The following is a 56,922-nucleotide window of genomic DNA, read 5'->3' on the forward strand; positions in this document are numbered from 1 at the left end:
CTTTCAGAAACGCAATCAAACCCGCTTTGTTTCCTGAATAAGCCGCTGCAATATCTTTGGTAGAAGGGCCAACCAGTTTTGTATTCAATTGATGACAAACCAGACACCCGTTGTCAGAATATAGTTTCTGTCCGGTGCTGGAAACTGCCTTTGTGGGCGTAGACTTTTTCTCCACTATTTCTGAGCTTGCACTTTTTTCTGTTGCTGCTTTTATGCTATTTCCCTTGTTCGGTGAGCTGCAGGATAAACCCAATAGTAAAACCAACCCTACGGCAATAAAAGAATATTTTTTCATGTTGATATTTTTCATTTCAAGCTCCATTTTCGAAGTGTTTAATGCATCGAATTTGTAACAAGTTTTCTATTATGCTGACAATTCAAGCATTCTCTGCATCGGTTTCCTTGCCTTCTCCATAATTTCCATATCCAGATTAATTTCAAATTTTTCCTCATTCAGACTGTCGAATATTTTTTGCAAATCATGGAGTTTCATAAACCGGCAATCATTGCATCCACATGTAGAATCAATTGGTGGTGCAGGAATGAATGTTTTTTGTGGATTCCGTTTCCGCATTTGATGAAGGATGCCCGATTCGGTAGCTACAATGTATTCACTTCCTCCGTCAGTTTCAACAAACTTCAGAAGCGCCGATGTTGAGCCTACAAAATCAGCGGCTATCAGAACTGGTCCTTGACATTCTGGATGCGCAATTAATTTGGCTTTGGGGTGACTTTTTAATATAGCCAGCATCTTTTCCAGTGAAAATTCTTCATGTACATGACAGGCTCCATTCCAGAGTAACATATTTCTCCCGGTAATACTATTCAGGTAGTTCCCGAGGTTCCGATCAGGGGCAAAAATGATTTTCTGCTCTTTTGGAATACTTTCGATAATTTGGACAGCATTCGTGGAAGTACAGGTAATGTCGGTCATGGCCTTAATCCCCGCCGTTGTGTTAACATAGGAAACAACCATATGGTCGGGATATTCTTCCCTGAATTTCCTAAACTCTTCAGATGGACACGATTCAGCAAGTGAGCAGCCTGCCTCCAGATCAGGTATAAAAACCCTTTTTTGAGGCGATAATATTTTTGCAGTTTCCGCCATAAAATTGACCCCTGCAAACACAATAATATCCGCATTTGTCTCCGCAGATTTCCTTGACAGATCAAGGCTGTCGCCAACAAAATCAGCAATCTCCTGTATTTCCGGAATTTGGTAGTAGTGCGCCAGGATAACGGCGTTTTTTTCTTTTCTTAGTGAATTGATCTGACCGACCAAAATATCGTGACTGTTCATTTATTCAAGACGTTATACTATTGTGTCATCAGTAACTTCAATATTGAAATACATTTCGGTGAAGAATGTAATTAATCGGCCTGCACATTGCAGTTCAGACATGCCAGCGCGTAAGCGTCATATTCATCATAGGCAGGTCCCGGTATCCCGTTGACGGTGATAATACGATCAACCCGAACCTTGTCACCTGAGTCGAATGTTAAATATTTTTTAAATCCATCTGATTTCACCAAACCAGTAATTTTACCTTTGGCCTCTTCAACATCGTTTCCAGTTACGAAATAGAATACTTTGCTGAATTCCTTTTTTTGTTCTTCTAAAAACATGTCGTAATAATCCGGGGGTATAGGACTAAATTCTGTTTCCATCGTTTTCTCCTTTCTAGAATTAAAATTTTACTTTGGCGTGTTCATTTATGGTATTGCCTCCGGCTCCTTAATTTGTTTCATCAAGTCATCGTTCCAATCTCCTTCCACCTCAAGTTGAGCCACGGCTCCAAAGAGAATTGCCTCTATCAGGTTATGATTCAAATAAGTGTAAGTTCCGGGCTGCCGAAATTGATACAATGCAGCAACCGCCGAACCGCCGACAACGGACCACGATTCATAATTTGTAGCCGGTTCATCATTGAACGAGCCTCCCAACCAAACAAGATCGGCATGCCCGCCTATAAGGTGGATCCGGGTATCGCGGTTTGCCTGTGATGTAATGAAAAGCACCTTTTCACCTACTTTTGCTTCTAGTGCTTTGTCTCCGGTCAAGGCGTTCATTTTTCCATTGAACAAGAGGTGTGTGGGCAAAAGTGTCTTGATTGATGAGATTAAATCAGGAAACCCTTCGGCCGGAGAATCATATTCTTTGTAATTTCCATTTTCGTCTTTTGGAATATAAAAGTCTTGTTCTGCAATGTAGAACGCTTTGTCGTAGCGTACCGGATTGCCCAGTTCATCCTTCAAGCCGTCCCGCGGAAGCACCATGATCGCCCCATTCATTCCTGAAACAACATGTAAAGGAACCATAATACCACCAGGAGCACAATGGTAAACAAACACTCCGGCTTTTGTCGCTTTAAACCGGAACGTGACTTGTTCGCCGGGAGCAACATTGCTAATATCCCCACCTCCCATTGCTCCGGTAGCAGCATGAAAATCAATATTGTGGACCATGGTGTTTGTAGCAGCATTGATGAGCGTCAATTGCACGTAGTCGTCTTGATGGACAACGATCAACGGACCTGGTACGGTTCCGTTAAATGTGAGGGCCCAGGTTTTCACACCAGGGGCTATTTCCATCTCCTTCTCTTCAACAAAAAAAGTTACTTCAACAACCACAGGATCACCTTCTGCAACCTGTTCATGTTTTGGCAGTGCTGGTGGAGAGACCATCTCCTGCTTAATATGCTTTAAGTTATCAGCATCAAACAGAGGGGTTTCCGCAAAAACAGACTCTTTAGTATTATTCGGTGATGGGGTGCATGCTGTTAATATACTTATCAAAACCGCAAGAAGTATGGCGTAGTTTATTGTCTTGTTTTTCATTTCTTTTATCTCCATTAGTGCTAATTAAAAAATCCCAAAAATTATTTTCGTCACACAGAACCGAGATTCAGCAACGCTTAGCGTACATCCTATCTCTCATTTCTAATCGATAGAATTTTCTGTTATTTCCAGTCTTTTTAAGACAGCCTTGTTTTGACTAACCTTAGAAGCCAGGGACTGAATGGTAAGTCTGTTCACCAAGCTATAAAATGATTTCCTGACTGTTACGTATTCATCATGCATCGGGCACGGGTTTTGGGCATCGCACGATTTTAGGCCAAACCCACATTTATGAAAAAACTCCTGTCCTTCTGTCACGTTGATGACCTCCAGCAAGCTTAAGGATTTCTCTGAATTATCGAAGAAAAAGCCGCCTCCCCTTCCTTTCATGGATGACACCAATCCCGCGCGGGTGACAATCTGGAGCACTTTCCCGGTAAAACCCTCAGGCGAATCAATATTCCTCGCAATCTCTTTAAATCCGGGCCTTTCACCTTTCAAATTTTGAATATAGATGTACACCAGTGACCGAATTGCATATTCCGTTGTTTTTCCTAACATGACGACAAGCTATGTTTTCTATTTGTTACGGTGTAAAGGTACAAATTATTTTTATAAAAAGACACACATATCTTTTTATAGAAGATTTTAGTTAGCTTTGTCCCAATATTGTTAGATTATTAAAATGATCAGAGATGCAAAATTATTTTGAAAAACAATTTCAGCTACGATATTTTGAAATGAATAAGTTCGGAGAAGCTTCTCCAACGACCATCTTAACGCTACTCGAAGAAGCAGCTGCAGACCATTGTTACTCGATAAATCATAGTTTATATGATCTGGAAGAGCAAAATGTTGGGTGGGTACTACTCTCCGGAGTGATGGAGATGGACCGTTATCCTAAATACAAAGAAAAAATTACGATCAAAACATGGTTGTCAAGCTATTCCAAAATTAAAGGTATCAGAGAAAATATCATCTATGATGGCCAAGGATGCGTCATTGGAAGAGCCAAGGGACTATGGGTATTCTTTGACATTCAAAGGAAAAGGCCTATTCAGATATTCGACGACATAAAAGAAAAATGGGGTAGCGATCATGAAGAATCTATTGACCACGATATTTCAAGGAAAATTCAGGCAATTGACTCAGGAGAATATGCCAACGAATTTAGAATAAATCGATTTGATGTTGATACGAATCTGCATGTGAATAATATCAGGTACTTGCAATGGATGATTGAGTCTATGCCAAAAGAAATTACCGACAATTATGATTTACATTATATCGATGGACGCTTTATTGCTGAAGCTCATTATGGTGACACAATTCTATCCTATTCAAAGATTGATGTTCATGAAAATTCGTTTTCTCACACTATTAAGACGCAAAGTAACAATAAGGATTGTGCCATAGCAAAAACGAAATGGAAGGAAAGAAAATGGCAAAAGAAATAAACAAACCAAAAACGAATGAATTTCCAACGGAGAAGGAAGAGATTAAGACACTACTGTCTCGTTAAAAGAGACTGAGTGACAATTGTTTATAATTTAGTTCTTTGACATTTTTGTAATCATTGTTTGTAAGTAACTCTTTGATAGGAGTTTTGTCCAGTAGCGATATTCCGAAAATTTGTAGAATTTCGTAGGTTGAACGGTCTATTTTCAGTTCTTTGCTTATAATGGCACCAAACAATATGTGGTAATTGCACAATAGAGTTGTGTTTTTACAGCATTAAGGGTATGGCCCCAAAAGCTTTTCACTTTAAGATGCTGTTTGATCCATTTAAATGCCTTATGGAGAGCTCTCCATAATTGCTTCCGCTTTATAAAACAAGAGCTTAATGCCAGTCATTTTATCTCTGTCAGCAAGAACGGGATAACAGTCATGCTGTATATGACACTTAGCGCCGCCATGTTATTGCAGCTCTACAAAAAGCTCAACGGATTGGGTTATAAAACAGCAAAAAGAAGATTCGCCATTGAATTGTGGGAGAGATGGATAGCCGTTTTTGTAAAGGAATGTGGTGGAAATCCGGAACTGATCAATAGGGGTTACTCCCATCAATTTTCAGTTCCTTGATTTTTGGCCTAATAAAAGGCCGTCCTTTAAAATTTCTTTCGACCACAACTAATTCGTAATCCCACGCTGAAGTCACTTCTTTAAAAGTCACACGGTCACCAATCTCAGTTATTGCTTCTATCTCAAGCTTTAATTGGGTGCTGAGAAGTTCAAATTCATTGATATCTGCATCCTTAAGAATCCCAATATTGAGTGTAGACTGGGCTTGAATAGTTGCTGGTATGATCAGTAGTCCGATGATTATTATTATTAAAAATATTTTTGGGACACTCATGTGGTTTGCAAATTAATTAACTCTGCAACATCTTGCTCGAATATTTTTGCTGACCGTTATTACTCTTGGGAAATTATTCAACGTGCGTTTGATTGATTCAAACAGGGAAATCAATTGCAGCACCTTAAATGCTGAGTAAAGTTCTGCGAAAGAGTAGAAAATGTTTGTGGACGTCTTTATGTATTGCAACTGTCTCGTATTGAATTGATTTTCTGCTTCTTCCTTAACCTGATCAACTAGCTTTGAAGGAATAATCCCAGATCAAGCAGGAAATTCCAGCAGAGTCCGAGAACCTGATATTTGTAGCATCTAATGGGTATCGGAAAGCCTGAAAAGCTTGTTGTCCCAGTATAATCCAAATTGTCTTTATCACATCTATGGAGATGTATGATCAGGTACTGAGATTCTTTCAGGTGGAAATCTGAAATGCTAGGGGAGATCATTCGTTTTTTGTACCCGATGTGAATGGGGTTGTGATTCGGCATCCGGTGAGGGAAAGCAAGCGGAAAGGTTATATCGAAAGCCCGTGATAAACTGCTGGTTGATTATTCCGGAACCATTTATTCACTCCTCAATGCGTCAATCGGATCGAGCCTGGATGCTTTAAGTGCAGGATAAACCCCGAAGAATAAACCAACGGCCAATGAAAACAGGAACGAATATATTATGGACGGAATAGAGATGTTCAAAGTCCAGTCAGTGGCAAGAATAATGACAACCGAAGCCAAAACTCCGGTAACAATACCAATTATTCCACCCGCGATGCTAAGAATGGAAGATTCAATTACAAATTGAAGTAATATATCTTTTTTGCTTGCACCTACTGCCATACGCAAGCCAATTTCATTGATTCTTTCCCTTATTGCAATTAACATGATGGCGAGAATACCAATTCCACCTACAAGTAAAGAAACCCCTGCCGTACTTACGATAAGTGCCGTAAAAGTACCGGTTGTCTCTTTTTGGGTTTCCAACAGCTCTATTTGGTTCTGAATGGTAAAATCATCGGGTTTGTTTTGTTTGTTTAACCGGTGTTGTTCGCGCAACACTTCAGATATTTGGCCGGTGGCATTGTCCATTTCTTCGATTGAAGCGGCCTGAACATTAATTGTATTGATATAATTCAGATTAAAGACCCGGCGCAATGCTGTTTGAATCGGGATAAATATCTGGTCATCCTGATCAACTCCATTAAGGTCTGACCCTTTGGGCTCCATAACCCCGATAACTGAAAAAGGAATTCGTCCAATCCTTATTGTTTCACCAACCGGATTTCTTCCATCAAATAAATTATTTACCACTGTTTGGCCCAACACAGCAACTCTAAGATAGGCTTTATCTTCTTCTTCCGTAAAAAAATTGCCCTTTTCAACCTGGAAATTTCTGATAGCCTGATAATCGGAAGTGGTTCCTGTAATGGTTGTGTTGGTGCTTAAATTTTCCCATTTTACCTGCATCTTTTTTGTTTGAACGGGAGCAGCCATTCTTACATCAGGACATTCCGATGCCAGCATGTCAACATCCCTGAGGGTCAAACTGGTAACCGTTCCTCTTATTTGTTGCCTTCCTACATTTTTTTGCACCTGCCCGGTATTTACAATAATAAGATTTGTCCCCATTGATTCTATTTTGCTTAGCACTTCATTCTGAGCGCCATTGCCAATGGCAACCATAATAATTACAGCCGAAACACCAATAATAACCCCTATCAAAGAGAAAAAAGTTCTTAACTTATTAGATAGTAATTGACTACGTGATATTTTTATACTTTTTGATATTTTCATGGTTATATTAATTCATTTGCCTGAACTGCCCACATAAGCACCATTATTTTAAGGCTTCTATGGGGTTCAGCCGTGCCGCCTTTTTTGCTGGCTGAATACCTGCAAAAATCCCAACAGCACTTGAAGATACTACTCCCACCAAAATACTTTCCCATGAGACAGAAACAGGCATTTGCATCACAATTCCTAGGATTATTGCGCCCGCGCCGCCGAGAACAATGCCAATTATACCTCCTGATATAGTTACCGCAAGTGCCTCAACCAGAAATTGGGCAACAATTTTTTTACTGCTGGCGCCAACAGCCTTTCTCAATCCAATCTCTTTTTTTCTTTCATTCACAGAGATAGTCATGATGTTTGTAATCACAAATCCTCCCGTTATCAAAGACAAACCTGCAAGCAACGCCAGAAATATATTAAAGGTGCCTGAAACTTTCTCTGCCATTTTTGTTACTTCGGTAGGAGTGATAACGGTAAAATCATTGGGTACGCCTTCTGCAAGGCTGTGCCGTTCGCGTAAAATTTGACTAATTTTATCAACCGTTACATCTATATCCTTAGGATTGTGCAGCAAAACTTTAACGCCGGATAAATAGTCAATATTGGCAACACGACGCATAAAGGTGGTAAGTGGTATCATAATACGGTTATCCATATCACCCCCTCCCGGGCTTGTTCCCTTTGCTTCAAGAATGCCTTTTACTTCAAATTGGATGTTGCCGATTCTGATTTGTTCTCCGATGGGGTAAGTATCACCAAAAAGTTCTTTTTGTACCGTTGGCCCAATTAAACAAACACGGTTGAGTGTATTCATATCTTCGTCGGTAATAAAATCACCTTCTGTAACATCCCAGTTCCAAATCATAGCATACGCAGGGGTTATTCCAAATACAGCAGATGAATGAGATTTTTCAAAATATTTTAACTCCGAATTTCCTTTACGGCTAAAGGGAGCCACTCCATCAATTTCGGAGATTTCACGTTCCAAATATTCAGCATCTTCGGCCTTTAAGGTTGTACTGCCTTGATTTGCATTCATCTGTGATAGCTGAACTCCGCCCCCGGCAAATACCATAAGGCTTTCAGTGCCAAATTTATTAACCCTTTCCATTACCAGTCCTTTTGCGCCAAAACCAACTGAAACTATAATGGTTAACGCAATAATCCCGATAATTATCCCAATCATCATCAGAAACGAACGGAGTTTGTTTTTACCCAGGCTTTTTAACGCACTTAAAATTATCCTTTTAGTTTTCATCTGTCACCTCCTCTACTAATTTACTAAGTTCGTTTGTTGCATTTCTTGGCGATTCATTTAACTCATCACTGACAATAATACCATCGGAAATTTTAATTATCCTTTTGGCATGTTCGGCAATATCCTGCTCATGTGTGACCAGTACGATTGTTCTGCCTTCATCGTTTAGTCTCTGAAACAAAGACATAATCTCATAACTCGATTTTGTATCAAGATTCCCGGTTGGTTCATCAGCGAGGATGATTTCCGGGTCGTTCACCAGGGCACGGGCAATGGCAACACGTTGTTGCTGGCCTCCGGATAATTCGCCGGGATGATGGTGCATCCTGCCTTCAAGCCCCACTGCAATCAGTGCATCTTTGGCAAGTTTCCTGATATTTGACCTGTCGGAATAAATCAATGGCAATTCCACGTTTTCCAATGCACTGGTACGTGCCAGCAGGTTGTACGCCTGAAAAACAAAACCGATTTTTTTATTCCTGACCCTGGCAAGCGCTTCATCGTTCAGTTTACTTACCTCGGCTTCATCGAAATACAGCGAGCCATTTGTCGGTTTGTCCAGACACCCGATGATATTCATCAAGGTGGATTTACCCGAGCCGGAAGTCCCCATTATTGCAATAAGTTCGCCTTTATGAATTTCAAGCGAAACATCGCGTACGGCAACCACCTCGCCACTGGCTTCCTTGTTGTAAATTTTGCTTAGCCTTTCGGCTTTAATAACAACGTTATTCATCTGTTTTCCTCCTGTTATTTTTTTGATTTAATGAGACATTAAAATTTATTCCGGCAGCAGAATGGTTTCGCCTTCTTTAAGCCCTTCAGTAACTTCCGTGTAACTGCTATCATACCAGCCGGTTTTGATTTTTTTATTTATTCGTGCATCCCCATCAACTACTGTAACGAATCTTTCACCCTTCTCCCTTGTGATAGCCCGGGAAGGAACGGTAAGAACATCTTTTCTGGATTCTAAATATATTGTCACTGTCGTAGTCATTTCAGGCCTGAGTATTTTATCCTGAAAATCTTCTATCTCAACCACTACAATATAATTTACCACGTTATCCTGAATAACTGCCTTTGGGTAGATGGCTGTTACTTTTCCTTTAAAGTCGGTGTCGGTGTAAGTATCAACGGTAAAGGTTACTTCCTGGCCTGTGAAAATTTTCCCGATATCCGTTTCATCTACATAAACCTGTACTTCAAGCCGGTTCAAATCGATGATATTTACAAAAGTAGGGGCTGACAGGCCGGCCAAAACGGTTTCTCCTTCCTGTGTGGAAACAGAAGAAATAATTCCAGATGTTAACGCGTAAATTGTGGTGTACGACAACTGTACTTTGGCAACTTCCACATTTGCTTCAGCCTGTTTTAGCTGGGTCCCTGAAATTTTGAAGGTATTTTCTGCGATGTCGTACTGTTGTTGAGAAATATAGTTTTGTTCGAGCAACGATTTTTGCCTGTCCAAATTTAACTTTGCATATTCATAATCTGCCTCGGCTTTATTCATCGCTGCGATGTTCTGGTTTAGTTTTGCCTGGAGTTCGGCGTTGTCAAGTTCAGCAATAACCTGTCCTGCCTGAACATAATCACCGATATTGGCCCGTAATTTTTTGACAACCCCTGAAACCCGTGAGCCGACTTTTACCTCGGCCCCAACCTGCGGTTTTATTATTCCCGTTGCAAGGACTGTTGAGCCAATGTCTCTTCTTACAACTTCAGTAGTTTGTATTTTTTTTTCATTTTTATCGTTTGGTTTAAAAACGTAAAACCAAACAAAAAACAAAGCTGCAATTAATATCAGTAATACAATTAACCAATACGATTTTTTCATTTTATTCCCTTTTTATCAGTATTTATAAATTTCCGGTTGTTCTTCTCAATTCAGCAAGTGATATTTTATAATCAGCAACAGCTTGTATATAATTCTGCTCTGCTGCGACAAATGTCGTCTGGGCATCGGTTAGCTGAATGATTGAACCAGTGCCTTCTTTGTATTCTCCTTCAGAAAGAGACAGGTTTTCCCTGGCACTTTCCAGTCCTTTGGATGTTGTCATCACTCTTTCGGAAGATTCATTCACCGCCAGGAAGGCATCCCAGATTTCCTGACCGATTTGTTGTTTTAAAGCTTCAAAATCTTTCTCAAGCCCTTTTAGGGCTATTTCTTCCCCCGCTACCCGGGCTTTGGTTGAAAATCCTTTAAAAACAGGTATGGTAAGTGTCATTCCCAGCCACCAGTTTTGCTGCATGCCCGATATCTTTTCTCCGGCAAAATTGTAATTTGCATTGGCATCAAGCGAAGGGAAATATTCACCTTTGGCAAGCTGAATATAATTTTGCTGTGCGTTCAATAATGAATAAAACCTTTTGACCTCCACGCGCGATTCCATTGCTTCGGCAAAAAGCGAATCATACGATTGTACCGGGTTTTCATTCAGTTCCGAAAGGTCATCGACAATTTCTACTGCATTGTTTGAGGGCAATCCCATTAATTGATTCAGGTTTCCTTTGGCTGCAAGGAGCGAATTGGTTGCTTTTATCTTTTCCAGTTCGGCATTTGAAAGTTCGACCTCCGATTTAAGAATATCGGAACGGGTTGCCATACCGGCAATATTTCTGGCATTGGCAAAATCTAAATGCAACTGAGAATTTTTCACCGCTTCTTCAGTACTTTTCAGGATACGTTCTGCCTGTAATGTTTTATAATATGCATAGGTAATATTGAGGACCAAATCCTGTTTAATGGATTCGTGCTGAAAAATGTTTGCCTCATAATTATCCTTTGCTGCATTGTAGCCTGCTTTTGTCCTGTATCCGTTAAATAAATTATAGGACGCTGAAATGCCCGTGTTATAATTTTCATAACGCTGGCTGCCATTGTTGTTTGAATAGGTCGTGGCATTCGAGTTCAGGTTTACCTTTGGATAATAACCCGAGTGGGCTTCATCGATTTTTGTTTGGGTTTCTTCCACAAAAAATTGAGAAGATAGAATCGCCGGATTATTTTGAAGCCCCGTTTTAATACATTCTTCTAAACTCAACCTGTTGTATATTTCATTTTGAGCATACAAAAGCGGTGGAGAAATAAGCAATGCAATGAATAAGGTTTGGACAAACAATTTTCTCATAAAATATTTTTTTTACGATTGTTATTGTTCAAAATTAAACCGGTTGTTGTGGCTGTGAAAGCAAAAGTATGGCGAAACGGACAAAAAAGGAGGTGAAATAAAAAATGAATTGCGTTAAACTTTACAAAAGCCGGTTTTAGAACCTTTATGGAATTATAATTGATTTGGATGTTACTGCACAAGTATTGAAATAACCCAATGCACCATTATTAATATTAGAGATAGGGTTGGCAGGTGATGTTGACTGCTCCATAGGACCTCCCTCGCTTCCGCTTATCTGTCGGAGAGTTCTGAAATATTCATACGTGCTTTTATCAAGAGTTTGAAGTAATACGGTTACATAATCTCCTGTATTTAGCTTTGTGTTCTCAGAATAATTTGTTAAAAGAAGGTTTTTAATTTCACCATCTTGTAACTCATCATTGTCAATAAAAACACCATCCTGTTCAATGCCATTAATTATTAAGACAAAGCGGTAGTAATTGTTTTTCCCTGTGGGATCAGTAAATTGAACATTAATGGTTTCACCATTTCCGGCAGGACCAAAACTACCGGTATTTTCAACAGTCAATGTATCAATGTTTACAGGTGGAGGCATTGTTGAAACAGCTTTGTAAGTATTCTCACCAGTTGTAACTTCAAGGGTATAAGTCCTGCCAGGTGTTCCCTGGATAGCGTTTGCATTATAAAATCCAGTGATGGTTTCAGTAAGTGTTTCTGTATTTCCGGCATCATCATAAATTCTTACTGTGGCTTTTGATAAAGTGGGAAACGCATTTTCTTCCCTGAAGTTTACGGTTTCCGTGAGCCTAACGGTATAAGGTCCTGGCTGGTTTGATATTTCGCTTTCAATAACAATTTTAGGTTCGGAGATATTCAGGTCTATCTCAATTACTTTTTCGCAAGAGAAAAATAAAAAAATAAAAACAGCCTCAATCGTGAATTTTAATATATGCCTTTTCATTATTTAGAATTTAAAGTTGTACGTAATTGAAGGAATCCAACGGAACAAGGTTGTTTGAACTGCCTGCGTTTTTAAGGGATCACTGGGATCTTCCTGAAAAGTTATAGAATAGGCATTTTCACGGCCATAAGCATTGTATAATGAAAAATTCCAGCTTGATTCAAACTTTTCCGTTTTTTTTCGTTGCAAGGTCATCCCAAGGTCAAGGCGATGATAAGCAGGCATACGATAGCCATTACGCTCAGTGTAATAATTTACTACCTGACCGGCCACTTCATATTTCCCGCTTGGAAAGGTAACTGCATTGCCTGTGTAATATACCCACGAGGCCGACAGAGTTATCTTTTTGGAAAGATCATAAATACCCACAATAGAAATGTCATGTGTTCTGTCTTGCTTTGAAGGATAATATTCTCCATTATTTATCTCATCTATTTTTTTTTCGGTGCGGGCCAAGGTATAGCCAATCCAACCGTTTAATTTTCCGTATTTTTTCCTGAGGGAAAATTCCATGCCATACGCCCTACCCATTCCAAAGAGTAACTGTGATTCTACGCTTTCGTTAAACCGTAGCTCCGCTCCATCTTTGTAATCAATCTGGTTTTGCAGGTATTTGTAATAAATTTCCGTAGAAAATTCATAGGTATTGTTTTTGGAGTTCCGGAAATAACCTAGTGAAAATTGATCGGCAATTTCTGGTTTTACATTGTTACTGCTGGGTATCCATAAATCGGTGGGGTTACCTGAAGTAGAATTTGAAATTAAGTGCAGATTCTGGGTATTTCTTCCATACATTGCTTTAAAAGAACTTTTAGTGTTGATGATATATTTGATAGCGAGGCGCGGTTCAATGTTTAAATATGTTTTTACAAACTCTCCTGAACCATAAGTTGTGATGTATGTAGTTTCACCCGATGAATTGTAAGAGTAAAATTCTCCCGGACCCAATGTGCTAAAGCTCGACAGGCGGATGCCATACTCAATTCCGAGCAGGTTGTCAGGTTTGTATTCATGAGAAATGTAAACTGCATTTTCCCATGCATACTTGTGAGGGAGATCTAATTCACTAATGGAGTAATCGGTTTCGGCCGTAATAACGCCTGGTATTATGTTGTGATAAATAGAGTTAAACCCAAACTTGTATTTATTTTTCGAATTTTTGAAAAATTGGAAGTCTTGTTTAATGTTGTAGTTCTGTATCCTTGAAATAATATCCCCCTCTGTACTTCCAAAATCTGTGTGAATGTTGTAATCGTAATTGCTGAAAATAACAGAAGTATTTGCGAATATTTTATCATTGATTAGATGATTCCACCTTAGCGTTCCGGTAATATTTCCCCAGTCAACTCCAATCCGATCTTCGAAACCGAGTACATCCCGGCCAAAATAACCAGAGATAAGAATCCTGTTTTTTTTATTTATGTGATAGTTTGCCTTGGCATTTAAATCATAAAAATATAGCTTTGATTGATTTACAGAACTATATTTCGAAAGCTTAAGAAACAGATCTGCGTAAGTTCTTCTTCCTGAGATAGTAAAAGAACCTTTGTCTTTTTCTATTGGCCCATCAATCTTTAAACGTGAAGAAATCAAACCAATACCTCCTTCGACTCCGAATTTTTGATTGCTACCCTCCTGCATCTTAATGTCTAATACAGAAGAGAGGCGACCACCATATTCGGATGGTTGGCTTCCTTTATAAAGGGTCACGTCTTTTAATGCATCGGAATTGAACACAGAAAAGAAACCCAACAGGTGTGAGGCGTTGTAAACCGTCGCTTCATCCAATAAAATCAAATTTTGATCTGCAGCGCCGCCACGAACATAAAATCCACTATTCCCTTCCCCGGCTGCCTTTACTCCTGGCATCAACTGAATGGCTTTGAGGATATCTTTTTCACCAAATAATACAGGAATTTTTTCTATCGTTTTTACATTTATTTTTTCAACTCCCATTTGTATTTTGGTAATATTTTCATCTTGCCTTTCTGCACTTACAACCACTTCTTCAAGTTCGTTCACATTTTCATTAAGTGTGAAATTAGATTTGGAGTTTTTTCTTAACGCTATTGTAACCGATTGTGGTTCATATCCTATAAACTGGGCAGTAACTGTGTAGTCACCTTCAGTAGTTGTGATGGAATAAAAACCATAAGCATTAGTAACTGTGCCAACAGTTTGTAGTTCTCTAATAAATATTGTGGCACCAATTAATTCTTCTCCTGTTTTTTCGTCTTTTACATAACCACTTATGGTGTATTTTGTTTGAGCGTACATAGAAAAAGCAAATAAGCAGAATATGGCTAGAATAAACAATCCCCTTTTTTTCATCTTTTTTATTTTGAAGGGGCAAAACTATAAACAGGCACCTGCATTTTTAATAAAAAATAACCGAAGCGGACAAAAAGAGGAGTGAAAATAGAATTTCACTGGTTTTTAATTGCCTGATAACCAGTTTAGAAAATCTCTGGATTTTTCTTTGCTTATAATTATTTTTTCTTTGAAAGGTATAATAAGGCTTACCGATAACTTACGGGCAAAATACTGCGATGCATTGGTAATGGCTTTTCGGTTGATTAAAAATTGTCGGTTTGCCCGGTAAAAATCATTTCCTGTAATTTTTTCCAGTTCTTCAAGCGTCTTATTTACGGAGTATGGTTTTTGGTCAAAAGCTATGAGATGTGTAACTTCATATTTAATGTAAAATAGTGCGATATCATCAAGTTTTACCGGAATAATATTGTCTTTTTGGTAAACTAAAACTGAAACCTGTTTTTGATTTCTTTTACCTTCCAATAGTTCAAGTATTGTTTTGTATGACGGTGCGTTATTAGCAAAACTAGCACTTAAATCCATGTATTTTTTTAGTGATTCCTGTATTGCTTTTTTTGTAAACGGTTTTAATATGTAGTCTATTCCGTTTACTTTAAATGCCTTCAAGGCATATTCATCATAAGCCGTACAGAAAATTACAGGAGATTTTATTGGAGTTTTATTAAATATTTCAAAGCTTAGGCCATCGCCCAGCTGAATATCACAAAATATTAAATCCGGTCTTTCATTGTTTCGAAAGTAGGCAACACCTTCCTTTACCGACCTTATACTTGCCATGATTTGTACCTCATTATCAACTTCTAAAATGGTCGCGGCCAAATTGTCGGCTGTATGGTGTTCATCTTCAATGATTACTATTTTCATTCCTCAGAATTTTAATACTTACTGAAAATTGGTTGCCTGTTGTGCGAATAATAACTACATCACCCGACAAAATTTTGTATCGTTCGGCAAGATTCGTCAGGCCTAAACCAGTTGTTGTTTCTGTGACTAATTTAGGCTGTAGGTTGTTGATCACGGTAATACTGCCTTCATCATATTTTATCTGTATTTGTAAGGGTGATTCGTTAGTTAAAGCATTATGTTTGATCGCATTTTCCGACAATAATTGAAGCGAGAATACAGGGACAAACCCTGTTTGTTGAATTTCTTTGGGAATATCTATATTGAACTTCAAAGCTCCACCGTACCTGATTTTTTGCATTTTTAAGTAATCTAGGCATAATTTTATTTCATCTTTTATTTGTACAATATTGTTGTTTTCTGTAGAGACTGACACCCGTAAAAAATCTGACAACTTTATGAGATAATCTTCTGCAACATCAGGCGATTTATTTATTAGAGCTTTAAGCGTATTCAATGAGTTAAACAAAAAATGAGGATGTATTTGCTGTTTTAACTGTTGATACATGGCTTCGCTGTTTTTTTGTTTTAGTTGAGCATTTTCAATCTCAATTTTCGTTTTCTTTTCTCGGAGTAATAGTAAATCCATGAGAATTAGGATCACGGTATTCAGTGAAATTGCCATAACTATAATTGCGTAAGGAGAATGGGATTCGGTTATCTCGCTGGCTGTGTTAATCGTAGAAAAAATTATTTTACGCATTCTGATTGCAAACATGATGAAACTGACAGATAGCAAATAGCTTATCAAGTATCTTAGTCTGTTGAAATTTTTTTTTCTGTATTCAAGTATTCCCAGGAAATAATGAATGGCAATATTTATTATCCAGGCAAAAAAGATGATTAATGTAATTGATAAAACTGCCTTGGGATATATATTATAAGATACAGCCCTTATAATGAATATTGGAGTAATAGCCAGAATCCCTATTAAAGGCGAGGTATAAAGTGTAACAAGCAAAAGTTTTTTGATGTTTGAATCTATTTTCATTACAATGCAAATTTATATTTTATTCCTTGATAGAAATTGTGTTGCAATACCAAAGCAGGCAAAATTTACCTTGTAATGGACATATTGCAGAGCGAACATTTTAGTTTAGTAATAAGAACCGGATTGGTTTTCAAATCGACTTTTTAAAAGTAAAAGAATTTTTTTTGTAAGGCTTTGCAAGACCGTTTTAATTGGCTTTTCGGAGTAGGCTCATTTGTCGTAGTATATTACCTACGTCCTTCTTCTTCAGTATCTAACTTATAACCAGATAACTTCGATTTCATTACCAACACGAGGATAGTCTCAATGAAAATAAGTGATACATTTTTGGAATCTACGGTTGCGGTCAACTCTGTTGGGGCTTGTCCTTGCAAAATCACTTGTTGGATATAGATCTGCATGGTATTCAGTACATTGTAAATAAAAATGCGCAGCGAGTCGTTACTAAAAATAAATTCTTTGGAAAACAAGAGCAATTCATGTGTCGGGTTCTCTTTAGGTTGCGCAGAACGAACTCCATAATATTTTGTCTTTTGTAATCGATGAAATTGGATACGTATTCGGAGGCATCAATAATGGAATTTACGAAGATGATTTCTGGAAATATGATCCTACCGCGGATAGCTGGACTCGGTTGAGAGACATTTCGGATGCAACGGATGAAGATTACGACGATGACTATGCCATTGTTCGAATTAATGCGGTGACTTTTGTGATGAACGGAATGGGCTATGTTGCCACAGGTGGTCGAAGTACAACAGGTGGTGACGTATGGGAATATAATCCTGCCACCGACTTATGGGAAGAAAAAACCGAGTTGGCTGAGGACGGTAGCGGCGGAGCCGACCGCACTGAGGCCGTTGGGTTCACGATAAACAATATTGGATACATCATGACAGGCCGAAATAGCGGCTATTATTTTGATGATGTTTGGCGTTTTGAACCAAGTTCAGAAATGAATGAATATGACTAATTGGAAGTCAATGAAACTTAAAAGAGTAATAATCCTGCTAGTTGGCGGATTATTACTCTTTAGTTGCCAGCGAGATTCAAAGCCGAAGCTCGAAGTGTTTCAAACTGAAAAAGGATGGGGTTACGTGGTGAAAAAGAGTGATCACGTTGTTATCCACCAGGGTATCATTCCGGCTGTTCCCGGAAATCAGTCGTTTTCAACCAAAGAAGACGCTGAAAAAATCGGCCAGTTGGTATTAAAAAAAATAAATGACGATCAGCATCCTTCATTAACTGTAAATGAGCTTGACAGCCTTCATGTTTTTTATTTCTCTCCCCAATAAAGAACTATCTGGGCATTTTGATTTTCTTTCTATTCGATTTTCTCCACAAATTGATTATTCTCAGCACGTATCAAAAGCATCAATAAATACATTTGAATATCTCATAAAAGAAATTGACCATCTCTCGAGAAAATGGATAAAAGTTTTTGCATATCAATAACGGGGATCAGGTGATATTTCCGGTGGATTAAATTTTCAAGCATAAATTTTAGAGACTCTGAAAAGGAAATATTTAACATCGTTCACCCCTCTCAAAACTGCTCTGAAAGCTTTAAGTTTAGCGTTGAAGGATTCAGCTGAGGCATTGGTACTACGGTTATCAAAGAAGTTCAATATTTCCGTGTAATGGGTATAGATAGTTGCAGAGATTGTGTTAAAAGATTCAAAGCCTGAATCAGTTATCTGGTTGTACCATATTGCCAGCTTCGCCAAGCTGGCACCTTTGTCTTTTGTAAGTGAAAGGATCATTCGCAGAGAAAGGGTCAGGCTATAAGCTTGTTTGATGCCGGGATATTGGGCAAACAGGATCTTTGCTCTTTCCTTTTGTGTATTGGACCATTTGTCGGCTGACTTGAAAAGCAGGTATCTGCTCCGGGCGAGGAGTTGTCTTTTTGTATCCCCGTTGTCAAATCGAAAAGGCACATCCTGTAGGGCTACATAGGCCAGTTTCTGTACATGGAAACGCTCGATAACCTTTGTTGGCTTGGTAAAACAATGTTTTACAATCAGGTTCATTATCCGGCTATATCAAGGGTGATTTCATCAACCTTATCGCGTAACTTTTTGGGGATTTTCATCAAGATATCAATAACTGATTCCGACTTTGTCCCTTTAATCATGGCGCCCAATGCACCTTTTCGCCCTTTAGCTGCTTTGTTGGTCAATATCGTGTTAAGTTCCCCGTTCGACAGGGATCTCTCGTTAAGGCTCAACTGTGCCCCGCTATTGTCGGGAAACAGCAGCCAGTCTTCGGCATGGTCTTTCTGATCTCACCCGGGATAATCGCTAAAATGCTCCTTATATTGCTGCCCAAAATGATCGCCATCGATGAAATAAAATTTTTCAAAACTATTGCTACTGATCGGGTAGTTGTCCACCTATTCCTTTTAAAAAAGACGCGAAACTTTTTGTGTAACGCGTTCCTTCTGCTGTTGTATCCCAGTTGTTGCTGATGATTTGCCCCTGTCTCTTCAACCTTCCATTTCCGCCTCCTTATACGAAGAAACACCGCCCTTCCTCGTATTGGTTGTACGGTTACCGGAGCATGAAACCCTGTTGAGCTAAGCTTAACATGTTTGTACGCCGGAGGAGCAACGTTCATCTCATCCAGATAAACATCAATTGTCTTATCCTTGATTTGTACATCGGCAATCTAAAATAATCAAACAATTCTTCCGGTAGAATGGCTTTGATAAGCTGGTTGTATTGACTTTGCGCCGATCCCATGGCTGTTGTCTAAAAAAACCAGGCAAAGATCTACTAATTTTTTTACTCCACCTACTCTTTGAAGTGATCCGGGATCCGCTATCTGTGTGCAAAATGCGTGCAAATAAAAAGGAGCTACAAATTTAATCTTTATAACTCCTTCATTATCAGTAGCGAGAGGCGGGCATGATCCGCCGACCTCATGATTATGAATCATGCGCTCTAACCAGCTGAGCTACCTCGCCATTAAGTTGACTTTGCAATTTAGTTCAATTCTGTTTTTTGAGCGGGTGCAACCGTTGTCGCTATTCCAAAATTGCGGTGCAAATATAGTGTTTAATTTCCACCAATTCCAAGTAATTTTTTATTTTTTTATTTCACAGTTCTCAATCTAATTGATTAAATGAACGATAATACCTATATTGCAACAAACAAAACAACCATGACTACCAAAGCAAAAATTCAACTCGAGTATTCGATCAATTGTTCCCCCGCTGTGTTGTATAATCGTTTAAGCAGTGCTTCCGGCCTGTCTGAATGGTTTGCCGATGATGTGCATGTAAGAGGAAAGGTGTATACCTTTATTTGGGAAGGATCGGAGCAGGTGGCCGAGATGGTGCAAAGCCGCGACGGGAAACACGTGCGTTTTAATTGGATCAATCCCGAGGAAGATGATGATGAAACCTACTTTGAGTTCCGGATCAATAAAGATGAACTTACCGGTGACGTTTCCTTGGTTGTGACCGACTTTGCCGAGCAAGGAGAGGAAGATGAGGCCGTTGACCTCTGGAATTCTCAGATAGCCGATCTGAGACGCGTACTTGGTTGCTAAAGGATTTTCTTTTAAATTCTCTAAAATAACTTAGTTTTGTAATCGTTTCCCAAAAACAGACCATGAAACGTTTACATGTTTTTATCTTAAAAAGTTTTCTCGGGCCATTTCTGATGACCTTCTTCATTTGTGTTTTCATCCTGCTGATGCAGTTTCTGTGGAAATATATTGATGATATGGTTGGGAAAGGACTCGAATGGAACATTGTGGTTGAATTGCTGTTTTATGCTTCTTTGGCCTTGGTGCCCATGGCTTTTCCACTTGCCATGTTGCTGGCTTCCATCATGACTTTCGGGAATTTAGGCGAGAACTATGAACTGGTGGCCATGAAAGCTTCAGGAATTTCCTTGTTTCGGATTATGCGTCCTTTACTGTTTATCGCGGTTGGCCTTACGATGTTTGCCTTTTATTTTTCAAATAATATTTTGCCAAAAACCAACCTGAAATTCGGGGCCCTCATGTACAGCGTGAAACGGCAAAAACCGGAAATGATCATAAATGAAGGTGTATTTTCGAATGATATGGATGGTTACAGCATCAAGGTCGACCGCAAAAGCCGTAGCAGCAACCTGCTTTATGGAATCTTGATTTACGACCATACCAATAATCAGGGAAATGTTTCCGTGACGGTGGCCGATTCGGGGTATATGAAAATTTCGGAAGACAAGAAATTTATGGTGATGACCTTGTTTGACGGAGAAACAGCTGTTGAGGAAAACCCGAACGAGCGCGGGCGCGACAAACGTTACCCGTTTCGTCGTACCCGTTTTGGCAAGCAGGTGATTACTGTTCCGTTACGCGATTTCGAGTTTAAGCGTACAGATGAAAATATGTTGCGGAATGCCTACCGAATGATGAACTTGGGGCAGCTGGAGCATTCGGAAGACTCACTCTATACTGATTTTAATTACAGGGTCAGGCGCTTTGCCATCAGTATGCGCTATAACGATGCCCTGAACCGCTCGGTGGTTGAGTTGACACAACCAGTTGACTCGTTAAGGAATTATCAGGTTTTTAAGGCAGACTCCGTGGTTGATGTTGCAGAAGTTTACAGCCGGTTGGATCCCATGCAAAAAGACGAGATTGTATCTTCGGCCCTTAACTCGGCCCGAATGAATAAGCAGATTATCGATCAGAACGTTTTTGAATTGTACAATCTGAAAAAAAATGTCAACAAGTATTCAATGGAAAAACACCGGAAATTTACCTGGTCGGTGGCCTGCCTTATCTTCTTTTTTATTGGTGCGCCGCTGGGGGCAATCATTCGTAAAGGCGGACTGGGAATGCCGGTTGTTGTTTCTATATTAATGTTCATTACCTATTACATGGTGTCCATTTCCGGGGAGAAATTTGCGCGCGAAGACATGTGGGGAATGTCTCAGGGAATGTGGTTTTCCACCTTCATCTTTTTGCCTGTTGGATTTTTCCTAACCTACAAGGCAGCCAATGACTCGGGCCTCATGAATATTGAAACCTATCAGCACAACCTCAAACGTTTCTTCTCGTTTATTATTAATCTGAAAAATAAACATGTAAAGGCTGCACATGCGGATACTTCAGCTGACCAATAAGGTTCCGTGGCCGCCAAATGACGGCGGTGCTATTGCCGTTCTGACCCTGTCGAAAGGGTTTTTTCTGCACGGGCACCAAGTGACGGTTTTGGCGATGAACACGGATAAACACCATGTGCATTCCGACGAAATCCCCGAACATCTGAGGCAGCAGATTGATTTTCGGCTGGTGGACGTTTCTGCCCGGATCACGCCCTATGGGGTGCTGAGGAACTTGCTTTTTTCGGATCTTCCTTATCATGCCGAGCGTTTCCTGAGTGAGGACTACAACCGTGCCTTGATTCGCTTGCTGGATGAGGAATATTTTGATGTTATCCAGCTGGAAGGACTGTACCTGTGTCCTTACATTCCCCTCATCCGTGAGCATAGCAAGGCGTTGATTGCCTATCGTGCCCACAACATCGAATATGAAATTTGGCAACGAACCGAACGTTTGGCTAAAGGTTTTCGGAAAATTTACCTGAAATTGCTCTCAGGGCGGCTGAGAAAATTTGAGCGGTCATTCCTGAATAAATATGACGTGTTGGTGCCCATTACCGATCGCGATGGAGCTATTTTGGATCAGATGGGGAATACTAAAAACCGCCACACTTCTCAAGCCGGAATCGATCTGTCCACCCTGGTTCCCACGGCTAAAGGGTTGGAGTATCCTTCATTGTTTTATATCGGAGCGCTGGATTGGGGGCCCAACCAGGAAGGCCTTCTTTGGTTTTTGAAATATTGCTGGCCCCGGATACTGCAAAATCATCCCGGGTTGAAATTTTACGTGGCCGGGCGAAACGCACCCGCCTGGTTGGAGGCTCGCCTAAAAACAGCCGGACTCGTTTATCTGGGTGAGGTGGACGATGCCCACCGCTTTATGAGCTCAAAAGCAATTATGCTTGTTCCCTTGTTTTCGGGCAGTGGCATGCGCGTCAAAATTGTAGAAGGGATGGCGCTTGGAAAGGCGATTATCAGCACTTCGATCGGATGCGAGGGCATTCCGGCAAAAGATCGCGAAACAGTGCTGATTGCCGACGATGCCGACAGTTTTGTGCGGGCTGTGGCTGAACTGGCCGCAAACAAAAGTTTATTCGATAAGCTATGTAAACAGGCTGTTGATCTTATTCGGGTTAAATTTGACAACCTGGCTATCGTTGGCTCCCTGATTGACTTCTACAAGCAGCATTTACATGATTGAATCCCTGTTTTGGATATTTTTCTTCATCGTCATTTACACCTTTCCGGGATATGCTATCTTGTTGTGGGCGCTGGTGAAACTTAAGCACCTTTTTAGGAGGCGAAAGATGTCTGCTGAACTTCCTGATGTTCTTCCTCATGTTTGTCTTTTTGTGACAGCATGTGACGAAGTAGGGCATGTGGTGGCGAAGGTCGAAAATTCGTTTCAACTGAATTATCCAAAAGAAAAAATACAATACCTCTGGCTGACGGATGGTTCCGGAGACGGAACACCGGATCGGCTGCGGGTGTTCCCCGAAATCCAGGTGGAGCATTTGCCGGAGCGAAACGGAAAAATTCATGCCATGAACCGCGGAATGCAATTTGTTGATGCACCCATTGTTGTTTTCTCAGATGCCAATACGATGTTGGCGCGGGATGCTTTGCTGGAAATTGTCCGGCATTTTCAGGTGCCAAAGGTGGGCTGCGTCTCGGGTGAAAAACGGATCTTGGAGAAACCATGTGATAGTATGGCTGCGATCGGTGAAAGTTTCTACTGGCGGTTTGAGTCCCGTGTGAAAGCATTGGATGCCGAATTGAGTTCGGCGATTGGCGCCGCGGGGGAGCTGTTTGCCATTCGTCGAGAATTGTACGAACCGGTAGATGCGGATACCTTGCTCGACGATTTTGTGATTTCCATGCGTCTGGTTGAAAAAGGCCATCGGATTGCTTATGCGCCTGCTGCCTTTGCCGTGGAAACCGCCTCGTTAAACCTACGCGAAGAATATAAACGCAAAACCCGGATTGCAGCAGGCGGCATTCAGTCGCTTGCCCGGTTGTATGGCTTGCTGAATCCAGTTCGTTATGGCTGGTTAAGCTGGCAGTTTTTTTCACACAAAGTGTTGCGCTGGACCCTGGCTCCGATTGCCGTGTTTGGCTTGCTGCCTGTAAATTTGTGCATGGTTGCAGGCAAACAAAGCGGATTGACTGATTTCTTTGACTTGTTCTTTGGTTTTCAGTTCTTAATCTACCTGTTGGCCGGTTTGGGGTGGCTGTTCGAAAAGTCACTTACCCGCTACAAACTGTTTTTTCTTCCCGCGTATTTTTTCATGATGAATTATTCCACCTTGGCTGGTGGCATTCGATATTTTATGGGTCGGCAAAAAGTGGCCTGGGAAAAGTCGCGGCGGGCTTAACTTGCCCAAAGTCATTTGTAAATAGATATTTTTGGTTAGTTTTGCATCTGCATTTTTCGAAAACCAAATAAGCATAATGACCGAGTTCAAATTAAATACAGTTCCCGAGGCGATTGCAGCCATCAAAAACGGTGATTTGGTGATTGTTGTGGATGATGAAGATCGCGAAAACGAGGGTGATTTTATTGCTGCTGCCGAGCTGATTACTCCCGAAAAAGTAAACTTTATGGCAACTTACGGGCGCGGACTGATGTGTGTGCCCCTTACCGAAAGCCGTTGTGAAGAGCTTCAGCTCGATCTGATGGTGGGTGAGAACACCTCTTCGCACCAAACGCCGTTTACGGTATCTGTCGATCTGATCGGGCATGGCTGCACTACCGGTATTTCTGCCAGCGACCGTGCCAAAACCATTCAGGCGCTGGCAGCTGAAGGCACCCATCCCGAAGAATTGGGCCGCCCCGGACATATCTTCCCGCTGAAGGCAAAAGAGCGCGGGGTATTGCGTCGCGCCGGTCATACCGAGGCGGCGGTTGACCTGGCTCGTCTGGCAGGGCTGAAACCTGCCGGAGTCCTCATCGAAATCATGAACGAAGATGGTACCATGGCCCGTTTGCCCGAACTGATGAAAGTGGCCGACCGCTTTAAGTTGAAAATTATCTCCATTAAAGATCTGATCGCTTTCCGGCTTCAAACTGACCGTTTGATCGACCGCGGCGAGGAAGTGGAACTGCCTACGAAGTATGGTAATTTTCGCGTGATCCCGTTTCGGCAAAAGTCAAACGGGGCTGAGCATGTTGCCCTGATAAAAGGTTCTTGGGACGAAGATGAAGAAATCCTGGTACGGATGCATTCTTCCTGTATGACCGGTGATATTTTTGGATCGATGCGTTGCGAGTGCGGCGACCAGCTGCACAAGGCGATGGCGTTGATTGAAAAGACCGGCAAAGGTGTGGTTGTTTATATGATGCAGGAAGGCCGGGGAATTGGGCTGATGAATAAAATTGCCGCCTACAAATTGCAGGATGAAGGGATGGATACGGTAGAAGCCAACATCCACCTGGGGTTTCAGGCCGATGAACGCGACTATGGCGTAGGCGCTCAGATCTTGCGCGACTTGGGAGTGCACAACATGAAGCTCATGACCAATAACCCGGTGAAACGGGTTGGCATTGAAGGATACGGACTGAAGGTTACCGAAATTGTTCCGCTTGAAGTTGAGCCTAACGAATACAACCAGCGCTACCTGAAAACCAAGCGCGACCGTATGGGGCATTTCCTGCAACGTTTTAAATACGATTAAGGTGAACTATGGGGATGTTCGATCAGCTGTTTCCGGACAGCTACGATAGTTTTGCGGAGGGTGAAGATTACTATCTCAGCAAAGAAGGCTACCGGGTGATGACCGAAAGCTATTTGGTCCGTCGCGGGTATTGCTGCTCAAACGGGTGTAAACACTGCCCTTACGATCCGAAAGCCCAAAAAGGAAACCGAAAATTACGCCCCGATGTGGCAAAAAAATATAAATAGCCGGATGATGAGTCCGGCTTTTTGATATTCGTTCTTATAGACTTGCAATATTTAGATAGTAACCTCAACTATTTTTTGTCGAGAATAAACTTTACCCCGAAAGAAATGATGTTGGCCTTCAGTCCATCACTGCGGTTATAGTGGTTATACCGCACATCTAAATTTTTCATCCCAAGTTTAAAAATCTTCAAATTGGTGAAGATATCCGTATAGCTTAATCCGATCCCATACTGATTGCTGTGAAAATCCGATAGATCGTAATCGGAAGTATAGAATTCTTCGGTTGACAAATGGCTTTCAAACGGTGCAAAATAATCTGCTGCGGTTTGCGTGTAAAACCGGTAGGTTGGTATAATTGAAAGGCTTTGCGAAAGCTTCACCGGTATCTCCAAACTGGCAGTATGCGAGTTGATCCCCCAATCGTCAAAATAATACCGGTAATAAGTCCGAAGCTTAAAGGTTTCGTTGATGTAATAGTTAATCCGTGTTCCCACCGGAACCTTAACCCGTGTATCCGGCAGTCGCTCAATATCGTCTGAGAGTCGGTAAACGCCTGTATTCTTAGTAGTTGTGTAATTCGGAATATCGCTGGCCGTTCCGATATAATAGTTTGGTCGATCAGCAAAATAAATCCGGTGGTACGGAGTGGCCAGCAATCCTTCCTGATAAACCACATCCAAAAAAACAGAGGCCTGTAGTTTTTTGCTTAATATTTGGGAAAATGACAAGGACAAGGAATAGGAGTTCCGGTTTTTGCCGGATACCGGGTTAAACTTGATTGGTTTGTAGCCGGTTGATTCGGCTCCGGTTTCATCCCGAACAGGAACACCTTCAAAATAACCTGAACTCAGGAAGTTGTCGCCGTACCGGTCATATTCGTGCAGTTCGGTTGGGTAGATCGGTCGCCACGCATCCAGATAAACCTGTCCTTTCAGGCTAAGTTCGGTGTTTTTTTCGTTGAATAGCCTGGCCAGGTTTCCGCCAAAACCAATTGACGAATAATCATACTCATTCGAAAAGGAAAGATGGCTTCCCCAGATAAAATTCCGGTCGTCAGAACTGTGGGTATAGGTTGCACTAATACTGGCAAGCACATCGCTTCGCGAGGCGCCCGATGAAGCTACCCACGGACTTCCGGTAACCTCCCCTGGCACACTCACCCGGTCTTCGTCTTCATGCTCCTCTTCGTCATCATCATCATCTCCGCCCCGTGAGGCTCCTGAATTATTAAAAGGGTTGATATTGCTTGAGGAGGCTGACGTGTAAGCTGACAAGCCGGCATCAATAGTGAGTACATCATCATCGTTGAGGGGCAGGTTAATCACGATGGTTGGAGTGATATTATCCAGGCTTTCAGTACCAATGCCACCGCTAACCGGTGAATGTTCCCCTTCCTGAGTGTAGTAGCTCATCAACAGGTCAACTTCGGTATTTTCAAGCACACGTTTTTTATAGACTTTTGTGGAGTCTTGCCGGGCGATACTTACCTGCGTAATGCCGACAAGCAGAAATAGGAGGAGTAGATGCTTCATTTTTTTTACGATTAGTTACAGCCACAACCGCCACCTGTTTTACCGCCGTTAGCGCCTGCTGCAGCTTCGCGATAAACCTGGAAGTTTACCTCGAAACGTTCATTTGGCGTGGCTGATAATTTCATGTCAGGATCGTTAATGTAAATTTTCTCATACTCTTTTACCGCAACACACGAACTCAGGCCGAGCAAAGCCAATATGAAGACTGCGAGCTTTTTCATTTTTCGGTTGTTTTTCGTTCAATATTTTTTGAATAATAGATTTTACCCAGATCATCCACGATAACGCACTCGATTCCGGTTAGTTGATTGATGAAATCCAAGCCCGTTTCTTTGCCCATCACGAATACAGAGGTGGCCAAAGCGTCGGCCAGCTCTGCTTTGGGGGCGAAGATGGTGACACTGGCAAGTCCCTGCGTGGGGTAACCGGTGCGCGGATCGATAATGTGCGTATAGCGAGTTCCATCGAAAATCATGTATTTTTCATAATTGCCGGAGGTTACTACTGCACTGTTTTCAACAGGAAACCAAGAGAAAACATGGTTCTTGTTTAGCGGGTTGGTAATTCCCACCAACCAGGGAGAACCATCCGGCTTTTCTCCCCAGCAATTCAGGTCGCCCGATGCATTCACCATTCCGTCAACAACCCCTTTGTCCATCAACAGCGCTTTTGCCATGTCGGCTGCATATCCTTTCCCGATTGCCCCAAAGCCAATTTTCATTCCCGGGAGTTTTAGAGATACGGTCCCGTCCTGATGGTTCAGGATAATATTTTCGTAACCAACTTTCGATACGGATTGACTTATCTGCGAGCTGTCTGGAAACTGGATCATTGTTCCGTCAAACTTCCAGATTCTGTCCATCGCGGCGAAAGAAATATCAAAGGCACCGTCTGTGATTTTTGAAATTTGAATGGAACGCTCGATCAACCCAAATAATTCAGAACCTACCTTTACCGGCTTAACGCCGGCATTTTGATTGATCAGTGATGTTTGAGAACTGGGGTCCCACGATGAAATCAGTTGCTCAATCCTGGTAATCTCATCGATGGCCATCCGGATAAACTGATCACCCTCACTTTTGTTTGAAGCCACAACGGTTATTTCAAACCGGCTGCCCATCAGCTTAAGCGTCCGGGTAAAAACTTCGCCGGCAAACCCGGCAAGCTCGGAAAGAATAAGGGCACAGACAATAATTATCTTTTGCATAGTTTATTTTTCAAGCGACACCAGCAGATCGATGTATTCTTTTGGACTGATATTTTTATACCCGGTAGTGCCAATTATGGCGCCTTGATTGTTCAGAATTACAACATGGGGAAAATATCCATTCTCATTGTACTTTTCTGCCAGCTTGTTGTTCTGTTCCTGCTGATTTTCGGGTAATTGGTTTTTCTTTAATTTGGGAAAATCAGCCCTCAGGAGCACAAAATGATCATCGGAAAATGTTTTGAATTCTTCGGACTGCCAAATGAATTTTTCCAGTTTTATGCAGGGGGCGCACCAATCAGTCCCGGAGAATACAAGCAGAATGTTTTTGTGTTCGTTGGTCGCTTTGGCTTTCGCTTCATCAAAATTAGTGAGCCAGTTTTGGCCAAATGAGCTGGTTGTCATGCCAATGAGCAGGATGATTAAAAATTGATACTTCTTCATATATGGATTTGTTTGTGTTTGCGATTACCTCAAAACAATAAAGATCGTTTATAGTTCATTGGTTCTATCAATACTTCTAAAATGATCGTGCATTCCTGTTATCCGTTCCCGATTTCTGAAATAACGGCAGACTATCGATGAAAAGTACCCAAACTTCGATTGTTTTTTTATCTCCGGAGTTGTGGAAATACCTTTACAGTAAATAAGTAAAGCGTATGAAAACAAGTCAAACGAAAATTTTTCTGATCGGACTGCTGTTGCTGGTTGTGCTGGTTCCGGGTAGTGCGCAAACAACGGACTGGACACTGGAAGACTGCATCAATTACGCGTTGAGCAGGAATATCCAGGTGCAGCAAGCCGAATTGTCAACCGACCGTAACCAGTTATACACCGAGCAGGCCAAGGCGGCTATGCTGCCTTCACTCAGCGGTTCGGTCAGGCAAAACTTTAACTGGAACAAGGACATTGACTCTCAAACAGGTGAATTTGGCAGCCTGGATGGCTCCAACAGCACCAGTTATTCGCTTACTTCCAGCATGGTTTTGTTTAACGGTATGAAAGTAAACAATCAGTTGAAGCAATCGGAATTGGAACTTCAGAGCAGTCGTTACTACTCCGAAACGGTGAAAGAGTCGGTTGAACTGAACATCCTGAATGCCTTTCTACAGGTGCTCTATGCGCAGGAAAACGTGGTGAATGCCGAAAAACAAATCGAAGCCACGGCCGAACAGTTGTCGTTGGCCGAAGAACGGTTGAACCTGGGCATGGTGTCGCAGTCGGATTACCTGCAGATAAAAGCACAGCTGGCCAGCGAGAAACTCACCCTGGCGAATGCCAATAGTCAATTGTCGATTGCCCGTGTCAGTTTAATGCAGTTGATGGAGTTGCCGGTGGATGAGCGTTTTGGCGTTTCATCGCCGGGTCTGGGTCAGTTGCTGAACCAAAACCTGACTCCCGATGCGGGAGAGGTTTATGCGCAGGCGCTCGCCATCAAGCCGCAAATCAAGAAGGCTGAGTTGGACAAGCAAAGCGCTGAGCTGGATGAAAAAATTGCCAAAGCCAGCCTCCTGCCTTCTTTGTCGCTCGATGCCGGATTGGGAACGGCTTATTCCAGTGGCTTGGGCGGCTTCAACTATGCCGACCAGCTGAAAAACCAAATCAGTCCCTCGTTGGGCTTATCGCTTACGGTGCCCATTTTTCAGAAAAAGCAGGCAAAAACCAGCGTGAGTGTGGCCCAAATTGGCATTGCCACCGCTGAGCTGGAAGAAATCAATACAAAAAACCAGCTTCGCAAAGAAATTGAGCAAGCCACGGTGGACGTGGTGGCTGCCCAATCAGAATACGAGGCCAGCCTGGAGCAATATCAGGCCATTGACGAATCGAACCAGGTGGCCACCGAAAAATTTCACCTCGGATTAATGAACTCGGTGGACTATTTGTTCGAAAAGACCAACCTGATTAAGGCTGAGAGCAAACTGCTGCAATCAAAATACAACCTCATCTTTACTTATAAAATCCTCGATTTCTACAAAGGAATTCCATTAACACTTTAAAAAACGGGAACAATGAAAAAGAAAATCATCTATAGTATTCTGGCAGTGGCCATAATAGCCGCAGGAATTATTTCCTTTTGGTCGTTCAGTAAGGCTGGCCAAACGGTTGAGCTGGAAACTGCAGCGGTCATCCGGGGCGAAATCAGCGACGTGATCACGGCCACCGGTACGCTTGAAGCGGTAGAAACGGTTGAAGTGGGTACCCAGGTTTCGGGTGTCATCCGGAAAATTTATGTCGATTACAATTCGCAGGTGAAAAAAGGACAGTTGCTGGCCCGGCTTGACGAAACCCCCTTGGTGGCTCAGTTGGAGCAGAGTAAAGCGACTGTCGATCAGGCGGAAGCCGAAGTGCAGTACCAGAAGGCAACATATGACCGCTATCAGGTGTTGATCGAGAAAAAGCTGATTGCCCAATCGGACTACGACCTGGTGGTGTACAATTACAACAAGGCGGTGGCCAGCTTAAACAATGCCCGTTCGGTTTACGATAAGAATAAAATCAACCTGTCGTATGCCACGATTTGTTCGCCCATTGACGGGATTATTCTCGACCGTGCCGTGGACGAAGGGCAGACCGTGGCGGCCAGCTTCAACACGCCAACCTTGTTTACCATTGCCAACGACCTGACGCAAATGCAGGTGGAAGCCAATGTGGATGAGGCCGATATCGGTAATGTCCGCATCGGACAGCGCGTGGAATTCACCGTAGATGCGTATCCAACTTTAAAATTTGACGGCGAGGTGATTCAAATCCGTCTGCAACCTGTAGAATCCTCCAATGTCATTACTTACACGGTGGTCATCAATGCGCCCAATCCCGACAAAAAACTGATGCCCGGCATGACCGCCAATGCTTCGTTTTATGTAAAAGAATTAAAAGGCATCCCATTGATGCCGGCCAAAGCGTTAAATTTTAATCCGGATCAGAAACTACTGATGGCTTATCAGGAGGCGCACCCCGAGGTAAACTTGCAACTTCCGGAAACCGGGATGACGGATTCCGGTGAGCAGGGCAAAACCGTCTGGGTAAAGAAAGGGAATGTCATTCGTTCGCAACAGGTGACATTGGGGGAAACAGACGAAGCCTTTTATGAAGTAATTTCCGGCTTGGATGAGGGCGATGAGGTGCTTGTTTCGTTGATCCAAAGTACTGCCGCTGCCGGTGAAAAGTCGGCAGCCCGTAGCCCGTTTATGCCGCAACGCCCGGGTAATAACCGTAAATAATCAAGCTCATGAACAAGCCGAAAACAATTATTGAAGTCAGTGGGTTGAAGAAGGATTTTCATGTGGGCGAAATTACAGTACACGCACTGAAGGGAATCAACCTGGAGATTAAGCAAGGAGAGTTTGTTGCTATTATGGGCACCAGCGGTTCCGGCAAGTCCACCATGCTGAATATCCTGGGGTGCCTGGACAAGCCCACTGCCGGACAGTATGTGCTGGATGGGGTGAGCATGGGAGAGCTGGGGAAAAATCAATTGGCCGGACTGCGGAACAACAAGCTGGGTTTTGTTTTCCAGAGTTACAACTTGCTGCCCCGCACCACAGCGTTGGAAAATGTGGAGCTGCCGCTTTTTTATAATTCAAAAGTAAAGGCCAAAGAACGCAAGGAGAGGGCTATTGCCGCGTTGGAGGCCGTTGGTCTGTCCGACCGGATGTACCACATGCCTAATCAGTTGTCGGGTGGGCAGCAGCAACGCGTGGCCATTGCCCGCTCGTTGGTAAACGACCCGGTGGTCATATTGGCCGACGAGGCTACCGGAAACCTGGACACACGCACTTCCTACGAAATTATGTCGCTGTTGCAGCGACTGAACGAAGATGGAAAGACTATCGTTTTTGTGACCCACGAGCCTGACATTGCCCGCTTTACTACCCGTAATGTCGTGTTCCGCGATGGGCACATCATTCGCGAAGAAATGGTGAAGGACCGTCTGAATGCTGCCGAAATGCTGAAAAACCTGCCGGTGGAGGAGGATTAAACGTAAAAATGAGAAAAGATGAATTACAGGAATACATTAAAAATTTCGATGAATGCCCTGCGCCGGAATAAGTTTCGGGCATTCCTGACCATGTTGGGAATTATTATTGGGGTAGCTTCGGTGATTGCGATGCTGGCCATCGGGCAGGGCTCGAAGAAAAGCATTCAGGACCAAATGGCCGATATGGGTACTAACCTGATCTTTGCCATGCCCGGCTCCGAGCAGCGGGGTGGGGTGCAGATGGGCAATAGCGATGCACAAACCATAAAACTCAGCGATGTGGAAGCGGTGGAGCGTGAATGTACCGCCATCAGTGCCGTATCGCCGCAGGTGAGCTCGCGCGGACAGGTGGTGTATGGCAATAAAAACTGGCCTAGTACGGTGTATGGGGTGAACGAAAAATACCTCGACATCCGGAAATATACGCTGGCTGCCGGACGTATCTTTTCCGAAGCTGAAGTGCGGAGTTATGCCAAAGTGTGCATTGTTGGGCAAACGGTGGTCGATAACCTTTTCGGAACGGACATCGACCCCATCGGAAAATCAGTCCGATTTAATAACATTCCGTTTAAAATTATCGGTGTGCTGGCCGAGAAAGGAGAGAATGGCATGGGGCAGGACCAGGACGACTTGATGCTGTCGCCCTATACCACTGTGCAAAAACGGATTTTATCGATTACCCATATTCAGGGCATTTTTGCATCGGCGGTTTCCGAAGATATGAATGACGTGGCCATCGAGCAGTTGACTCAAACGCTGAGGAAGGCCCATAAAATAAAAGAAAACGATACGGATGATTTCCGGGTGATGTCGCAATCCGAGTTAGTTTCCACCTTTACCTCCATCAGCGATGTGCTCACTGCATTGCTGGGCGCCATTGCCGGTATTTCGTTGCTGGTGGGCGGCATTGGTATCATGAATATCATGTACGTATCGGTAACCGAGCGCACCAAGGAAATTGGCCTGCGCCTGTCGGTTGGCGGACGCGGGGTGGATATCATGATGCAGTTTTTGGTTGAAGCCATCTTGTTGAGCGTTTCGGGCGGGGTTGTTGGCATTATGCTGGGTATTCTTGCTACCTGGGCAGTATCGTCGGTGATGAACTGGCCGGTAGTGATCATGAGTTCCGCTGTGTTTTTCTCCTTCCTGGTTTGTTCGGCCATTGGTATCTTTTTTGGCTGGTACCCGGCCCGGAAGGCTGCCGCCCTGAACCCGATTGATGCATTGCGTTACGAATAGTGCATGTGTGCCGATGGCAGGAAGCTTACTGAAAGATTCCTGCAAAGCCAGTCTGTCAGGCTAATTCGCTATATTTGATCTGAACAAAATCGTTGAAATGAATTTTACCTTCCTTTCCAATAAAAAATTGACGGTTGTCCTGCATGCCATGGCCTGGCTGATCATTGTAATTATTCCGCGTTACCTGGTCAGTGCTTTTGGCAGCGGGCAAGGTGGCGGTTTTCTGTATCAGTTTTATGCCAACACGGCCATTTATGGCGCTATTTTCTATCTGAACTATCTCTGGATTGTTCCGAAATTTTTTTTCAGGGAAAGTAAACTGAGATACTTTTTGTATGCAGCCGGGGGTATTGTCGCTTTGTTCTTGGTGTCCTGGATTTTAAATGAGTACCTTTTTCATTTCCCCGAGCACGAAGAACAGATAGAGCGGATTATGAAGGAACTTGCCAACGGGAAAGAGGTGGATCGGCCACCATTCCGGCAGTTTCGGATTTTTAATTATTTCTACACGGCGGTGTTGATTTCGGGATTTTCGCTGGGGCTGGGTGTACTCGAAAAATTGGGGCAGAACGAAAAGCAACGCAAGGAACTGGAAAAGGAAAAGCTGAATTCCGAACTGGCATTTCTGAAAAACCAAGTCAGCCCGCATTTCTTTTTCAATACGCTGAACAATATTTATTCGCTCATTGGCATTGATACGGGCGAGGCACAGGATGCTGTGCTGAAGCTGTCGAAGCTAATGCGCTATCTGCTATACGAATCCGAGCAGAGCCTGTCGCGGTTGAGCGACGAAATTGCGTTTATGCACAATTACATCGACCTGATGAAACTCCGCCTGAGCAAAAAGGTGGAACTTTCTGTTTCGCTTCCCGAAAAGGTGGAGGACATTTTTGTACCGCCGCTCCTGTTTATACCGTTTGTCGAAAACGCCTTTAAGCACGGGGTAAGTTATCGCGAAAACTCCTTCATCGAAATCAGCATGAAGGTTGAGGGGAGCTCGGTTTCATTTTTTGCGCGGAACAGTATTGGCGCCAGCAGCCAGGCCGGCGACGGGCAACATTCAGGCATTGGGCTCGACAATGTGAAAAAGCGCCTGGACCTGCTGTTCCCAAACCAGCATGTGTTGCATATTGTAAAAACTGACAGCGATTTTCGGGTCGAACTGAAGCTGGAAACCAAAAATCTGAATGCATGAAGCTCCGGACCATTGCCCTCGATGACGAACCGCTGGCCCTGAAATTGGTAGCCGGTTATGTTCAGAAAACCCCGTTTTTAGAACTGGTGGGCGAGTTTGATAATCCGATGGATGCGATGGATTTTTTGGCTGACCAGGTGGTTGACCTCATTGTCCTCGACATTCAGATGCCCGACCTCACCGGCATTGAATTCACCAAAACGCTCACGAATCCGCCCAAAATTATTTTCACTACCGCCTACGAAAAGTACGCCATCGAAGGGTTTAAGGTGAATGCGGTGGACTATCTGCTAAAACCGTTCAGCTACCCGGAATTTCTGGTGGCGGCACAAAAAGCGAAAAAGCTGGTCGAACTAGAGCAGTCGGCCTTTCCAACCATTGAGGCCAACAATCAGTTTTTGTTTTTGAAATCGGAATACAAAATCCGCCGCATCAACTTCAACGATATTTTATACATCGAAGGATTAAAGGATTATGTGAAAGTTTTCTTGCAAAACGAAGAAAAGCCAATCCTCTCCTTGAATTCGGTGAAAGCGCTGGAACAGAAATTACCCGCCGACCGCTTTATGAGGGTACACCGGTCGTTTATCGTCAACCTCGAAAAGATCGCAACCATCGAGCGCAGTCGCATTGTGTTCGGGAAAACCTATATTCCCGTGAGCGACCAGTACAAAGATCGTTTTCAGGAATACCTGAACCGAAATTTTTTGTAAATCCTTTTTCCTGAAGATTGGCCATTCGGTCGCTGATGTTTATTGCTTGTTGTGCTGAAGTTCAGATAACTTGAAATTTGGAAGCTGTAATTTGCGGCTTTCCACAAGCTGGCGCCCATTCTATTCTTATTCCCTATGGCATTTTCTTTGGTGGAGGCTGCACGAATTGAAAAAGTCGTTGCACGAGCCGGAGTAGCCGTTGCACAGTTCAAAGCTGACATTGTTTCACTCCTAACTGACATTGTTTCAGGTGAAGCGCTTATTGCACGGTACAGACCGGTCGTTGTTTCAGTTGAAGTGGTCATTGCACGGTACAGACCGGTCGTTGTTTCAGTTGAAGTGGTCATTGCACGGGTTTTAGCAGTTGTTGTTTGAGTCGAAGTGTTCATTGCACGGGTCATGGCAGGTGTTGTTTGAGGCGAAGTGGTCATTGCATGCAATCGCGCGGGAGCAGGGGGCAACTTGAAATTTGGAAGCCGGAAGTTGCAGCTTTTCCGCCAATACCGGTATCTTTGCACAAAACCACCAGTTATGACAGGAAAAGATTTGCGCATCGTTTTCATGGGAACGCCCGATTTTGCAACGGCCAGTTTGCAGGCATTGGTTGAGAATGGCTACCAGGTTGTCGGGGTTATTACTGCTCCCGACAAACCCGCGGGGCGCGGACGGCAATTGCAAGAGTCGGCCGTAAAGAAATATGCCGCCGAAAAAGGCTTGCACATCATGCAGCCCGAAAAACTGAAAAATCCGGATTTTATAGCTGAATTGGAACGTTTGAAGGCCGATTTGCAGGTGGTCGTAGCGTTTCGCATGTTGCCCGAAGCAGTTTGGCACATGCCGCGGTTGGGGACCTTCAACCTGCATGGTTCGCTGCTGCCGCAATACCGTGGCGCCGCCCCGCTCAACTGGGCCATCATCAATGGAGAAAAAGAAACCGGCGTCACTACGTTCCTGTTGTCCCACGAAATTGATACCGGGGCCATTCTTTTCCGCGAAAAGATTACGATTGGCGAAAATGATACGGTGGGCGATATTCACGATCGTTTGATGGAAATTGGCGCAGGCCTGGTCGTAAAAACAGTTGACGCCCTGGCTGATGGCCATTGTTCGCCAATTGATCAGGACGCGATTAAAGTGGATGAACTGAAACCGGCGCCTAAAATTTTCAAAGAGGATTGCCGGATTGATTGGACAAAACCCGGTGTGCAAATCCGGAACCTGATCCGCGGACTTTCGCCTTACCCGGCTGCCTGGACCGAGTTGAAAGCTTCTGAAGGACAAACGTTGGCAATGAAAGTATTTTCGGCCGATTTGGAAATGGGTTCAGTAGCACAACCCGGCTCCATCCAAACCGATGGAAAAAACTACCTGAAAGTAGCCACAGCTGATGGCTGGCTGTCCATTACCGACTTGCAGCTGGCCGGTAAAAAGCGGATGAACACCGTTGAATTTCTCCGTGGTTTCCACGGGATTGAAAATGCACGGGTGCAATGAAGCGCTTGCTGCTGAAAACAGGCAAAAGCCTGCTGGCTTTGTTGCTTTTGTTGCTCGGCCTGTTTTTCTTTTATGTGGATTGGTTTATTTTCAGGTATGTGCTTTGGCCATCGTGGAAAGCTGGTAGTCTGCAACTGCACGAAAGCCTCTCCATTTATAAATTTACCTTTCGGGGAAACCTGGCCTATCTTCCTTTTCTGATCTATCTGTTGATCGGTCTGTTTTTACTTTACATTTTTGCCCGGACGATTTACCGCACCTGGGGCAGGCGCGGTTAGTTCCGCGGTTTTTTCTTTCTTAGGTAAATCGCATCTCCGTTGGAAGGTTTTTCATTTTCACCCATCCGGTTGAGCCGGTACAATTTTTTCAGTTTGATACCATAACGTTGCGAAATGTAGTGCATGTTGTCGTCTGCTTCAAAAATATGCACCTCGTTATTTTTGTGGGCTTTATTGCGTTTCGGTTCAATGTATAAAATTTCATTTTCGCGCAACCTTCTATTTTCGGACAGATCGTTATATCTAAAAACTTCCCAGGTTTTCAGACCAAACTCGTCGGCGATTTTTTGAGGAGAATCACCTACTTTAACCACAATCGATCGTAATCCGTTGCGATGGACTACCTTGCGGGTAATGTACGGATTAATCAAGGTTGAACCATTGTCGGTTCCGTTTTTAGGTGTGGCAATGCGGGCAATCTGTTGCGGATCAATGCCTTGATCGTATAGGTATAGTTTGTTTTCCTCGATGATTTTAATCAGTAAGGCAGGATAATTCGGATTGGTGGCATAACCGGCTTTTTTCAGTCCGTGTGCCCAGCCTTTGTAGTCGGTGATGTCGAGCGTGAACAGTTCGCCATAGCGCGGGTTTGCCATCAGAAAATTACTGTGGTCGATGAAAGACTCTTCTACCGAACCATATCTCCGGAAACATTCATTCCGGTGATCGTCATCATGATAAACGCGTTTGCCCTTCCAGTCATTTTTACACTTAATGCCAAAGTGATTGTTCGATTTCAGGCTGAGCTGGCTGTTGCCATTACCGGATTCGAGGCTGGCCTGCGCCAGTTTGATGCTGGCCGGTATGCCGGTTCGCTGCATCTCGGAAATGGCCAGTTTACGGTATGTTTTTATATATTCTTCGCGGGTGTAAACGCGTTGTGAGAATCCGGCAAGAAAAACCAGACTGAGAATAAACGACAATAAAATCTTTCTGATCATATCCATCAATTTTTCTGAAAATATAATTAGCCAACTTTTTCCCCGTTGGCATACATATTTTAAAAACGTACTTTTGGGGAAAGGCTATATCTTATGCAAGCAAAAGAAATCAAAATTCTTGTTTCTGAGTACGAAAGTCTGGAAGAGTTAATAACAACCGATCGTGAATTAGTGGTTGCGGCCCGCGAAATTGCTCAAAACGCCTATGCTCCGTATTCCGGTTTTAAGGTTGGCGCAGCACTTTTGATGGAGGATGGCAGCATTGTTTGCGGGAATAACCAGGAGAATGCTTCGTCGCCGGTTGGCATCTGTGCTGAGCGGACCGCTTTGTTTTGGGCAAATGCCAATTTCCCGGAGAAAGCGGTTAAGGCCATTGCCGTTACCGCAATTGATCAATCGGGCAGCCGGGCTATAAACCTGAGCCCGTGCGGTGCCTGTCGTCAGGTGTTGCTCGAAACCCAGCACCGCTTTTCGCAACCTATCCGGATTTTGCTCGACAGCCGCGAAAAAATTGAGGTTCTTCAGGATGCTGACAGTCTGTTGCCGCTAAGTTTCAACGGCAACTCGCTGAAGGCCGGGGTTTAGCCTCCTCATTGGAATCTGCTTCAAAAAAAATGCGGATAAAATCCGCACCTTTTTCCCTTAATCTTTCAATTCTTTGATCTGGATCAGATCATCCCATATGGCATCACCTTTTGGTGGCCTGGCCACAATTTTAATGGGTTCCTTTTTTACCGGATGAATAAACTCCAATTTACGCGCATGAAGGTGAATGCCTCCATCCGGGTTGCTTCGTTCGGCCCCGTATTTTAAATCGCCTTTGATGTGGCATCCCATTTTTGCCAGTTGTACCCGTATTTGGTGGTGCCTTCCGGTATGCAGGTCAATTTCGAGCAGGTGATAGCGGTTTACACTGGCCATGTGCTTATAGGAAAGACTGCAAAAGCGACCACCTTTTTTGGGTTTTGAACTGGCGAAACTCTTGTTTTTACCTTCGTCTTTCCAGAGGTAGTGTTCCAGTGTTCCTTCTTCCAGTTCCGGTAGTACATCCACCACGGCCCAATATGTTTTTTTGATGGCATCCTTGTCCTGGAACATTTCGTTCAGGCGGGTAAGTGCTTTGCTGGTGCGGGCAAAAAGTACAATGCCGCTGGTAGGCCGGTCGAGCCGGTGTGGCGATCCCAGGTACACATCGCCAGGCTTATTATATTTCTTTTTGATGTAGGCTTTTACCTGGTCAATCAGCGTGACATCGCCGGTTTTGTCGCCCTGCACAATTTCGCCACAGGCTTTGTTCACAGCGATAATATGGTTGTCTTCGTAAATTACTTGCATACCAAAATGAGTTTGAAGCTCTGAGTTCCGAGTTTTGAGTTTTAGGATTTCCTTTTTAGTACTACTCGCTACTCACGACCCGCTTCCCAGGACAGATTAATATTGTTCCCTTTCGTTCGGGAAATTTTTTGATTTGACATCTTCGATATAACTGCCTACAGCGCCTTTAATTTCGGCGGCCAGATTGTGGTAGCGGCGCAGGAAACGCGGCGAAAATTCCTGGGTAATGCCCAGCATGTCGTGGATAACCAGTACTTGCCCGTCAACTCCGCTGCCGGCGCCGATTCCGATCACCGGGATTTTCAGCGATTCAGCCACCTGCTTTCCTAAAATGGCCGGGATCTTTTCGAGTACGATGGCAAAACAGCCGGCATCTTCAAGCAGTTTGGCATCTTCCAGTAGCTTTTTGGCTTCTTCTTCCTGTTTGGCACGCACGGTATAAGTACCATATTTATGAATCGACTGCGGCATCAAACCCAGATGGCCCATCACCGGGATCCCGGCAGAAAGAATGCGGTCAACTGATTCCAGAATTTCTTTTCCTCCTTCCAGTTTTACGGCATCGGCTGCTGTTTCCTTCATAATGCGGATGGCCGAGCTGAGCGCTTCTTTGCTGTTGCCCTGGTAAGTGCCAAAAGGCAAATCGACAACCACCAGGGCACGATTGGCCGCTTTAACAACCGATGTTCCGTGGTAGATCATCTGGTCCAGCGTGATAGGTAAGGTTGTTTCGTTGCCCAGCATGACATTCGATGCCGAATCGCCCACCAGGATTACATCAATCCCGGCCTCATCCACTAGTTTTGCCATGCTGTAATCGTAGCTGGTCAGCATAGATATTTTTTCACCCCGCAGTTTCATCTCTGACAACACATGCGTGGTAACGCGTTTAACTTCTTTATGTACTGACATGGTATTTTATTTAATGGTACAAAGTAAGTAACTTTTTACGAAACTGGTTGGCATGTGGAAGACAGATTGTAAGGCCCAGCTTTTTTATGTCTTTTTGTCACCAAACATGTCAGTCCTGAAGCAGGCATTTTTTGTATTGTGCCAATTTTGCACCTGCCACGCCAGATTTCCTCTTGGCATAATCATTGATCTTTCGAGACCGTAATTTTGAATTTCACTATCAGAAATAATTAAAAACAATACATAAAATGGGAAAAATTATTGGAATCGACTTAGGTACAACAAACTCCTGCGTTGCAGTGATGGAAGGTAACGAGCCTGTTGTAATTCCCAACAGCGAAGGAAAGCGTACCACTCCTTCAATCGTGGCTTTCGTGGAAAACGGCGAACGTAAAATCGGCGATCCGGCAAAACGTCAGGCTATCACCAACCCTCATAAAACGATCTCATCGATCAAACGATTTATGGGTGAAGGCTATTCAAATCTGAATAAAGAAATTTCACGCGTGCCCTTTACGGTAGTGCAAGGCGATAATAATACGCCTCGTGTTCTGATCGATGACCGCAAGTATTCGCCACAGGAAATTTCGGCGATGGTTCTTCAAAAAATGAAGAAGACAGCGGAAGATTATCTGGGACAAGAAGTTACCGAAGCCGTGATTACCGTTCCGGCTTACTTCAACGATGCTCAGCGTCAAGCAACTAAAGAAGCCGGCGAAATTGCCGGTCTGACAGTTCGTCGGATTATCAACGAACCAACTGCTGCTTCGTTGGCTTACGGTTTGGACAAGATGCACCGCGATATGAAAGTGGCCGTATTTGACCTCGGTGGCGGTACTTTCGATATTTCAATCCTCGAATTGGGTGATGGCGTATTCGAAGTGAAATCGACCGATGGTGATACTCACTTGGGGGGAGATGACTTTGACCAAACGATTATCGACTGGCTGGCTGAAGAGTTTTTGCGCGAAGAAGGACTGGATCTGCGCAAAGATGCCATGGCCCTGCAGCGTTTGAAAGAAGCTGCCGAAAAGGCAAAAATTGAATTGTCGAGTTCAACACAAACCGAAATCAACTTACCCTACATCATGCCGGTAAACGGTATGCCCAAACACCTGGTGAAAACGCTGACACGTTCCAAATTTGAACAATTGGCCGACAGCCTGATCAATGCCACACTGGAACCTTGCCGCAAAGCGTTGAAAAACGCCGGTATGACCGCTGCTGATATTGATGAAGTTATTCTGGTGGGTGGTTCTACCCGTATTCCGGCTGTTCAGGAAAAAGTACAACAACTGTTTGGTAAAGCTCCCTCAAAAGGTGTGAACCCGGATGAAGTAGTTGCGGTAGGTGCAGCCATTCAGGGAGGTGTACTCACCGGGGAAGTAAAAGATGTACTGTTGCTCGACGTTACCCCGCTTTCATTGGGAATCGAAACGATGGGTGGTGTTATGACCAAACTGATCGAAGCCAACACGACTATTCCGACAAAGAAATCGGAAACATTTACTACAGCCTCCGATAACCAGCCGTCGGTTGAAATTCATGTATTGCAGGGAGAACGCCCGATGGCCGCCGGCAACAAAACGATTGGCCGCTTCCACCTGGATGGAATTCCGCCCGCACGTCGCGGTGTGCCTCAGATCGAGGTGGCTTTTGACATCGACGCCAACGGTATCTTACATGTTCATGCCAAAGACAAGGCTACCGGAAAATCACAGTCCATACGTATCGAGGCTTCATCGGGCCTGAGCGATGACGAAATTAAACGGATGCGAGAAGAAGCTGCGGCCAACGCCGAAGCAGACAAAGCTGCCAAAGAGCGCGTGGACAAGCTAAACCAGGCAGATAGTTTGATTTTCCAAACGGAAAAGCAGCTGACTGAGTTTGGCGATAAACTTCCGGCTGACAAAAAAGCGCCGATAGAGGCAGCTCTGAACAAGCTGAAAGAAGCTCACAAAAACCAGGATATCGCCGGAATCGATACTGCTACAGCCGAGTTGAACCAGGTTTTTCAAGCAGCTTCGCAGGAAATGTACAATGCGCAGGCTCAAGCCAATCCGCAGCCAGGACCTGATGCCGGAACCGGAGCGCACGGCGGTAACGGACAATCATCAAAAACTTCACAGGACGGAGAAGTAACCGATGTGGATTTTGAAGAAGTCAAATAGGGTACGATAAATAACAATTAATAAGAATTGCCAAAGCGCAGTAAAGTTTTGATTTACTGCGCTTCTTGTTTTTTTGTGAATTATTATTTCTGTTGAAATTTCATTGAATTTTGTCATATATTTGTACCATATTTGTTCCGCGCGCTAATAGGCTTTAATGTGCGCGTTAAACATGCTTATTGTGTCTTATGCAGCTTTAACTAAAGTTAAACTAACCGATGTGGTGTTATGGGAAAAAGTAATTTGAAAATACCGAAGATTTGTGAGCAGTGTGGTAAACCATTTGAAGCAAAAACAGTTGCAACTCGTTTTTGTAGTCCCTATTGCGTTGATAAATCCGGAAAGGAGAGAAGACGGCAGGAAAAGGAATCTGAACGGAGGCAAACTCTACTTGAACAAGCAGCAGATAAGATTGCAGAAATTCAAACACGTCCATATATTTCAATCGCCGAAGCAACAGTTCTTTTTGGAATTTCTAAGGATACTATCCGTAGATTGATTAAGGCCAATAAGATTCCAGCGGTAAATCTGGGACAAAGATTGACCAGAGTAAGTCGGTCACACATCGAAGCGATGTTTACTGTTGTTACTCTACTCGAAACTCCCGAAGTTGTACCCCAAAAGCTTCGATATGAGAAGTATGAGTGTTATGACATCGCTGAGGTTTCTGAGAAATTCGGAGTTTCGCCATCTACAGTAAACAAGACAATCCGTCGCAATAGTATACCAAGGCGACAGTTTGGTAAGTTTGTCTATGTTCCCAAGGAACAGATTGATAGAATATTTTCATCTAAAAACATTCTAGCATGAAAGACTTGACCAACACTAAAGTTACAGTTAGACTAAGGAAGGCAGAGGAGCGAAAAGAGTGGTATGTTTATATTGAGAGTTATCCGGTATTTCTCCCCGGTAAAAATAAACCGCAACGCAAACGAGAATATTTGAACAGAGCAGTTACCACCGTTGAATGGGATAAGAAGCGAGTGGCTCGTTCTTCTAATCAAGGAGAGAAGACCTATAGGCCCAAACGGGATGACAACGGTGTTATTATTTGCAAAAGTGAGCTTGACCGAGAAACGATGCTGTATGCAGATGGTGTCCGCAAGCTCAGGCAGCGTGAATACGACAATGCTGATTTGTACAGTGATTCTGAGAAAGCGCTGTCAGAGCAAAAAGAGCGACTTCAACAAAACTTTATCGATTATTTTGAAAGGTTAATTGATCGACGCCACGGGAAGAATAGTTCAAAGTCTATTCGAGTTAATTGGGAACGAGCTCATGTATTTTTGAAGCAGTTCGCTGGTGACACCCTTCTGTTTTCGCAAATCGATACCCGTATGGCAGAAGAATTTAAACATTTTCTTTTGTCTGCTCCCGCGGGGCACAAGAAAAGTGGGGTAATTTCGCATAATACAGCTGGAACTTATTTCTCCATTTTCAAGGCTGCTGTCAAGCAAGCTTTCATTGACGACTATTTGACGGTTAATTTAGCTGCTAAAATGAAAGGATTAAGGGATCAGGAATCGCGTCGAGAGTATTTGACTGTTGACGAACTTAACACCCTTGCGTCGACCCCTTGCGAGAGGGACGTTCTCAAAAGAGCGGCTTTGTTTTCTGCACTCACTGGATTACGTCACTCGGATATTCAGAAACTTCAATGGCGAGAAATCAGCAAAAATGGGAAACAAGCCTTGCTCCAGTTTACCCAGAAAAAAACAAAGGGCGTTGAGTATACTCCTATATCTGAACAAGCTCTGGAACTTTGTGGGCCTCCGGGATCCCACGAACAATATGTTTTTGAGGATTTACCTGACCCTTCATGGATATCACGTCCGCTTAAGCAGTGGATTAAATCTGCAGGGATTAAAAAAAATATTACATTCCATTGTTTTCGTCATACATTCGCTACTTTGCAATTGTCAAGTGGAACTGATATCTATACCGTCAGTAAAATGCTTGGGCATACAAATGTTAAAACAACACAGATTTATGCAAAAGTAGTAGACGATAAGAAAAACAAAGCCGCACAGGCTATTCGGTTAGATGAAATAAAATCAAAGGAGGGGTGAAAAATGTTCTTTTTGGGATATTTATGATAATAGTTTCTCAATAAGTGAGTATCTTGATGCAAAAACCGATAAGTCAGAGAAATGCTGAATACAAAATACATTGAATACATTGCAGTATATGTGTCTGTTTTATTTGGATGTGTCGTGATGGCCGTTATTGTCAGATTATCCGTTCTTGCACTTGGTGTTGACGAATTTACTGCAAATGTTATTTTCTTCGCTACTATTTTTTTGTTGGTTATAATCTATAGTATTCTCATACTTGTCATCGACGGTCTTTATAATGCGATCGCTAAAAGGATACTTTTCTACCGCAAGAATACAAGTATATCTGCTCCAAGTCCAATGGAAGTAAAGGATTTTAATAAAATTCGGGAAGACAGTCAGAAAGCATTTGCGGAAAAAGAACAGAGCGTAAAAGAAGTTGCTATAAGATACACCCAAAAGAAATTTGCACCATATACTTCTAATGAACAACTGGATTTGCTCTGCCATTATATAGCCCATTATTCAGAAGGAAAGCAATTGCAGGTTACCCATCAGATCAGTGTAATCAAATTATCAAACCTTGATATTTACCATTTTGGATGGAATATCTGGAATTACTTAAAAATTAGCAATCAGGCTGAAATTGCTTTTTTCTCAAAAGTGTATTTCATGGTGTACTCAAGGATGTTGAGGTTGAAACGATCAAGCGACATCTCAAAGACGACGAGTCAAAAGGAATCATCAAAATTCAGAAGAATCTTCTAGCGGAATAGAGATCATAAATTATCACCATCATTCGTGTTCTTTGCGTGTTTCTTCTGTGGCGATACAAACACACCGAAAACACGGGTTTCATTTGCAGCATAACGATCAAAAACAAAAGTTATGAATGCAAATGAAATTTCCTTTGAGAATCTGCCCAAGGCAGTGGGCCACCTTCTGAGTGAAATAGCCGAACTTAAGTTGATGGTATCAAAAGGGCAGCCACCTGTAACTACTCCCAAACGTACTCCTTTAGGAATTGAGGATGCCTGCCGAATAATCGGGAAGGCAAAGCCGACTGTTTATACACTGGTTCGGAAACGATTGCTACCCTGTTATAAAAACGGGAAGAAGCTTTACTTTTTTGAAGATGAGCTGCTGGATTGGATAGCGACCGGAAAAAAGAAGACCTTGCTGGAAATTAGAACCGAGGCAGAGTCTGATGTTAGAAGGCGTAATCAAAACATTGGCGGCAGATGAACCTTTTTGAACTGTTAATCAATTTTTGGAGGATCGATGAGCAGAAGAATTTTACGGGGAACGAGACACGCTTATACTTCTTTCTAATTCATTTGGCAAATCGTTCGTTTTGGCCAGAATGGATTGAATTTGCAGACAAGCGAATGGTTGCCAATGCAAATGTTTCTTTGCAAGTTCTGAAATCTGCACGAGATCGCTTAAGAGTTGCCGGGTTGCTCGACTTTGTTCCTGGGGGTGGATTTAGGGTCAAAACTAAGTATCGGATTCTGACACCTACATCAAACCCTAAACCCTCACCATATTATTATAAGACAAAAGACAAAAATTCTAACATGAATTCAAATGGAGGAAAAAGAGGTTTTGTCCACACCGGAAGCGATTTTGACTAGTCGAAGGTTTTACGGTGTCCTGCTGGAAGAGTCCCAAAAGATTGTTGCAGCCGAAAAAGAAAGATTGGCGGGTCATCGTTTTATTTTGCCTTTGGAATATTCAGACTTTTTGAACCTGTTTGTTTCATTTGGAACTGCTTGCTTAATGAAGCGAAATCAGGTTCGGAATTTTATTGTCGATGAATTCAATGAGCCGGCGTTAAGACAGCTATACTACTACGTGACCAATATGGATTCGTTCACCGGTGATTTATCAAAGGGTATTTTGCTGCAAGGTAAGTACGGGAGCGGTAAAACTGTTCTTTTGGAAACTTATTCGGCGTTTCATAATCACATCGTGAGGAGGTTCTCTCTTAAGCACCCGTTGCTTACTTTCATCAAATCAGTCGAATTACAAGAACAGATCAGGAAAAAATCCATCGCCAACTTTGTCCGGAGACCATTAATCATCGATGAATTTGGACGGGAATCGAAGACCGTGCAGGATTACGGCAATACTGTTCGACCGATTTCGGAATTGTTGAGTCTTCGAAGTGACGTTGGAGCAATTACTCATGCTACTTCCAATTTCACACTGAGCACTCTTTCTTCAGATGAATTTTATGGAGGCATGATTGGAGATCGGCTTCGGACCATGTTCAATTTTATCACGTTGCCAGGAGAGAGCAGAAGAAGGTGATATAATGTTAGATTCTAACAGTTTGTCAAAAGAACACGGAGAATCCGAATTGCCAGGAGGTCTCTGTTTTCTGGGGGAGCAAGTTTGTGTTTCGGTCAGACCGAAACCTTGCCTGAAGAGCAAAGAACATCCCGTCGGTCTCATTTATTTTAAAATGCAATTCAGATGAAAACAATAAAAAACAGAAATATTAACGGAAGACCGGCCAAGAAACCTTCAGAGAAAAAGGCCTATAAAGTAACTCTCAAGATGGCTACGGAGGAATACTATTCACTTAAGGCAAAAGCACGGTCTGCAGGTCTTAACCGCAGCGAATTTATTCGTCGGTGTATTCAATCGGGGGTAGTGAAGGAGAGGCTCACGCCGGAACTTGTCGGATATATTCGCCAGATTTGCGGTATGGCAAACAATATTAATCAGATCGCACGAACGGCTAATTCCGCTGGTTTTTTTGAAGTCCAGAAACATTTGTTTTCGATGACTGAACGACTGGACAATTTGATCAAACGTATTAAGGATGATTGCTAAAATCGTACAAGGCCAAGGATTTCGGGCAGCAGTGAATTATGTTCTTGATAAGAAGGATGCCGATCTACTTTATGCAGAAGGAGTGCGGTTAAAAGATAACGCATCCATTGTACAAAGTTTTGTTATCCAATGCAAGCTAAGACCAAACGTGAAAAAGCCTGTCGCGCATATATCTCTGGATTTTTCGGTCCAGGATAAAGGACGGTTAACAGATCGGTTTATGGTCAATGTTGCGCAGGAATATTTACAAAAAATGGGATACGAAAATACACAGTTTATCGTGGTTCGGCATTATGACACAGAGCACCCGCATGCTCACTTGATAATAAACCGTATTGACAATGATGGCAGGAGAATTTCGGACCAGAACGAAAAGCTGCGGAATTCGAGGATTTGTATGGAATTAACGAAGAAACATGGTCTTTATATCGCAGTGGGAAAAGAGAATGTGAAGGAGCATCGACTCAAAGGACTAGACAAAGTGAAATATGAAATTTACCATGCATTAAAATCGGCTTTGTCTATCTGCAGGAGTTGGAACGATCTGAAGTCGGAGCTCTCGAAGGCAGGCATATCAGTTGAGTTCAGAAAAAATGGAAATACCGAAAAGATCCAGGGAGTGAAATTTTGCAAAGACCATTATGAATTCAACGGATCAAAAATTGACCGGGCCTTTAGCTATTCCAAAATCACTTACCAGCTACAACAAAATGCTGAGTTAATAGCTGTCCTTTCTTCTCAGGGTAACGCAAATAAGTCAGACAATGCAGTAACGGTTTCATCTTCAACGGGAACTGTTGCTTCATTGATGGGAGATTTGTTGAATGTAATGAAAGCTTCGTCAGGGAATACCGGCAATAATGCAGAGCAGTTGCGGGAGCAGTCACGAAGAAAAAAGAGACGGAAAAAGGGACGCAGGTTATAGTAATTTAAAGTTAGAACAATGGGTACAGGAAAAATGGATTCTTCTGTTGTATATGCCCTTTTCGAAGAGCTAAAGCTAAAGATAGACGAAATAGGGAAGTGCAATTTCTCCGAAAAGCAAACACCATCAAACGGTGAGGGCAAAGAAGTTTCTGCCAAGTCTGTTGAATCGTCTGATCTCGCGAGCCAGCAGTCACTCACCGCGGAACAAATAAAGGAATTGCAACGAAATATGGCCCAGGTTGCCACTTATTCTCAGGGGCAAGTTGAAAATAGGTTAAAGCTTGTGTCAGCAGAGATCAGATCTACTATGATTCCAATCGACAAAAAAATTGACCAATTGCTGGCGAATGAGAAGACAACAATTCGTAAAGAACACGTTTTCATAGTCGATGTTAAGAAGAGCAAAACCGCTATAACAATGTTGTTCAGGGCTTTACTTATTCTTCTTCTGGGGACGGGTAATATTTGGCAATTCAGGAAAATTTGTCAAACTAGGGATGGCGACTTGAAGTATCGTTACGTTAAAATGAAAGGAAAAGCGACGTCTCAGGATCTTTTGCGGTTGGAGACGGTTTTTGTTTACGAACGAAATCGAGATAGTATTGCCGCTATTCGTAGTCGGGTTGAGACTTACGAACGATTAGTGAAGCAAGAAATCGAAAAAAGTCAAAGAGAGAAGCTGGAGATGAATCGAGCGTTCACAAAATGAGGTTTATTTGAACGATTCATTGATTCAGACTTTTAGTGCTTGTTGGGGAAACTTTCTGATTATAGTATTTTGTCTACATTTGAAAGAAAATGTTCATGAAATTTGTTTGTTCACGTTCCGTGAACATTGTATATTTGTGAACACATGAAGAAGGAAATAATAAATATTGCACTGGAAAATCTTCAAAAGACAACAGGGATCGAAGGTTTCTGGCAGGATAAAGATGAGCTTGATGGTTGCCTGAATTTAAAAACAGCAACTCGAAAGTTTACGCTCGTTGTTCAATTCAAAAACGAGATCAGACAACATCAGCTACATCAGATTATCAGGCTCAATAACCAATATGAAAACTTCATCTTGGTAGCTAATCGAATATTTCCCAACTTGAAGGAAGAACTACGAATGCAGGAAATTCCTTATTTGGAGGCTAATGGTAATCTGTTTCTAAAAAAAGGAGACACTTTTCTTTTTATTGACACAAATGAGCCGATCAGTGTAGGAAAGGAAAAAGGTAACCGGGCCTTTACAAAAACAGGATTAAAAGTTTTATTTCATTTGCTTCAAAATAAAGATGATATCAATTTACCTCAGCGAGAATTGGCTAATCTGACTAATGTTGGCTTGGGGAATATTCCGCAGGTAATTGAGGGGTTAAAGGAGACAGGATACTTATTGCGGTTAGACGATAAAACTTATGCATGGGAAAATCGCAGAGAACTATTGGATCGGTGGGTGACAGAGTATAAGACAGTCTTGAAACCTAAATTAAAAAAAGAACGATTCGGTATAGCCGGCAATTGGAAAGACATCATTTTTGACAATGGATTGACCGTGTGGGGAGGAGAGCCAGCAGCTGATCTTCTAACGAACTACCTTAGACCAGAGAAATACATTATTTATACAAAGGAGAATCGCATTGAACTGATGAAGAACTACAGGTTGATGCCCAAGCCAGAAGGGGAAATCGAGATCCTCGAAATGTTTTGGGAGCAACCGAAACATCAACAAACAGCCCCTCCAATTTTGGTATACGCAGAGTTGGTGCTGGAAGGAGGCAAACGAAATAAGGAAACTGCAGAAATAATCTTCAATGAATATATCCAACCAAACCTATAAAGAGCTAGCAATACCATACTTCAAAGAGACCTTTGATTGCATCGATCAGATCATGGCAGAATATGGGATTCCCTACTATTTGATTGGAGTCAGCGCAATTGCTTTAGAATTACTAAAGAAAGGCATAAAGCCGAGTCGGGGTACGAAAGATATTGACTTTGCTATTATGATTTCAAGCATGAAGGAATATGAAAATATTAGCCGGGCATTAATTGAGAAAGGTTACAATAAAGTGAAAGCTCCCTGGACTTTTTATTCCGACAGATATAATGTGGCGATTGACGTACTGCCGTTTGGAGAGATTGAGGAGCAACACACCATCAACTTTAGTAAACGCCACGCTGATTTACATGTTCTTGGTTTTAGTGAGGTGTTGGAGGAAGCAGTTCAGATCCCCATTGACGAAAAATTTGTGAATATACCTCCGCTGCCAGGAATGGTGATACTCAAGTTAATTGCATGGAGCGATAGACCAGAAGAACGGGAAAATGATTTAGCCGACATACTGAGGGTCATTCAGCATTATTTTGATCTGGAGTTTGATGAGATCGTCGAATTTCACAACGACACCTTTCCTGAACATGAGGAACTTGACCCTATGCTCATAGCAGCAGAAGTTCTTGGTCGGAAATCGAAAGTTTTTTTATCAAAATCAGAGAAACTGGCGAGTCGAGTTCACAAGGTTTTAAATGATAATCTTAGCGAAGGCTCAAAGTCAAAGATTGCCAGGGAGTGGGCCCGAAAACTGGATCGTAGTATTGAGTATTGTCTGAAAATTTTGGATGCGTTTAGGAGGGGAATCCAGGCTAATTGAAAGTGATATCGCTCTCAGAGTAAGAATTGTATTCGGCCTGCTCAGTAGAATAGGATTTACAATCGAACAATATTCTCCAAGATTTATTTACTTTGTCAATCGTGAATAAACCTGAACTCCATAAAAAACTGGTTGCCGGAGATACTGATGCTTTCGAAGGATTCTTCAAGTTGATCCACCCACGGCTGTTGAGTTACTGTCGGTTATTTGTTACCGATTACTCAGCAGCGGATGATTTAGTGCAGGAATGTTTTCTAAAATTATGGCAAAAAAGGGAAACACTTAAACCCACTCAATCGGTTGAGAGCTATTTATTTGTGATGCTTCGGAATAGGTGTTTTAATTACCTGAGAGATAAAAAGCTTGAATACGCCGTTGACGATGTTCTATCGGTGCCGGAGATCGATCTGCAACACCTCTTCGAGCTTGATTTCACGGGAGTAGAAGGAAGATCAATCGAAGAAGAATTGATTGATGCCATTAAAGAAGAGATTGATAAACTTCCGGAAAAAAGAAAATTTGTGTTCGTAAAATCCAAGATCGAAGGCATGAAAAATACTGAAATCGCCGAATTGCTTGGTGTTACCAATAAAGCAGTTGAAAAACATCTATACGAGGCAAAGATGCAGATAAAGAGAGCATTACTTCAGAAATATCCACTGCTGGCTATCCTTATCTCTTTTATTTTGAAATAATATCATAAAAACGAGGTAGAGTTTTTACAGATGGTGTGTACTCCTTATGAGCAAACACCAATAAAATGAAAGAACTCATACGGAAATACCTATCGGCAAGAGCAGATCGTCAAGATCAGTCCCGTTTGTTGGATTGGATGCGTCAAGGCAACAATCAAAAAGCGTTTAATGATGAAAAACGTGTTTGGGAACAGGAGGCATTGGGAAGCGACATGCTGCTCGCAACTCAATATTCCTGGAGCAAAATCCAAAAACAACTACTTCTTCAGTCACAATCTGATTTAAAGACGAAGTCGCTGTATCTGACCTGGTTCAAATATGCCTCGGTCATTTTCCTTTTGTTGTCAATTGGAATTACCAGCTATTTTGTCGCATTCGACAATAATCAACGGAACGATTTTTACACGGAAGTTTTGGCATCGCATGGCCAAAAGACACAAATTATGCTTCCCGACAGTTCTGTTGTTCAGTTGAACGGAGGAACCAAAATTCGATATAACAATTCGTTCGGTGCCGATAACAGAATGGTTGAGTTGGAAGGAGAGGCGTTCTTCGACGTTCGAAAAAACAGCCACATAGCTTTTATCGTATATACCAGGGAACTGGATGTAAAAGTATATGGCACCTCGTTTAATGTGAATGCATATCCCGATGATCAAACCGTTGAGGTGGGTTTAAAACAGGGTAGTGTCGGCATTGAGCAATACGATAAGGAAGTGCTTCGCATGGAGCCCGGACAATTGGCTGTATTTAATAAGGATAACAATCAGTTTAAAGTTCTAAACGAGGATATGAATATGGTATCTGCCTGGACAAACAATGAACTTGTTTTCGAAGAGAAGCCCTTCAACCTAATCTGCAAATATTTGGAACGATGGTATGGAGTCGATATCGCACTGGCGAACGATTTGATAGACAACGAAAAATACACCTTTAAAGTGAAGACCGAGTCTTTGCATGAAGTGCTTGAACTAATCAATGTATTGCGACCGATCAACTATGAGATTGATGGAGAGCGTGTTAAAATTATGAACCCTAAAACTTTATGAAATGAAGCGTTTGTGAAATTGAAATCCCGCAAGAGCAAAATCAGAAAAGGCCTATCGGGAAGATAAGCCTTTTAAAAAACAGTGTAAATATTTATTAACTCAGTCAGGAAGATGTTGTTACGTCCAATAACAATAAATTCCGTTAACGACTGGTAATCCTAACAAAACTATGAAAAAAAAATGTAGTTCGGGGATGTATGACTTGATTTGTAGTTCCCGAAGAAAATTATTCTTAAAAATGAAACTAACATTTGTACTAATTTGTATCGTTGGTCTGGTTGGTTCCTACGGAGCCGGATATAGTCAGCAGGCGCGAATCAGTTTGCAAGTCGAAAACAAAGTGATAAAAGACGTTCTAAAGCAAATTGAAGATCAAACGGAATACTCCTTCATGTATAATGCGAGTCAGCTCGATGTAAATCGGGTCGTTTCTATTGACGCTGAAAATAAAAAAGTTAGTGAGATCCTGAATGAGCTTTTTGAAGGTCAGCAAGTTAGTTATAAAGTTATTGACAGGCATATTATTATTACCAGTTCGAATGAAAAGGTGGTGCCGTCACAAATTGAGCAAGCCACAAAAACGGTAACTGGTAAGATTAAAGATAAGTCGGGGGAGCCGCTACCGGGAGTTACCGTTTTAGTAAAAGGAACAACAAAAGGAACGATCTCCGATTTTGACGGTAATTTTACCTTAGGTGACGTTTCTTCGACCGATGTGCTTGCCTTTTCATTTGTTGGCATGCAAACGCAGGAAGTGCAGGTTGGCGGAAGTTCCAGTTTCAACATCACCTTGGAAGAAGATGCCATTGGTATTGAAGAAGTTGTTGCAGTCGGTTACGGCACGCAAAAGAAAGCAACGCTAACCGGCTCGATTGAAACTGTTGCAGCCGAAACGTTTAAAGACCGTGCGGTTACAAGTCCTGCACTTGCATTGCAGGGACAAACACCGGGTTTGGTAGTTACTAGAAGTTCGTCCAGACCAGGAAAAGAAGGAATTGATTTCCAAATTCGTGGTGCCACCTCGGTAAATGGAGGGGAACCTCTAATTGTTATCGACGGATCGCCGGTGGTGAATAACGAATCGTTTTACAGCATGAACCCTGACGATATTGAGTCGATGAGTATTTTGAAAGATGGTTCGGCTGCGATTTATGGTTCTCGTGCAGCCAACGGTGTAATTCTGGTTACCACAAAAAAAGGGAAAGGTAAAATGACCGTGGAGTTGACCAGTAATGTTCGGGTAAATTCTGTGGGCATTCGTCCTCCAACCCCGACGATGCAAGATTATGCTACAGTTTGGTTAGAAGCTGCAGAACAAGACGGTGCTCAAAAAACCTATTGGGGATGGATGAGCGAAGAAAACCTGTTAAAAATGCAATCAGGCGTTGAAGGCATTTATCCAACTCAATACTGGGGAGATGTGTTTATTGGTAACTATGCTCGTTTCGATGAGATGTATGGCAGCTCGGTATCAAATCAGGAAAATGTAAGTATTTCCGGTTCGACGGAAAAATCAAATTATCGTATTTCCGGAGGTTATGCTGAGAATGTGGGGATGTTGAAAACGTCGTACGATGGTAAAGAACAGTATAATATTCGTTTTAATTACGATTATAAAATTACCGATTGGTTGAAGCTGGAAACAGGTGTATCTTATTTTAATACAACGATCTCAAGTCCTTCAACCGGGTTCGATGCCAGTTCAATCTCACACGACCCTCCTTTCTTCCCTGCCAAAAACCCCTACGGACAATGGTATGCGAACTTTAATATTGCAGGTAACCGTAATGCAACCGCAGCAACAGTAGATGGTGGACGGGAGATTACCAACCGTGATCAAATGAAGTTGACCTTCGCGGCGACAGTTGATATTACCAAAGATTTATCGTTCAGAGCAACCGCTTCGATAGATAAAGACTTTTACGACTATAAGATGTATCAGGTCACTGTTCCACAATATACCTGGTTTGGTGAATTAGCTCCGGAGTCGGTTAACTCAACATCTTCTATCCGTCAGGAAAAAAGAAACATTACCTACCAAAGTTATGGTAGCTTCCTGAACTACAATAAAACAGTTGGTGATCACGAATTTTCTGCAATGCTGGGTGTTACTTCTGAGAAAAGTGAAGATGGCACATTGTATGGATACCGTAAGGGTTTTGTTGATTACGGGGTTTATGACATCAATATGGGTTCGAAAGAAGAGTTAGTTGAAGCCACCGGGGGCTCAGGTCATTGGGGATTATATTCTTATGTTGGTCGTTTCAACTATAACTATAAAAATAAATATCTGGTGGAGTTTGCCGGACGTCGTGACGGATCGTCAAAATTTGCACCGGGCTATAAATGGTCAAACTTTGGATACGGGTCAGTCGGTTGGATTCTGACAGAAGAAAACTTTATGAAATCAATTACACCGATCTCTTTCTTAAAAGTGAGAGCGAGCTACGGTGAGACTGGTAACCAGGTTGGTATTGGAAATTACGACTATTTGTCAACGATGACCTTTGGGTCAAGTATTTTTGGTACTACGCGCGCCCTGCAAAATACAGCTTCGGTTGGTGGGTTGACCAGTAATACCAGAACTTGGGAAAGAGTAGGCATTCAAACTTACGGGGTTGATTTTCGCCTTCTTGATAATAAAGTATTTGGATCGTTCGATTATTTTAAAAAGAAGAATGATGGTATGTTGATAGCCATTAACTATCCTGATTTACTGGGTGGTACAGCGCCAAAATCAAACAGTGGTATTTTGGAAACCAAGGGCTGGGAAGCTGTGTTGGGCTATAAAAACAAAATAGGTGACTTCCAGTATTCTGTTGCGGTTAACATTGGCGATAGTAATAACGAGCTGGTTAAAATGGAGGGTGTTGGTACCTATAAAGCCGGTAAAAATTCAACAGTGCAAGGATTTCCGATTAACTCGTGGTTCATGTATGAAACAGATGGTTTCTTCACAGACGAATCAGACGTGACAGCTTATTATACAAGTAATTTGGGTGGCAAAGTTCCAAGTGAGACTTCCCTGAATGAACGTTTGCGCCCGGGAGACACAAAACGTGTTGATCAGGATGGTGTAAAAGGGATCACAGATACCGGAAATATTGAAGATATGAATGGTGATATCAAATACATGGGTGATGCCGCAACACATTACAATTACGGGATTAACTTGGGGGCCAAATGGAAAAACTTTGATTTATCTGCCTTTTTCCAGGGAGTATTGGAACAAAAGCTGGAACGAAGTGGATATATGCCCTTCCCGTTTTATGTCGTCTGGACTAACCAAACAGCAGCTTACATCGGGAAAACCTGGACCGAACAAAATACAGGAGCAGACTTTCCCCGGATGACCTCAAATACAAACCGGGCTCGCTGGAACTGGGAACACAACGATTTTATGCTGGTCAATAATCGGTACATCCGCTTAAAATCATTGGTGGTGGGGTACACGTTTAACGATCTTAAGGTTTCGAAATACAACATCGAAAAATTACGTATCTATTTCTCCGGAAACGATTTGTTTGAATTCTCAAGTATTAAGGATGGTTTCGACCCGGAATATGGTGAGAGTACCCAAAACTCGTATCCGTTCAACAGAACATGGTCGATGGGTGTAAACGTAACTTTCTAACCAATTAAATTTAATAATTATGAAAAAGATATTATCAATTATATTGCCAAGCTTGCTGCTGTTTTCAGCATGTGAGAGCCGGTATTTGGATCTCGAACCTTTGGATACCATTACGGAGGCTGCATATTTTACTCAGCCGGAACATTTTGAGGCCTCTTCGAACGACTTTTACAATAAAATGATTGGATGGAGAAGCGTTGATGGTAGTAGTGTGTATGATTTTATGGATTTTGGAACAGACCTGACCGCTTTAGCCCAGGACTATGGACGCGGTGTATTGGTTGCGCCTGCCAATGATTCCTATTGGACCCGCTCGTATAAATATATTCGCGCAAATAATATTTTGCTTCAAAAAGCAGACGAATACCCCGGCGATGCATCCGAGATTGCACAATATGTCGCAGCAGCCAAATTCTTCCGGGCTTATCACCATTATCTGTTGATGCAGCGTTTTGGCGGAGTTCCTGTTGTGACAACGGTGATGGACCTTAATTCGGAAGAATTGTTAGGAGCGAGAAAAAGCCGTT

The 56,922-nt window shown here is 42.6% G+C and carries 60 protein-coding genes and 1 tRNA gene (2 of these 61 running past the window's edge); 35 read left to right on the forward strand and 26 right to left on the reverse strand.

The window, feature by feature from the left end; translation table 11 throughout:
• The 5 genes from N2K84_RS06245 to N2K84_RS06265 all read right to left on the reverse strand — a co-directional run.
• Window positions 1-322: the 5' portion of a c-type cytochrome gene (locus tag N2K84_RS06245; RefSeq protein WP_204375036.1), read on the reverse strand. It extends 125 nt beyond the left edge of the window; only the first 322 of its 447 coding nucleotides appear in the window; the start codon lies at window positions 320-322; the stop codon falls past the left edge of the window.
• 42 nt (window positions 323-364) lie between these two features.
• On the reverse strand, window positions 365-1,300 hold the full coding sequence (gene nadA / locus N2K84_RS06250; RefSeq protein ID WP_053186274.1) for a quinolinate synthase NadA: 936 nt from the start codon (window positions 1,298-1,300) through the stop codon (window positions 365-367).
• 71 nt (window positions 1,301-1,371) lie between these two features.
• On the reverse strand, window positions 1,372-1,668 hold the full coding sequence (locus N2K84_RS06255) for a hypothetical protein (RefSeq protein ID WP_282590929.1): 297 nt from the start codon (window positions 1,666-1,668) through the stop codon (window positions 1,372-1,374).
• Window positions 1,669-1,713: 45 nt separating this feature from the next.
• Window positions 1,714-2,853, reverse strand: a complete 1,140-nt coding sequence (gene nirK / locus N2K84_RS06260; protein WP_282590930.1) for a copper-containing nitrite reductase — start codon at window positions 2,851-2,853, stop codon at window positions 1,714-1,716.
• Between the two features lie 87 nt (window positions 2,854-2,940).
• Entirely contained in the window at window positions 2,941-3,399 is a 459-nt protein-coding gene (locus N2K84_RS06265) for an RrF2 family transcriptional regulator (protein ID WP_282590931.1), read from the reverse strand.
• Between the two features lie 134 nt (window positions 3,400-3,533).
• Between N2K84_RS06265 and N2K84_RS06270 the strand changes: the two genes are divergently transcribed.
• Window positions 3,534-4,295 carry an acyl-[acyl-carrier-protein] thioesterase gene (locus N2K84_RS06270; protein WP_282590932.1) on the forward strand — a complete coding sequence of 254 codons (762 nt, stop codon included), beginning with the start codon at window positions 3,534-3,536 and terminating at the stop codon, window positions 4,293-4,295.
• Between the two features lie 587 nt (window positions 4,296-4,882).
• Here N2K84_RS06270 and N2K84_RS06280 read toward each other — a convergent pair.
• The 10 genes from N2K84_RS06280 to N2K84_RS06325 form a co-directional block, all read right to left on the reverse strand.
• On the reverse strand, window positions 4,883-5,194 hold the full coding sequence (locus N2K84_RS06280) for a hypothetical protein (RefSeq protein WP_282590933.1): 312 nt from the start codon (window positions 5,192-5,194) through the stop codon (window positions 4,883-4,885).
• A gap of 560 nt (window positions 5,195-5,754) precedes the next feature.
• Window positions 5,755-6,978 (reverse strand): ABC transporter permease, encoded by a 1,224-nt coding sequence (locus tag N2K84_RS06285; protein ID WP_282590934.1) that lies wholly within the window; start codon window positions 6,976-6,978, stop codon window positions 5,755-5,757.
• A 43-nt stretch (window positions 6,979-7,021) separates the two neighbouring features.
• The gene (locus tag N2K84_RS06290; protein WP_282590935.1) at window positions 7,022-8,236 is read right to left on the reverse strand and encodes an ABC transporter permease; all 1,215 of its coding nucleotides are present in this window, start codon (window positions 8,234-8,236) and stop codon (window positions 7,022-7,024) included.
• Window positions 8,226-8,972, reverse strand: a complete 747-nt coding sequence (locus N2K84_RS06295; RefSeq protein WP_282590936.1) for an ABC transporter ATP-binding protein — start codon at window positions 8,970-8,972, stop codon at window positions 8,226-8,228. The genes N2K84_RS06290 and N2K84_RS06295 overlap by 11 nt, the downstream gene beginning before the upstream one ends.
• Window positions 8,973-9,017: 45 nt before the next feature.
• The gene (locus N2K84_RS06300; RefSeq protein WP_282590937.1) at window positions 9,018-10,070 is read right to left on the reverse strand and encodes an efflux RND transporter periplasmic adaptor subunit; all 1,053 of its coding nucleotides are present in this window, start codon (window positions 10,068-10,070) and stop codon (window positions 9,018-9,020) included.
• 22 nt (window positions 10,071-10,092) lie between these two features.
• Entirely contained in the window at window positions 10,093-11,364 is a 1,272-nt protein-coding gene (locus N2K84_RS06305) for a TolC family protein (protein WP_282590938.1), read from the reverse strand.
• A 145-nt stretch (window positions 11,365-11,509) separates the two neighbouring features.
• A complete protein-coding gene (locus N2K84_RS06310) occupies window positions 11,510-12,328 on the reverse strand; it encodes a DUF4249 domain-containing protein (RefSeq protein WP_282590939.1) in 819 nt (272 codons plus the stop codon).
• Window positions 12,329-12,331: 3 nt separating this feature from the next.
• Window positions 12,332-14,659, reverse strand: a complete 2,328-nt coding sequence (locus tag N2K84_RS06315; protein WP_282590940.1) for a TonB-dependent receptor — start codon at window positions 14,657-14,659, stop codon at window positions 12,332-12,334.
• Window positions 14,660-14,764: 105 nt separating this feature from the next.
• Window positions 14,765-15,526 carry a LytR/AlgR family response regulator transcription factor gene (locus N2K84_RS06320; RefSeq protein ID WP_282590941.1) on the reverse strand — a complete coding sequence of 254 codons (762 nt, stop codon included), beginning with the start codon at window positions 15,524-15,526 and terminating at the stop codon, window positions 14,765-14,767.
• Window positions 15,507-16,556 (reverse strand): sensor histidine kinase, encoded by a 1,050-nt coding sequence (locus N2K84_RS06325; RefSeq protein ID WP_282590942.1) that lies wholly within the window; start codon window positions 16,554-16,556, stop codon window positions 15,507-15,509. The genes N2K84_RS06320 and N2K84_RS06325 overlap by 20 nt, the downstream gene beginning before the upstream one ends.
• Window positions 16,557-17,082: 526 nt before the next feature.
• On the opposite strand from N2K84_RS06325, the gene N2K84_RS06330 reads away from it, so the two are divergent.
• The gene (locus tag N2K84_RS06330) at window positions 17,083-17,529 is read left to right on the forward strand and encodes a Kelch repeat-containing protein (protein ID WP_282590943.1); all 447 of its coding nucleotides are present in this window, start codon (window positions 17,083-17,085) and stop codon (window positions 17,527-17,529) included.
• Window positions 17,522-17,851: a DUF4907 domain-containing protein gene (locus N2K84_RS06335; RefSeq protein ID WP_282590944.1), complete on the forward strand. Its 330-nt coding sequence runs from the start codon at window positions 17,522-17,524 to the stop codon at window positions 17,849-17,851. Before N2K84_RS06330 ends, N2K84_RS06335 begins: the two co-directional genes overlap by 8 nt.
• A gap of 195 nt (window positions 17,852-18,046) precedes the next feature.
• On the opposite strand, the gene N2K84_RS06340 is transcribed toward N2K84_RS06335, so the two are convergent.
• The 4 genes from N2K84_RS06340 to N2K84_RS06350 form a co-directional block, all read right to left on the reverse strand.
• Entirely contained in the window at window positions 18,047-18,586 is a 540-nt protein-coding gene (locus N2K84_RS06340) for a transposase (protein ID WP_282590945.1), read from the reverse strand.
• Window positions 18,586-18,783 (reverse strand): hypothetical protein, encoded by a 198-nt coding sequence (locus N2K84_RS06345; protein ID WP_282590946.1) that lies wholly within the window; start codon window positions 18,781-18,783, stop codon window positions 18,586-18,588. Before N2K84_RS06345 ends, N2K84_RS06340 begins: the two co-directional genes overlap by 1 nt.
• A complete protein-coding gene (locus tag N2K84_RS20520) occupies window positions 18,780-19,223 on the reverse strand; it encodes an ISAon1 family transposase N-terminal region protein (protein WP_428221982.1) in 444 nt (147 codons plus the stop codon). Before N2K84_RS20520 ends, N2K84_RS06345 begins: the two co-directional genes overlap by 4 nt.
• Before the next feature lie 224 nt (window positions 19,224-19,447).
• Window positions 19,448-19,521: transfer RNA gene (locus N2K84_RS06350), tRNA-Met, on the reverse strand.
• Between the two features lie 158 nt (window positions 19,522-19,679).
• Between N2K84_RS06350 and N2K84_RS06355 the strand changes: the two genes are divergently transcribed.
• The 6 genes from N2K84_RS06355 to N2K84_RS06380 all read left to right on the forward strand — a co-directional run bounded on the left by N2K84_RS06355 (window position 19,680) and on the right by N2K84_RS06380 (window position 25,560).
• Entirely contained in the window at window positions 19,680-20,108 is a 429-nt protein-coding gene (locus N2K84_RS06355) for an START-like domain-containing protein (protein WP_282590947.1), read from the forward strand.
• Window positions 20,109-20,170: 62 nt separating this feature from the next.
• Window positions 20,171-21,679, forward strand: a complete 1,509-nt coding sequence (locus tag N2K84_RS06360) for an LptF/LptG family permease (protein WP_282590948.1) — start codon at window positions 20,171-20,173, stop codon at window positions 21,677-21,679.
• Window positions 21,654-22,859: a glycosyltransferase family 4 protein gene (locus tag N2K84_RS06365; RefSeq protein WP_282590949.1), complete on the forward strand. Its 1,206-nt coding sequence runs from the start codon at window positions 21,654-21,656 to the stop codon at window positions 22,857-22,859. Before N2K84_RS06360 ends, N2K84_RS06365 begins: the two co-directional genes overlap by 26 nt.
• Window positions 22,852-24,033, forward strand: a complete 1,182-nt coding sequence (locus N2K84_RS06370) for a glycosyltransferase family 2 protein (protein ID WP_282590950.1) — start codon at window positions 22,852-22,854, stop codon at window positions 24,031-24,033. Before N2K84_RS06365 ends, N2K84_RS06370 begins: the two co-directional genes overlap by 8 nt.
• A gap of 76 nt (window positions 24,034-24,109) precedes the next feature.
• Entirely contained in the window at window positions 24,110-25,333 is a 1,224-nt protein-coding gene (locus tag N2K84_RS06375) for a bifunctional 3,4-dihydroxy-2-butanone-4-phosphate synthase/GTP cyclohydrolase II (protein ID WP_282590951.1), read from the forward strand.
• Window positions 25,334-25,341: 8 nt separating this feature from the next.
• Window positions 25,342-25,560 (forward strand): C1orf53 family protein, encoded by a 219-nt coding sequence (locus tag N2K84_RS06380; protein ID WP_282590952.1) that lies wholly within the window; start codon window positions 25,342-25,344, stop codon window positions 25,558-25,560.
• 68 nt (window positions 25,561-25,628) lie between these two features.
• Here the strand turns inward: N2K84_RS06380 and N2K84_RS06385 are convergent, their stop codons facing one another.
• The 4 genes from N2K84_RS06385 to N2K84_RS06400 are packed head-to-tail and all read right to left on the reverse strand — an operon-like array spanning window position 25,629 to window position 28,743.
• Window positions 25,629-27,092, reverse strand: coding sequence for a DUF3570 domain-containing protein (locus N2K84_RS06385; protein ID WP_282590953.1), 1,464 nt, complete (start codon window positions 27,090-27,092; stop codon window positions 25,629-25,631).
• A gap of 11 nt (window positions 27,093-27,103) precedes the next feature.
• Window positions 27,104-27,313 carry a DUF4266 domain-containing protein gene (locus N2K84_RS06390; RefSeq protein ID WP_282590954.1) on the reverse strand — a complete coding sequence of 70 codons (210 nt, stop codon included), beginning with the start codon at window positions 27,311-27,313 and terminating at the stop codon, window positions 27,104-27,106.
• Window positions 27,310-28,299 (reverse strand): FAD:protein FMN transferase, encoded by a 990-nt coding sequence (locus N2K84_RS06395; RefSeq protein ID WP_282590955.1) that lies wholly within the window; start codon window positions 28,297-28,299, stop codon window positions 27,310-27,312. Before N2K84_RS06395 ends, N2K84_RS06390 begins: the two co-directional genes overlap by 4 nt.
• A gap of 3 nt (window positions 28,300-28,302) precedes the next feature.
• Complete coding sequence (locus N2K84_RS06400; RefSeq protein WP_282590956.1) at window positions 28,303-28,743, reverse strand: thioredoxin family protein; 441 nt, start codon at window positions 28,741-28,743, stop codon at window positions 28,303-28,305.
• A 215-nt stretch (window positions 28,744-28,958) separates the two neighbouring features.
• Here N2K84_RS06400 and N2K84_RS06405 point away from each other — a divergent pair, with 215 nt between their 5' ends.
• The 9 genes from N2K84_RS06405 to N2K84_RS06445 all read left to right on the forward strand — a co-directional run bounded on the left by N2K84_RS06405 (window position 28,959) and on the right by N2K84_RS06445 (window position 37,197).
• Window positions 28,959-30,296 (forward strand): TolC family protein, encoded by a 1,338-nt coding sequence (locus tag N2K84_RS06405; protein ID WP_282590957.1) that lies wholly within the window; start codon window positions 28,959-28,961, stop codon window positions 30,294-30,296.
• A 12-nt stretch (window positions 30,297-30,308) separates the two neighbouring features.
• Window positions 30,309-31,520, forward strand: a complete 1,212-nt coding sequence (locus tag N2K84_RS06410; RefSeq protein ID WP_282590958.1) for an efflux RND transporter periplasmic adaptor subunit — start codon at window positions 30,309-30,311, stop codon at window positions 31,518-31,520.
• A gap of 8 nt (window positions 31,521-31,528) precedes the next feature.
• Complete coding sequence (locus tag N2K84_RS06415) at window positions 31,529-32,278, forward strand: ABC transporter ATP-binding protein (RefSeq protein WP_282590959.1); 750 nt, start codon at window positions 31,529-31,531, stop codon at window positions 32,276-32,278.
• 18 nt (window positions 32,279-32,296) lie between these two features.
• Window positions 32,297-33,517: an ABC transporter permease gene (locus N2K84_RS06420; RefSeq protein ID WP_282590960.1), complete on the forward strand. Its 1,221-nt coding sequence runs from the start codon at window positions 32,297-32,299 to the stop codon at window positions 33,515-33,517.
• 97 nt (window positions 33,518-33,614) lie between these two features.
• On the forward strand, window positions 33,615-34,712 hold the full coding sequence (locus N2K84_RS06425; protein ID WP_282590961.1) for a sensor histidine kinase: 1,098 nt from the start codon (window positions 33,615-33,617) through the stop codon (window positions 34,710-34,712).
• Window positions 34,709-35,425, forward strand: a complete 717-nt coding sequence (locus tag N2K84_RS06430) for a LytR/AlgR family response regulator transcription factor (protein WP_282590962.1) — start codon at window positions 34,709-34,711, stop codon at window positions 35,423-35,425. Before N2K84_RS06425 ends, N2K84_RS06430 begins: the two co-directional genes overlap by 4 nt.
• A 135-nt stretch (window positions 35,426-35,560) precedes the next feature.
• Window positions 35,561-35,800, forward strand: coding sequence for a hypothetical protein (locus N2K84_RS06435; protein ID WP_282590963.1), 240 nt, complete (start codon window positions 35,561-35,563; stop codon window positions 35,798-35,800).
• A gap of 156 nt (window positions 35,801-35,956) precedes the next feature.
• Window positions 35,957-36,919, forward strand: coding sequence for a methionyl-tRNA formyltransferase (fmt, locus tag N2K84_RS06440; RefSeq protein WP_282590964.1), 963 nt, complete (start codon window positions 35,957-35,959; stop codon window positions 36,917-36,919).
• The gene (locus tag N2K84_RS06445; protein ID WP_282590965.1) at window positions 36,916-37,197 is read left to right on the forward strand and encodes a hypothetical protein; all 282 of its coding nucleotides are present in this window, start codon (window positions 36,916-36,918) and stop codon (window positions 37,195-37,197) included. Before fmt ends, N2K84_RS06445 begins: the two co-directional genes overlap by 4 nt.
• On the opposite strand, the gene N2K84_RS06450 is transcribed toward N2K84_RS06445, so the two are convergent.
• A complete protein-coding gene (locus N2K84_RS06450) occupies window positions 37,194-38,138 on the reverse strand; it encodes a glucosaminidase domain-containing protein (protein ID WP_282590966.1) in 945 nt (314 codons plus the stop codon). The genes N2K84_RS06445 and N2K84_RS06450 overlap by 4 nt on opposite strands.
• Before the next feature lie 93 nt (window positions 38,139-38,231).
• Between N2K84_RS06450 and N2K84_RS06455 the strand changes: the two genes are divergently transcribed.
• Complete coding sequence (locus N2K84_RS06455; protein WP_282590967.1) at window positions 38,232-38,723, forward strand: cytidine deaminase; 492 nt, start codon at window positions 38,232-38,234, stop codon at window positions 38,721-38,723.
• Between the two features lie 57 nt (window positions 38,724-38,780).
• Here the strand turns inward: N2K84_RS06455 and N2K84_RS06460 are convergent, their stop codons facing one another.
• Both N2K84_RS06460 and panB read right to left on the reverse strand, forming a co-directional pair.
• Entirely contained in the window at window positions 38,781-39,473 is a 693-nt protein-coding gene (locus N2K84_RS06460) for an RluA family pseudouridine synthase (protein ID WP_282590968.1), read from the reverse strand.
• A gap of 96 nt (window positions 39,474-39,569) precedes the next feature.
• Window positions 39,570-40,385 (reverse strand): 3-methyl-2-oxobutanoate hydroxymethyltransferase, encoded by an 816-nt coding sequence (gene panB, locus N2K84_RS06465; RefSeq protein ID WP_282590969.1) that lies wholly within the window; start codon window positions 40,383-40,385, stop codon window positions 39,570-39,572.
• Window positions 40,386-40,633: 248 nt separating this feature from the next.
• Here panB and dnaK point away from each other — a divergent pair, with 248 nt between their 5' ends.
• The 16 genes from dnaK to N2K84_RS06545 form a co-directional block, all read left to right on the forward strand.
• Complete coding sequence (gene dnaK / locus N2K84_RS06470; protein ID WP_282590970.1) at window positions 40,634-42,556, forward strand: molecular chaperone DnaK; 1,923 nt, start codon at window positions 40,634-40,636, stop codon at window positions 42,554-42,556.
• 228 nt (window positions 42,557-42,784) lie between these two features.
• Entirely contained in the window at window positions 42,785-43,366 is a 582-nt protein-coding gene (locus N2K84_RS06475) for a helix-turn-helix domain-containing protein (protein ID WP_282590971.1), read from the forward strand.
• Window positions 43,363-44,625: a site-specific integrase gene (locus N2K84_RS06480; protein WP_282590972.1), complete on the forward strand. Its 1,263-nt coding sequence runs from the start codon at window positions 43,363-43,365 to the stop codon at window positions 44,623-44,625. Before N2K84_RS06475 ends, N2K84_RS06480 begins: the two co-directional genes overlap by 4 nt.
• 81 nt (window positions 44,626-44,706) lie before the next feature.
• Window positions 44,707-45,378, forward strand: a complete 672-nt coding sequence (locus tag N2K84_RS06485) for a hypothetical protein (RefSeq protein WP_282590973.1) — start codon at window positions 44,707-44,709, stop codon at window positions 45,376-45,378.
• 120 nt (window positions 45,379-45,498) lie between these two features.
• Entirely contained in the window at window positions 45,499-45,855 is a 357-nt protein-coding gene (locus tag N2K84_RS06490; RefSeq protein WP_282590974.1) for a helix-turn-helix domain-containing protein, read from the forward strand.
• Window positions 45,852-46,244 carry a hypothetical protein gene (locus N2K84_RS06495; RefSeq protein WP_282590975.1) on the forward strand — a complete coding sequence of 131 codons (393 nt, stop codon included), beginning with the start codon at window positions 45,852-45,854 and terminating at the stop codon, window positions 46,242-46,244. The genes N2K84_RS06490 and N2K84_RS06495 overlap by 4 nt, the downstream gene beginning before the upstream one ends.
• Complete coding sequence (locus N2K84_RS06500; protein ID WP_282590976.1) at window positions 46,198-46,923, forward strand: hypothetical protein; 726 nt, start codon at window positions 46,198-46,200, stop codon at window positions 46,921-46,923. Before N2K84_RS06495 ends, N2K84_RS06500 begins: the two co-directional genes overlap by 47 nt.
• 165 nt (window positions 46,924-47,088) lie before the next feature.
• A complete protein-coding gene (locus tag N2K84_RS06505; protein WP_282590977.1) occupies window positions 47,089-47,451 on the forward strand; it encodes a plasmid mobilization protein in 363 nt (120 codons plus the stop codon).
• Window positions 47,441-48,376, forward strand: coding sequence for a relaxase/mobilization nuclease domain-containing protein (locus N2K84_RS06510; protein WP_282590978.1), 936 nt, complete (start codon window positions 47,441-47,443; stop codon window positions 48,374-48,376). Before N2K84_RS06505 ends, N2K84_RS06510 begins: the two co-directional genes overlap by 11 nt.
• Before the next feature lie 18 nt (window positions 48,377-48,394).
• Window positions 48,395-49,087, forward strand: coding sequence for a hypothetical protein (locus N2K84_RS06515; RefSeq protein ID WP_282590979.1), 693 nt, complete (start codon window positions 48,395-48,397; stop codon window positions 49,085-49,087).
• 144 nt (window positions 49,088-49,231) lie between these two features.
• Complete coding sequence (locus tag N2K84_RS06520) at window positions 49,232-50,203, forward strand: type IV toxin-antitoxin system AbiEi family antitoxin (protein ID WP_282590980.1); 972 nt, start codon at window positions 49,232-49,234, stop codon at window positions 50,201-50,203.
• Complete coding sequence (locus N2K84_RS06525) at window positions 50,178-51,017, forward strand: nucleotidyl transferase AbiEii/AbiGii toxin family protein (RefSeq protein ID WP_282590981.1); 840 nt, start codon at window positions 50,178-50,180, stop codon at window positions 51,015-51,017. Before N2K84_RS06520 ends, N2K84_RS06525 begins: the two co-directional genes overlap by 26 nt.
• A gap of 101 nt (window positions 51,018-51,118) precedes the next feature.
• Window positions 51,119-51,712, forward strand: coding sequence for an RNA polymerase sigma-70 factor (locus N2K84_RS06530; protein ID WP_282590982.1), 594 nt, complete (start codon window positions 51,119-51,121; stop codon window positions 51,710-51,712).
• 65 nt (window positions 51,713-51,777) lie between these two features.
• Entirely contained in the window at window positions 51,778-52,761 is a 984-nt protein-coding gene (locus tag N2K84_RS06535) for a FecR family protein (protein WP_282590983.1), read from the forward strand.
• A gap of 238 nt (window positions 52,762-52,999) precedes the next feature.
• Window positions 53,000-56,395 carry a TonB-dependent receptor gene (locus N2K84_RS06540; RefSeq protein ID WP_282590984.1) on the forward strand — a complete coding sequence of 1,132 codons (3,396 nt, stop codon included), beginning with the start codon at window positions 53,000-53,002 and terminating at the stop codon, window positions 56,393-56,395.
• 19 nt (window positions 56,396-56,414) lie between these two features.
• Window positions 56,415-56,922, forward strand: partial view of a RagB/SusD family nutrient uptake outer membrane protein gene (locus tag N2K84_RS06545; protein ID WP_282590985.1) — the start only. The gene runs 1,274 nt beyond the window's last position; the window shows 508 of its 1,782 coding nt (coding positions 1-508); it begins with the start codon at window positions 56,415-56,417; its stop codon lies beyond the right edge, outside the window.

This window comes from Gaoshiqia sediminis, assembly GCF_025907915.1.
Classification (GTDB): Bacteria; Bacteroidota; Bacteroidia; order Bacteroidales; family Prolixibacteraceae; genus Gaoshiqia; species Gaoshiqia sediminis.

What these genes read in the sequence shown, in the direction of transcription:
- nadA (WP_053186274.1), bottom strand. Translation starts at nt 1,300, where the DNA reads ATGAACAGTCACGATATTTTGGTCGGTCAGATCAATTCACTAAGAAAA.
- N2K84_RS06255 (WP_282590929.1), bottom strand. Translation starts at nt 1,668, where the DNA reads ATGGAAACAGAATTTAGTCCTATACCCCCGGATTATTACGACATGTTT.
- nirK (WP_282590930.1), bottom strand. Translation starts at nt 2,853, where the DNA reads ATGGAGATAAAAGAAATGAAAAACAAGACAATAAACTACGCCATACTT.
- N2K84_RS06265 (WP_282590931.1), bottom strand. Translation starts at nt 3,399, where the DNA reads ATGTTAGGAAAAACAACGGAATATGCAATTCGGTCACTGGTGTACATC.
- N2K84_RS06270 (WP_282590932.1), top strand. Translation starts at nt 3,534, where the DNA reads ATGCAAAATTATTTTGAAAAACAATTTCAGCTACGATATTTTGAAATG.
- N2K84_RS06280 (WP_282590933.1), bottom strand. Translation starts at nt 5,194, where the DNA reads ATGAGTGTCCCAAAAATATTTTTAATAATAATAATCATCGGACTACTG.
- N2K84_RS06285 (WP_282590934.1), bottom strand. Translation starts at nt 6,978, where the DNA reads ATGAAAATATCAAAAAGTATAAAAATATCACGTAGTCAATTACTATCT.
- N2K84_RS06290 (WP_282590935.1), bottom strand. Translation starts at nt 8,236, where the DNA reads ATGAAAACTAAAAGGATAATTTTAAGTGCGTTAAAAAGCCTGGGTAAA.
- N2K84_RS06295 (WP_282590936.1), bottom strand. Translation starts at nt 8,972, where the DNA reads ATGAATAACGTTGTTATTAAAGCCGAAAGGCTAAGCAAAATTTACAAC.
- N2K84_RS06300 (WP_282590937.1), bottom strand. Translation starts at nt 10,070, where the DNA reads ATGAAAAAATCGTATTGGTTAATTGTATTACTGATATTAATTGCAGCT.
- N2K84_RS06305 (WP_282590938.1), bottom strand. Translation starts at nt 11,364, where the DNA reads ATGAGAAAATTGTTTGTCCAAACCTTATTCATTGCATTGCTTATTTCT.
- N2K84_RS06310 (WP_282590939.1), bottom strand. Translation starts at nt 12,328, where the DNA reads ATGAAAAGGCATATATTAAAATTCACGATTGAGGCTGTTTTTATTTTT.
- N2K84_RS06315 (WP_282590940.1), bottom strand. Translation starts at nt 14,659, where the DNA reads ATGAAAAAAAGGGGATTGTTTATTCTAGCCATATTCTGCTTATTTGCT.
- N2K84_RS06320 (WP_282590941.1), bottom strand. Translation starts at nt 15,526, where the DNA reads ATGAAAATAGTAATCATTGAAGATGAACACCATACAGCCGACAATTTG.
- N2K84_RS06325 (WP_282590942.1), bottom strand. Translation starts at nt 16,556, where the DNA reads ATGAAAATAGATTCAAACATCAAAAAACTTTTGCTTGTTACACTTTAT.
- N2K84_RS06335 (WP_282590944.1), top strand. Translation starts at nt 17,522, where the DNA reads ATGACTAATTGGAAGTCAATGAAACTTAAAAGAGTAATAATCCTGCTA.
- N2K84_RS06340 (WP_282590945.1), bottom strand. Translation starts at nt 18,586, where the DNA reads ATGAACCTGATTGTAAAACATTGTTTTACCAAGCCAACAAAGGTTATC.
- N2K84_RS06355 (WP_282590947.1), top strand. Translation starts at nt 19,680, where the DNA reads ATGAACGATAATACCTATATTGCAACAAACAAAACAACCATGACTACC.
- N2K84_RS06360 (WP_282590948.1), top strand. Translation starts at nt 20,171, where the DNA reads ATGAAACGTTTACATGTTTTTATCTTAAAAAGTTTTCTCGGGCCATTT.
- N2K84_RS06365 (WP_282590949.1), top strand. Translation starts at nt 21,654, where the DNA reads ATGCGGATACTTCAGCTGACCAATAAGGTTCCGTGGCCGCCAAATGAC.
- N2K84_RS06370 (WP_282590950.1), top strand. Translation starts at nt 22,852, where the DNA reads ATGATTGAATCCCTGTTTTGGATATTTTTCTTCATCGTCATTTACACC.
- N2K84_RS06375 (WP_282590951.1), top strand. Translation starts at nt 24,110, where the DNA reads ATGACCGAGTTCAAATTAAATACAGTTCCCGAGGCGATTGCAGCCATC.
- N2K84_RS06380 (WP_282590952.1), top strand. Translation starts at nt 25,342, where the DNA reads ATGGGGATGTTCGATCAGCTGTTTCCGGACAGCTACGATAGTTTTGCG.
- N2K84_RS06385 (WP_282590953.1), bottom strand. Translation starts at nt 27,092, where the DNA reads ATGAAGCATCTACTCCTCCTATTTCTGCTTGTCGGCATTACGCAGGTA.
- N2K84_RS06390 (WP_282590954.1), bottom strand. Translation starts at nt 27,313, where the DNA reads ATGAAAAAGCTCGCAGTCTTCATATTGGCTTTGCTCGGCCTGAGTTCG.
- N2K84_RS06395 (WP_282590955.1), bottom strand. Translation starts at nt 28,299, where the DNA reads ATGCAAAAGATAATTATTGTCTGTGCCCTTATTCTTTCCGAGCTTGCC.
- N2K84_RS06400 (WP_282590956.1), bottom strand. Translation starts at nt 28,743, where the DNA reads ATGAAGAAGTATCAATTTTTAATCATCCTGCTCATTGGCATGACAACC.
- N2K84_RS06405 (WP_282590957.1), top strand. Translation starts at nt 28,959, where the DNA reads ATGAAAACAAGTCAAACGAAAATTTTTCTGATCGGACTGCTGTTGCTG.
- N2K84_RS06410 (WP_282590958.1), top strand. Translation starts at nt 30,309, where the DNA reads ATGAAAAAGAAAATCATCTATAGTATTCTGGCAGTGGCCATAATAGCC.
- N2K84_RS06415 (WP_282590959.1), top strand. Translation starts at nt 31,529, where the DNA reads ATGAACAAGCCGAAAACAATTATTGAAGTCAGTGGGTTGAAGAAGGAT.
- N2K84_RS06420 (WP_282590960.1), top strand. Translation starts at nt 32,297, where the DNA reads ATGAATTACAGGAATACATTAAAAATTTCGATGAATGCCCTGCGCCGG.
- N2K84_RS06425 (WP_282590961.1), top strand. Translation starts at nt 33,615, where the DNA reads ATGAATTTTACCTTCCTTTCCAATAAAAAATTGACGGTTGTCCTGCAT.
- N2K84_RS06430 (WP_282590962.1), top strand. Translation starts at nt 34,709, where the DNA reads ATGAAGCTCCGGACCATTGCCCTCGATGACGAACCGCTGGCCCTGAAA.
- N2K84_RS06435 (WP_282590963.1), top strand. Translation starts at nt 35,561, where the DNA reads ATGGCATTTTCTTTGGTGGAGGCTGCACGAATTGAAAAAGTCGTTGCA.
- fmt (WP_282590964.1), top strand. Translation starts at nt 35,957, where the DNA reads ATGACAGGAAAAGATTTGCGCATCGTTTTCATGGGAACGCCCGATTTT.
- N2K84_RS06445 (WP_282590965.1), top strand. Translation starts at nt 36,916, where the DNA reads ATGAAGCGCTTGCTGCTGAAAACAGGCAAAAGCCTGCTGGCTTTGTTG.
- N2K84_RS06450 (WP_282590966.1), bottom strand. Translation starts at nt 38,138, where the DNA reads ATGATCAGAAAGATTTTATTGTCGTTTATTCTCAGTCTGGTTTTTCTT.
- N2K84_RS06455 (WP_282590967.1), top strand. Translation starts at nt 38,232, where the DNA reads ATGCAAGCAAAAGAAATCAAAATTCTTGTTTCTGAGTACGAAAGTCTG.
- N2K84_RS06460 (WP_282590968.1), bottom strand. Translation starts at nt 39,473, where the DNA reads ATGCAAGTAATTTACGAAGACAACCATATTATCGCTGTGAACAAAGCC.
- panB (WP_282590969.1), bottom strand. Translation starts at nt 40,385, where the DNA reads ATGTCAGTACATAAAGAAGTTAAACGCGTTACCACGCATGTGTTGTCA.
- dnaK (WP_282590970.1), top strand. Translation starts at nt 40,634, where the DNA reads ATGGGAAAAATTATTGGAATCGACTTAGGTACAACAAACTCCTGCGTT.
- N2K84_RS06475 (WP_282590971.1), top strand. Translation starts at nt 42,785, where the DNA reads ATGGGAAAAAGTAATTTGAAAATACCGAAGATTTGTGAGCAGTGTGGT.
- N2K84_RS06480 (WP_282590972.1), top strand. Translation starts at nt 43,363, where the DNA reads ATGAAAGACTTGACCAACACTAAAGTTACAGTTAGACTAAGGAAGGCA.
- N2K84_RS06485 (WP_282590973.1), top strand. Translation starts at nt 44,707, where the DNA reads ATGCTGAATACAAAATACATTGAATACATTGCAGTATATGTGTCTGTT.
- N2K84_RS06490 (WP_282590974.1), top strand. Translation starts at nt 45,499, where the DNA reads ATGAATGCAAATGAAATTTCCTTTGAGAATCTGCCCAAGGCAGTGGGC.
- N2K84_RS06495 (WP_282590975.1), top strand. Translation starts at nt 45,852, where the DNA reads ATGAACCTTTTTGAACTGTTAATCAATTTTTGGAGGATCGATGAGCAG.
- N2K84_RS06500 (WP_282590976.1), top strand. Translation starts at nt 46,198, where the DNA reads ATGGAGGAAAAAGAGGTTTTGTCCACACCGGAAGCGATTTTGACTAGT.
- N2K84_RS06505 (WP_282590977.1), top strand. Translation starts at nt 47,089, where the DNA reads ATGAAAACAATAAAAAACAGAAATATTAACGGAAGACCGGCCAAGAAA.
- N2K84_RS06510 (WP_282590978.1), top strand. Translation starts at nt 47,441, where the DNA reads ATGATTGCTAAAATCGTACAAGGCCAAGGATTTCGGGCAGCAGTGAAT.
- N2K84_RS06515 (WP_282590979.1), top strand. Translation starts at nt 48,395, where the DNA reads ATGGGTACAGGAAAAATGGATTCTTCTGTTGTATATGCCCTTTTCGAA.
- N2K84_RS06520 (WP_282590980.1), top strand. Translation starts at nt 49,232, where the DNA reads ATGAAGAAGGAAATAATAAATATTGCACTGGAAAATCTTCAAAAGACA.
- N2K84_RS06525 (WP_282590981.1), top strand. Translation starts at nt 50,178, where the DNA reads ATGAATATATCCAACCAAACCTATAAAGAGCTAGCAATACCATACTTC.
- N2K84_RS06535 (WP_282590983.1), top strand. Translation starts at nt 51,778, where the DNA reads ATGAAAGAACTCATACGGAAATACCTATCGGCAAGAGCAGATCGTCAA.
- N2K84_RS06540 (WP_282590984.1), top strand. Translation starts at nt 53,000, where the DNA reads ATGAAACTAACATTTGTACTAATTTGTATCGTTGGTCTGGTTGGTTCC.